This window comes from Kribbella hippodromi (genome assembly GCF_039531045.1).
Lineage (GTDB): Bacteria > Actinomycetota > Actinomycetes > Propionibacteriales > Kribbellaceae > Kribbella > Kribbella hippodromi.
The window spans coordinates 131,147-187,497 of record NZ_BAAAPH010000014.1; the positions used below are offsets into that span (position 1 = coordinate 131,147).

Below are 56,351 nucleotides of genomic sequence, written 5' to 3' on the forward strand. Positions count from 1 at the left end.
GTCGCGTCGATGACCGTCAGCCGCCCGGCCGCGAGCCGTTTCCCGGCGATGAAGTTCAGCACCTCGAAGGCGTCCTTCGTGGCCGCCTGGTCGTTCTCGTCGTCCGACACCAACCCACGGCAGAAGTCGCTGGAGATCACCTCGGTACCGAGGAAGTGCTTCCGCGCGAACGTGGACTTCCCGGACCCGCTCGCCCCGACCAGCACAATGAGCGAGAGCGCGGGTACATCAATCCGAGTCATCGTGCCTCCTCCGAACCCGAACCCGAACCCGAATCCGACTCCGACCCCGACCCCGACTCCGAACGAAACAGCGCCAGCTGCGTCGGCGCCCCATGCACCGGATCGACCGCACCGACCGGACGGAACTCGACCACGTAGCCATAAGAAGACGCGACCCCACGCGCCCAGTCCTCGAACTCCGCCCGAGTCCACTCGAACCGGTGATCCGGATGCCGGAACTTCCCGGCGGGCAGCGACGGAAACAGCACGTTGTACTCGCTGTTGGGCGTCGTCATGACAACCGCAGCAGGACGCGCCGCCTGGAACACCGACTTCGCCAACGCCGGCAGCCGCGGCGGATCGACGTGCTCCACGACCTCCATCAACACGACCGCGTCCAGGCCGGCGAGCCGCTCGTCGGAGTACGTCACCGAGGACTGCAGAAAGCGCAGCCGATCGCGCTGCCGGTCGGGCAGATCGTCGTACCGCAGCCGCCGCTTCGCCGAGATCAGCGCCCGCGCCGACACGTCGGTCGCGATCAGTTCGCCGATCATCGGGTCCTTCAGCAGCTCACCGACCAGGGCGCCTTCACCACAGCCGAGGTCGGCGATCCGGCGGGCGCCCAGTTCACGAAGCACGCCCGCTACCGCCGTACGCCGCTCGACCGCAAGCGAAACCGAACCTTCCTCCGCCGACTCTTCGGCAAGCTCCTGACCATCTACCTCAGCCAGTCGCTCCAGCGCGGCATCGGCCAGGTACCGGCGGTGGGCGAGGTAGCGCCGCGAGATCAGGTCCTTCTCGGGATGTGCGGCCAGCCAGCCTTCGCCGGCCTTGACCAGCTTGTCGACCTCGTCCGATCCGACCCAGTAGTGCTTCGCGTCGTCCAGCACGGGCAGCATCACGTACAGGTGGTTCAGCGCATCGGCCAGCCGCAGTACGCCGGTCAGCCGCAGGTCCACGTACCGCGAATCGCCCCACGCGGGGATCTCCGGATCGAGCGGGACGGGGCGCGCGTCGACGGTCCAACCGAGCGGCGCGAAGAACCGCTCGGCCAACTCGGCGCCGCCGTTGCACGGGAGCGCCGGGACGTGGATCTCCAGCGGCAACGGACGCGCCGCAAGCTCGGGGCGCGCGTCGCAGCGGCCGTTCATCGCGGTACGGAACAGCTTGCCGAGCGCGACCGCGAGCAGACTGGACGCGGCGTACGGGCGGTCGTTCACGTACTGCCCGAGGGTGAATCCCTCCGCCGCCTTCCCGCGCCCGGAGCGAACCAGCCCGATCGGGTCGATCTCCAGGAGCACCGCCGCCGTACACCGCTCGTCCGTGGCCTCAGGGTAGAACACATGGGCCGATCCCCCGGTGATGCCGATCGCCTGCGGTCGCGCGGGGTTCTTGTGCAACAGGAACCCGAAATCGCTCGCGGGAGCATCCAGTCCGGCCAGATCGGTACCAAGCGTGAGGAACACCGGAGTATTCGATCACGAACAGCGTCCACCGGACACGTCGATTACCGGTGGCCGGATCGGGCGACATGCAGTTTGGGGCTGGCGTGTCCGGGCCCTTTGGCTCTAGCTTGGGTCAAGAAGATGAGTCGCTACAGACCGTCCTTCCCCGCTGACAGTCGGTAATTGTCCCCGGTTTGTGGCGTAACCCAGCCACGTACTACGGGGAAAGGATCATGGCCGAACTCGCTCGCCATCCGGGGTGCCGCCGGTGAAACCCCAGACTTTCGAACTCGTCCGTTACACCGACATCAGCGGGGTCTCCGGGACCGGCATCGTCGCCGAAGGATGCGTCTTCACCGACGGCTCGGTCGCGCTCCGCTGGCACGGCGCCAACCCGTCCACGGCCGTCTGGCCGGACCTCGACTCCATCCTCGCCGTCCACGGCCACCGCGGCGCCACCGTGGTCCGCTGGCTGGACGTCTCCGAGATGGACCCGGTCCCCGGCACCGACCTGCTGCCCGGCGAACTCACCCACATCCTCGCCACCGGCCGCCGTACCCACCCCGCGGCCGCCTCCGCCTGAGCAGGCTTCAGGGCGTCAGGCCGGTGAGGGCGAAGAACTCGGCGCGGGAGCTGGGGTTTTCGCGGAGGGTGCCGTGCAGCGAGGACGTGACCGTACGCGAACCCGTCGCGCGTACGCCGCGCAGTGACATGCACTGGTGCTCGGCCTCGATCACCACGCCGACGCCCTTCGGGTCGAGATGGTCCTGGAGCCAGTCGGCGACCTGCTTGGTCAGCCGCTCCTGCACCTGGAAGTCGCGCGCGAACAGCTCCACCACGCGGGCCAGCTTCGACAGGCCGAGGATCCGGTCACCCGGCAGGTACCCGACGTGGGCGACGCCCTGGAACGGCAGCAGGTGGTGTTCGCACAGTGACTGCACCGGGATGTCCTTGGCCAGGACCAGCTCGTCGTACCCTTCGTCGTTCGGGAAGGTGGTGAGCTCGAACTCGCGGGGCGTGAGCATCTCGGCGTACGCGTTCGCGACCCGCCGCGGGGTGTCCGCGAGATGGGCACTGTGCGGGTCACGCCCGAGCGCGGTGAGCAGGTCCGCGACCGCACGCTGCGCGGCCGGAAGGTCGATTTCCTCCCGGCGGGCGACGATGTGAAGCGGGACGGACTCGAGGTCGGCCGAGATCGCCATCTGCAACTCCCTGAGGTTTCAGCGAAAGCCATCATACTGTTTATCCAACCCGAGTTGTCGATAGAATCATTCCGTGGACATCTCCCGGCACGCCGACGTCCAGGCGGTCGCGGTACTGGAGGAGCCGACCCGGCGCCGGCTCTACGAGTACGTGGTCGCGCATGCCGAGCCGGTCAGCCGGGACGACGCCGCGAACGCGCTCGGGATTCCGCGCACGACGGCCGCGTTCCATCTCGACCGGCTCACCGGCGAGGGCCTGCTCGAGACCTGCTACGAGCGCCGGACCGGGCGTACGGGTCCGGGCGCGGGCCGTCCCGCGAAGCTGTATCACCGCTCCGATCGTGAAATCGAGATCAGCCTGCCGGAGCGTCAGTACGCGATCGCGGGACAACTGCTCGCGGCCGCGATCCAGGACGCGGAGACGTACGGCATCTCGCCGCGGGAGGCGGTCAACCGAAGAGCGCGGGAGTACGGCGAGACCCTCGGCCGCACCACCGGGAACCAATCGGTGGAGCAGGTGCTGGCGGCGCATGGATTTGAACCGCGATCGGAAGCGGACGGGATCGTCCTGGGGAACTGCCCGTTCCGGCGATTGGCAAAGGAACACCCGCAACTCGTCTGCGGCATGAACCTGCACTTGATCGCCGGCCTGCTGACCAGCCTCGACACCCCGCTGCAGGCTGAGCTCGCGCCGGCAGCCGGGCTCTGCTGTGTACGCATCACCGGCTCGACTGCGCAAGCAGACGAGGCACTACAGTCTGGGCATGGCGAAGGCTAGGCAGGGCACTCCGGCAACCGTGGCGTTGGTGAAGGCGAAGATCGAGTTCAGTACGCATGCGTACGAGCACGATCCGGCCGCGAAGTCGTACGGACTGGAGGCGGCCGAAGCACTTGGCCTGGCGCCGGAGCAGGTGTTCAAGACCCTCCTCGTCGAGGTGGACGGCAAGCTGACGGTCGGCGTGGTACCGGTCGCGAAACAGCTTGATCTGAAGGCGATCGCGGCCGCGGCCGGTGGCAAGAAGGCGGTGATGGCCGACCCGGCAGCCGCGGAACGCACCACCGGTTACGTGCTCGGCGGGATCAGCCCGATCGGCCAGAAGCGCGCGCTGCCCACGGTCGTCGACAGCACCGCGACCGGCCACCCGACTGTGTACGTGTCGGGCGGCCGGCGCGGTTTCGACATCGGGCTCTCCCCCGCCGACCTGATCACAATCACCAAGGCGCGGACGGCGGACATTGCCCGCTAGCCGGTGATGCCCGGCTTGCCCGTCTCCAGGTGGCCCGACAGGCGGCGCCGGTACGTGGTGTCGTCCGGCGTCGTCACCTCGACGTCGTACCAGCCGTGATCGGTCGGCCAGAAGACCGGACGGGTCTGTTTGCCGCGCAGTTCGACGGTCAAGGTCTTGGCGCCGTACCCGCGCGACTTCAGCTTCACGGTCAGCGGCTTCCGGGTGGTGTTGACGAGGTCGAGCTCCAGTGAGCCGGCGCGGTTCCCGATCCGGACGTCCAGCCCGGCCGCGGCGCCGTCGGATGTACCGGCGACCTCGGCCCAGAAGCGGTTCGGGCCCTGGATCGCGAGCTCGAACGGACCGTCGACCGGGATCGCCAGTGCCGTCGGCGTCGTGCCCGCGCCCGCGCCCCGGCCGGGGTGGTGGACGTCGAGATGGGTCGGCGCGGGCAGCTCGCCGCCGTACGGATAGACCGTGAAATGTGCCGACTGTGAACCATTGTTGCTGAGGGCCAGCATCAGCTTGCCGTCAGCAACGACGCCGGAAACCTTCGGCTGGTAAGGCAATGCGCGAGCCGGACGGCGACCCGATTCCTGGACCGGGATCGCCTGGTCGGCCGGCGGCGCCGGGTGCCAGCGGTCGATCGGCGCCGGCACCGGGCCGGGCTGGTCCACCGATGGTTGCCGATAGCCACGTTCGAAGTCGAATGCGGTCGTCAGGTCGCCGCACGCGGTCCGGCGCCAGTTGCTGATGTTGGGTTCGCGGATGCCGGTCCAGAGTTCGAGGAACCGCAGGATCGAGGTGTGATCGAAGACCTGCGAGTTCACGTGCCCGCCGACCGTCCAGGGCGAAACGACGGTCATCGGCACGCGCGGGCCGAGACCGATCGGCTTGCCCGCATACCAGTCGTCGCCCTCACCCGACGCGGGCCGCGGGGCGACCGGCGGCGGGACATGGTCGAAGTACCCGTCGTTCTCGTCGAAGTTGATCAACAGCACCGTCTTCGACCAGGTGTCCGGGTCGGAGGCGATCGCGTCCAGTACGTCGTAGATCAGGTTCGCGCTGGCGACCGGCGTGGACGAGCTGGGGTGCTCGGAGTCGACCGAGGACGGGACCAGCCAGCTCACCTTCGGCAGCGTGCCCGCCTTGATGTCGGCGCGCAGCCGCGGCACCAGCGACTCCGGCTCCGAGCGGTACATCGCCTTGCGGAACAGCTTCTGGTCCTTGATCGGCAGTTTCTCGACCGCGGCGTCGAGCTCCTTCAACGCGACCGCCCGGTCCGCGTCGGACTTCGCGAAGAGCTTGTCGTAGAACTCCTCGGTGGTGCGATAGCCGCCCGGTACATTAGCCAAAATCCGGTGGCCGATGTCCTTGAACGTCTTGAAGTACTCGACCGCGTTGTCGGTGAAGTTGTCCCACTCCTGGTAGATCTGCCAGGAGACACCGGCCTTCTCCAGCCGCTCCGGGTACGCGGTCCAGTCGTAGCCGGCGTGGTTGTAGTCGTACGCCGCGTTGGTGACGGCGCGCTGCTTCGTACCGGGCTCGTACCCGGTGGTGCCGGACCACAGGTAGTTGCGGTTCGGGTTGGTCGAACCGTTGACGGAGCAGTGGTACGCGTCGCAGATCGTGAACGTTTCGGCGAGCTCGTACTGCAACGGGATGTCGCGACGCTCGTAGTGCGTCATCGTGGCGGCCGTCTTGGCCTGGACCCAGTCGTCGTTCCAGCCGCCGGCCCAGGCCTGGGTGGCGTCGCTGTACCCGTGCGCCAGCGCACCGAGGTACTGGATGTCGTCGGGCTTCCGGCCGGCGGCGGCCGCGGCCTTGCGGAGCGAGAACGGGAGCACCTCGCCACCACCGGTTTTCGGCTGGTGGAAGATGCTCTTGCCGTTCCGCAGCCGCAGCGGCAGCCGGTCGCCGTACCCGCGGACTCCACGCAGCGTGCCGAAGTAGTGGTCGAACGATCGGTTCTCCTGCATCAGCACGATCACATGCTCGATCGCGCGCAGACCACCACGCCGGACAGGTTGCGCCATCGCGGTGTGCAGCGACGGTGGCAGCAGCGACACCGCTGCCCCACCCGCCACCGAACCGAGCACCAGACGCCGGGAGATCCCGGTCATGGGGCCTCCCGCCCTGGACTGAGGAGTGGAGGGAGCGTAGCGACTGGAGCGACGAGGGAAGGGCGGGAGTTAAAGCCCCATGACCCGTCGCGCCGGAGGCGTGACATCAATGCAGTCATGGTCCGGACCTTAGGGCCAGGTCTTGACCGAAGCTAGACCTCCAGATGAACAGCTATCCCCCCGCTGACGCGCCGCTATCCCCGTCGTGCGACCGCCGCGTCGCGCAGCTTCTCCAGCGTCTCGACGGTCGTCTCCCAGCCCATGCAGGCGTCGGTGATCGACTGGCCGTAGGTCAGCTCCCTGGTCGGGTCCAGCTCCTGCCGCCCCGCTTGCAGGAACGACTCCAGCATCACGCCCACGATCGCCTTGTTCCCCGCCGCGACCTGCGCACCGATCTCCTCCGCCACCACCGGCTGCCGAAGGTGATCCTTGCGGCTGTTCCCGTGGCTCGCGTCGATGACCACGCGCTCCGGAAGCCCAGCCGTACGCAGCAACTCCACCGCACCGGCCACGGATTCCGCGTCGTAGTTCGGCCCACCGTCGGACCCCCGCAGTACGAGGTGACAGTCCGGGTTGCCGCGCGTATGCAGAATCGCGGGCGCACCGTCGTGATCGATACCAGTGAACACATGCGGCACCGCAGCAGCCTTGATCGCGTCCACCGCCGTCCCGATCGACCCATCGGGACGGTTCTTCATCCCGATCGGCATCGACAGACCCGACGACAGCTGACGATGCACCTGGCTCTCGACCGTCCGCGCGCCGATCGCGCCCCACCCGACGGTGTCGGCGATGTACTGCGGCGTGATCGGGTCCAGGAACTCACACCCGACCGGCAGGCCCAGCTCGGTCACCTGGACGAGCAGTTGCCGCGCGATCCGCAGACCACGGTTCACGTCGCCGGAACCGTCCAGTCCCGGGTCGTTGATGAGGCCCTTCCAGCCCAGCGTCGAGCGCGGCTTCTCGAAGTACACCCGCATCACCACGAGCAAGCCGTCGGACAGCCGCTCGGCCACCGGCGCGAGGCGTTCGGCGTACTCGAGCGCGGCCTTGGCGTCATGCACCGAACACGGGCCGACGACAACCACGAGGCGATCGTCGGCACCGTTCAGTACGTCGACGACCGCCTGCCGCCCGGCCGCGACGGTCCGGGCCGCCGCGTCGCCGAGCGGGAACTCGTCGTGCAGCGCGAGCGGGGTGACCAGCGGGACGGTCTTTTCGATCCGTCGATCGACGACCGTGGTCTGTTCGGTCGGTTTCTTCAGGGTGTTCATCGGGGGACCTTTCCGCCGGCCCGCCACGAAGCGCTGACAGCCGGCTGAAGATACGAGAAAAGGCAAGGACGGAAGTCCTTGCCTTCGAGCCGGCTCTGGTGTCTGCGGTGGGCGTCAGCGATCGGCTGAGTCGCCCGGCACCAAGGCCGGCCACTCAAAAAATCGCCAATAGCAACGCTTCACGGGCTCGACAATAGCACCCCGCCGGCACCCGGACCCGAGACCGGCCAGTAACCGGAAGCGGTTCGGGATCGTTGAGGGCTGCAAGTGCCGGTCGACAACGGGGAGTGCAGCAGGGTGAGGCCGCGGACCTTTGAGCTGGTTCGGTATCGGGATCCGAGTGGGGTGTCAGGGACCGGCGTGGTGGCGGAAGGCTGTCAGTTCACCGACGGATCGGTCGCGTTGCGGTGGCGGGGTGACAACCCGGCGACCGCGGTCTGGCCGAATGTCGAGTCCGTGCTCGCCGTGCACGGGCACCAGGGCGCGACCGAGGTGCGCTGGATCGAGCCGGCCGACGCACCGGCCGGGGACGTCCTGCACGATGTACGTCCTGGCGCGCCCAGCAGCCGCCCAGCACGATCAACCGAGCCGCCGGAGCCGCTGGCCGGCCTGGACAATCTCTTCGACGAGCTGCATCAGGTCCGTGGACCGTCGTCGCTCTCCGAACCGCTCTCGCCGCCGCCCGGCCACTCGCGTGGATGGGCGGGGGCGCGGCATCTCCGGTAGAACATGGGCGTGATCCAGATCTACCTGGTCCGGCACGGTGAGCCGGACTACGAGCCGATCGACTCCCGGGGCTGGCCCGGAACCGCGGCCGACTCCGCCCCACTCACCACGGTCGGGATGAAGCAGGCCGAGCAGCTCGCCGACCTGCTCAGCGGCATCGGCGCGACCTACCTGGTCAGCTCGCCGTTCACCCGCGCCCTGCACAGCGCCGCGATCATCGGCCACCGGCTGGCCCTCGGCGTGAAGGTCGACCACGACCTGCGCGACTGGTTGCCGGACCACACCGGTCTGTGGCGCAGCGCCGCCGACGTCCGGGCCGCCCAGGCCGAGCTCGAGGCGTACGACGGGGAATGGCCGGAGGGCATCCAGCGGCCCTGGGAACCACTGTCCCGGGTCCGCGAGCGCGCCCGGGCTGCCCTCGACCGGCACACCGCCGGCACCGACGGGCCGGTGCTCGCGATCACGCACGCGACCGTCATCCGGGCGCTGACCGGGGTGAAGGACGTCGCGCACGGTGCGCACGAGTACTACCGGTACGAGGCCGAAACCCACTGACAAGGCAACTGGAAGTCGCCCGGAAAACCTGCTGAAACAGGGGTGAAACGACGCCTGAGCTTCTGCACGTGCAGACGCAATTGCATCGAGAAAGTGACCCATGTCACACGAGGTGATGACGTGAACACGCTCGCCGCCTGAAAACCGCCGATCACAGGCCGCGACGGCCCTCGGTGATAACGAATGGCTCGAACTTCGAGACAACAAGGGTTGAACTCGCTGTGAGATGAGCATAGTTTTCACCGAGCGCCCGTCCGCGCTTACGGTGAGTCAAGGAGGTTGCCATGTCGAGAGGGATGCCTCGCCTACCCCGCCCGCTCATGGATCTGTGGGACTGGCAGTCACAAGCCGCATGCCGGGATGTGAACCCGGAGCTCTTCTTCTCACCCGAATCGGAGCGTGGCGTTCGCAAACGCGCCCGCGAGATGGTGGCCAAGTCGCTGTGCGGGACCTGCCCGGTCCAGCCCGAGTGCCGGCAGCACGCACTCTCCGTCGGTGAGCCGTACGGAGTCTGGGGCGGCACCACCGAGTCGGAACGCGACAACGACACCCTCCTGCCCGAACACCGCAAGTCCGCCTGACCCGTACCGTCACGCGCCTGACTGGCAAGGCCGGAGCGAAAGCTCAGGCCTTGCCGTCGTCGGTGTCGTCCGGCGCGCCGGCCTCGTTCGGTTCGCGGGCGTCCTTCGGCTTGCGGGTGTCCTTCGGCTTGTGCGGTCCGTCGGTCGGTTCCTCGGGCTGCGGCGGCCGCATGGTCGTCCGCGGGTCGCGGTACCGGTCCAGCGACTTGAGGAAGTCCGGGTCGTCGTCAGGCGCGAGCGGCCGGCTGAGCGGCTGCGCCGACGGGCGTACCGGGCTGTCCTCGCGGCCGCCGCGGGATCGCGACATCAGCAGCCACACCAGCGGTCCCGCGAACGGGACGAACACGATCAGGATGATCCACACCAGCTTGGGCAGGTGCGGTACATCCTCGTCGGGCGTCTGGATGACGGAGAACAGCGCGTACACGGTGAGTACCAGGCTGATCAGGAACGGCAGAAATCGGACCACGTCCCAACAGTACGGCGCGGACCCAGTCAGCGGGCGGACGTGGTGAGTCCGCGCGCTCGCAACACGCTGTTCTCGAGCGGCCGGAAGACCAGCAGCTCGATGCCGACGCCGACCACGAAGATCAGCACGATGCCGGCGAACACCATCGAGATGTCGGACAGCGACATGCCGTTGTGCAGGAACTGACCGAGGCCTTCGCCCAGCTCCGGCGAGGTCGCGATCAGCTCGGCCGCCATCAGCGACCGCCAGGAGAACGCCCAGCCCTGCTTGAGCCCACCGAGGAAGCCGGGCAGCGCGGCCGGCAGCAGGATGTACCGGATGCCGCTGAGCCGGCCCGCACCGAGCGCCTTGCCGACCCGCGGCAGGATCGGCGGCACCTGGTCGAGACCGGACACCAGCCCGTTCGCGATCGACGGCACCGCGCCGAGCAGCACCACCCAGTAGATCGCCCGGTCGTTCAGCCCGAACCACAGGATCGCGGCCGGCACCCAGGCCACCGACGGCAGGCTCTGCAGGCCCGACACCAGCGGCCCGATCCCCCGGCGGACCAGCTTGCTGTTCGCGATCGCGAGCCCGAGCGGTACCGCGATCAGCAGCGAGATCGCGAACCCGATCACGGCCCGATGCACCGACACCCAGAACAGCTCGGCGATCTGGCCGCTCGTGACCAGCTGCCAGATCTGCCCCCACACGTCGACCGGCGCGGGCAGCTTGAACTCGGGCCAGAACGCGGCCGCCCACAACGCCTGCCAGATCGCGACCAGGATGACGATCGCGCCGATCGGTGGCAGCACGCGCGCACCGATCCGGCGCAGCCGCGAGCCTTCGGGCTCGATCACCGGCGTATCGAGCGCGTCCAGACCGGCTTCGACCGAGCCCGCGTCCTGAACCTCAACCGGCGGCATGACTGCTGATCACCTTCCGCAACGCGGTGTTGATTTCGTCGACGGCATCGGGCGCGTCCCGTACGTCCCATTCCTGGACGACCCGGCCGGGCCGCGAGGAGAGCAGTACGACGCGCTGCCCGAGCCGCACCGCTTCGCGGACGTCATGGGTGACGAAGAGGATCGCCGTACCGGTCGCCTGCCAGATGCGGAGCAGTTCACCTTGCAGTACGTCGCGGGTGATCGCGTCGAGCGCGGAGAACGGCTCGTCCATCAACAACAGCGACGGCTTGCCGGCATCCGTACTGTCCGTGGTGGATGCCAGCGCCCGGGCGAGCGCGACCCGCTGGCGCATGCCGCCGGACAGTTCATGCGGGCGCTTGTCGCCAAGTCCCGCGAGGCGGACGAGCTCCAAGAGCTCCGCCGCCTTCGCGCGACGCTGTGCCTTCGGTACGCCGGCCATGCGCAACGGGAGCTCGACGTTTCCGGCGGCGGTCAGCCACGGCATCAGCGCGGCCTCCTGGAACACGACCGCCGGCCGCGACGAGTTCAGCTCGATCCGCCCACTGGACGGCCGGTCCAGGCCCGCGACCAGGTTGAGCAGCGTGGTCTTGCCGCAGCCGGAGGCGCCGAGCAGGCAGACGAACTCGCCGGCACCGACCTCCAGGTCGACGCCGTCCAGCGCGACCACCGACTTCCGGCCGGTCCCGAAAGCCTTGCCCACTTGGTGAAACCGGACCGGACTGATCACCTCCGGCCGGGTCCGATCGGTCTCGACGATCGCGGTCATCCGTTCCTCCTCGGTCGAATCCGGATCCAGCTCTACTTGGCGTCCAGGCCGGCCGCGTCGACGGCCGGCTTGCCCGCCTTGCCGAGCACCTCGTTCAGCGGGCCGAGGTCGGCGAACCCGGCCACCGCCGGCGCGGTCTTCGCGATCCCCGCCGTGACCTGGTCCTTCGCCAGCTGCGGGAACGTCGCCGCGATCGGGTCCGCGGTGATCTGGATGTGCTCGAACGCCCGATCGATCACCGCCGGCTTCAGAGACTTCCCCGTCGCCGCCTTCAGCTGGTCGTTCACCACGGTCTTCGCGTCCGCCTTGTTCGTGTTGCTGAAGTCGATCGCGGCGACCAACCCGGTCAGCAGCGCCTTCACCGACTCGGGGTGTTCCTGCAGGAACTGGGTCCGGACGATCAGCACAGTGGTCGGGAACTTCCCGCCCGGCCACAGCGACGCCTCATCGAGCAGCACCTTCGCGCCGGCGTCCAGGACCAGCCGCGACGACCACGGCTCTGGCAACCAGGCCGCGTCCACGTCACCCTTCTTGAAGGCATCGAGGGTCTGCGCGTTCTCGAGGTTGGTGACCTTGACCTTGCCGGTCAGGTTCTTCTCGGCCAGCCACTTCTTCAGCGACACGTCCTGGGTGTTGCCGAGCTGCGGCGTCACGACGGTCTTGCCGATCAGGTCCTCCGGCTTGCTGATCGTTGGCTTCACCACCAACTGCGCACCGCCGGACGTCGCCCCGGCGATCAACCGGACCGCTTCACCGTTCGATTTCGCGTACGCGTTGATCGCCGGTCCGGAGCCGATGAACGACGCGTCCAGCGATCCACCGAGCAGCGCACCGACCGCTTCCGGACCGGCATTGAACTTGGTCGGCACCAGCTTCGTACTGCCGAGCTCCTTGCTGAACAGGTCCTTGCCGAGCCCGACCAGCGCGGCGGCGTGCGTCACGTTCGGGAAGTAGCCGAGCCGCAGCTCGGTGGCCGGGCCTTTGCCGGTGGCCGCCGCGGCGGTGGTGCTGTCGTTGCGGTCGGCGCGCGAGCAGCCCGCGGCGGCGACGGTCAGCGCGAGGCTCGCGGCGAGTAAGCGGGCAGGACGGAAGGCGGAAATACGCACGGGAAAACCTTTGTCAGAAGGAGAAAGTCAGGAAGCGGGTTCGAGTTCGCGGTCCGGCTGCTCGGTGACCGTACGGCGGGCCGCGGTACGGATCCCGTACGCGACGATGCCGGCCCAGCCGAGCACGAGCCCGGCGTATGCGACGTACCGCAGGCTGGTCGCGACGTCGAGACCATTGAGCAAGGTGCGGGCGTTGGTGAGGATCAGCACCAGGCCGACGCCGACGCCGAGCCAGCGGGTGGCGAGGCGGGACACCAGCCAGGCGGCCAGCGGCGCCGCGAGGACACCGCCCACCAGCAGCGCGGCGACGATGCCGAACGGCAGGTGCTTTCCGCCGAGGCCGAACAGGAAGCCGATGCTCGCGGCGACCGAGACCAGGAACTCGGCCGCGTTCACCGAACCGACCGCGCGCCGCGGCGCCAGCTTGCCGCTGGTCAGCAAGGCGGAGTTCGCGACCGGGCCCCAGCCGCCACCGCCGGTGGCATCGATGAAGCCGGCCACCAGACCGAGCGGGCCGAGGAACTTCCCGGCCGGTCGGCCCTCGATCACCGCCCGGACCTTCCCGGTCCCGAACCGGACCAGGATGTAGACACCGAGCAGGAGCAGCAGACCGGCGACCCAGACCGACGCCGATTCGGTCGACAGACTGGACAGGAAGGTCGCGCCGGCGAACGCCCCGACCGCGCCCGGTGCCCCGATCAGCGCGACCACGCGCCAGTCGACGTTGCCGAAGCGCCAGTGCGACAGGCCCGAGGCGAGCGTGGTGCCGACCTCGGCCAGGTGCACCGAGGCGGAGGCGACGGCCGGGGTGATCCCGGTGATCAGCAGGGCGGTACTGGCGGTGACGCCGTACGCCATACCGAGCGTGCCGTCGACGAGCTGGGCGATCGAGCCGAGCAGCGCGATCAGGATGAGACGACGCACAGGACTGCTCCTACGGGTGGCCGATGAATGGCACGGAGACGGGCGGAGGAGGTACGCCGGCCGTCAACACCCCGCGGAGTTCACGCGCAGCAGATCCACGTGCCGGCGCCGGGTGAGGACCTCACCGGGTGCGTTCGCGACGATCTGCATACGACTATGAAAGCGGACAAAGTCAAGCAAGATGCTCAGGTTTCACGATGTGGACCGGTGACCGGTAGTGGTCAGGGTGTTGCTGCCGCCCGGATCGGTTACCTAGGGTCGTGCGAGGTGTGCCCAGCCCGTCCGACCTAGGAGCTGCCTGATGCCAGTACTGCCCGACGGCTGGACGCCAGGTGGTCCGCTGATCCCCCGATCACCGCAGACCGAGTACACGGAGCGGCCGCTCGGTGTCGACATGGCCCGGCCGCGGTTCAGCTGGATCGCGACAGCGTCTGGGTACGGCGCGACGCAATCGGCGTACCGGGTCCTGGTCGCGTCCGCGCCCGAGCTGCTGACGCCGGACGCCGCGGATGTGTGGGACTCCGGAAAGGTCAATTCGGCCCGGACCTTCGGCGTCGAGTACGAAGGGCCGTCGGCTGCCCGCACGCGGTACCACTGGACCGTACAACTCTGGGACGGGCTGGATCGCGAAGGTGAGTGGTCCGAACCGGAATGGTTCGAAACCGGTCTGCTCGACGAGGGCTTCGGTGCGGCGCGATGGATCGGTGGTCAGACCGACAGCGCTCCCCTGCTCCGGCGCACGTTCACGATCGACGGAGCGATCCGGCGCGCCCGCCTGTACGCGAGCGGTCTCGGTTACGCCGATCTCCGGCTGAACGGTCAACCGGTCACGGACGCCGTGCTCGATCCGGGCTTCACCGCGTACGACCACACCGTTCTGTACGGTACGCACGACGTGACCGCGCTCCTCGCGACCGGCGAGAACGTGGTCGGCGCGGAGCTGGGGCGCGGCTTCTTCGGGCTGACCACCCCGAACATCTGGCGCTGGCACGAAGCGCCCTGGACGGCCGATCCGCGCCTGATCGCGCGGCTGGTGGTCGAGTACGACGACGGCCGGATCGACGAGATCGTCACCGACGAGTCGTGGCGGATCACCGGCGGCCCGACGCTGTCCGACTCGTTGTACGCCGGCGAGACGTACGACGGCCGGCGCGCACTGCCCGGCTGGGACACGGCCGGCTTCGATGCGTCCTCTTGGTCAACGGCTGCGCTCGTCGAGGCGCCGAAGGGCAAGCTGACTGCCCAAGCGCATGAACCGATCCGGGTCATCGAGACGGTCGATCCGGTCGAGGTCACCGAGGTCCGCCCGGGCGTGTGGATCGCGGACTTCGGGCGTACGGTCGCCGGCTGGACGCGGTTGTCCGTGACCGCACCGGCCGGTACGACGATCAGTCTCACCCATGGCGAAACGGTTGCCGATGGCAACGTGGTGGCCGAGAACGGGCATGTCGAGGGCGATCGGATCCAGCGCGACGAGTACATCGCCGCCGGGCACGGCACCGAGACCTGGGAACCACGGTTCTCGTACAAGGGCTTCCGGTACGTACAGATCGAGGGCGCGCGGGCCGACGTACAGCTCCGCGTCGCTAACTCCGATGTTCGCGGCATCACCCGGTTCACGTCGACACAGTCCGCGTACGAACAGTACGAGCGGGCGATGCGCCGGACCGTACTGAGCAATCTGCACGGGATCCCCACCGACACCCCGTTCTACGAGAAGAACGGCTGGACCGGGGACGCGCAGGTCGGTGCGCCGACGATGCTGGCGACGCTCGATCTGGCGAGGTTCTTCACCAAGTGGCTGGGCGACATCCGGGACAGTCAGGCGGACTCCGGTCAGCTGCCGGTGATCATTCCTTCCGGCGGATGGGGTTTCACCGAGCTCTCCCCCGCGACCGAGTGGCCGACCGTGTACCCGATCCTGCTCCGCGAAATGTACCGCTGGTACGGCGACGAGCGGCTGCTCCGCGAGCATTGGGAATCGCTCAACCGCTACCTGGCCTGGGAGCTCGGCCGGGTCGAGGACGGCCTGTCGGTGAGCGTGCTCGGCGACTGGCTGCCGCCCGGCTACATGGAGGGCCCGGCCCCGGAGGACCGCCGACTGACCGGCACCGCGTACCTTTACCGCGCCGTGCTCGCCGCAGCCGAGATCGGCGAGCTGATTGGTGCACCCAATGACTACGCCAAGGCGGCGGCCGAGCTCGCGGACGGGCTGAACCGGGCGTTCCTCGATCGCGACGCCGCGCGGTACCGGTCGGCCGACGACCCGGACTACCGGCAGACCTCGAACGCCGTACCGCTTGCCTTCGGCATCGTTCCGGAAGACCTGGTCGACCGGGTCGCGGCCGGGCTGGCGGCGGATGTCGAAGCACGTGGGTTCCATCTCAACACCGGTTGCCTTGGCGTCGGTGTCCTGCTGCCAGTGCTGACCACGCACGGATACGGTGACGTGGCAACGAAGGTCGCGTTGCAGCGGGAGTACCCGAGCTGGGGGTACTGGTTCGATCTCGGCGCGGACACCATGTGGGAGATGTGGGAGGAGAACTCGCGATCCCGCAACCACTACTTCCAAGGCACGGTCGTGCAGTGGATCTTCGAGAACGTGGCCGGGCTTCGTGTCCTCGGCGCGGGCAGCGACAAGATCCTGGTTCGGCCGGACGCGCGGGCCGAAGTGGATTCGGCGAGCATCCGGACCGAGACGATCCGCGGGCGGGTGACGGTGAGCTGGATGAAGACCAGCCGGGTGCTGTCGCTGGAAGTGCAGGTGCCGGTGGGTACGACGGCCGAGGTGCACGTACCTTCGGCCGCTGCCGCGGACGTGACTGCCGTACCGCATGCGTTCGCGGGCGAGCCGACGTACGCCGACGGGTACACGATCTACACCGTGCCGGCCGGGCAGTGGCACTTCACGAGCCGGTCGGCGTGATCACGTAGACCGGGTCGGCGTGACCTTCGTGTAGATGAGGTCCCGGACCTCGCGGCCCTCCGCTTGCGCCCGGGACTCGAACTTGGTCACCGGGCGCCACTCGGGTCGCGGGGCCCAGCCGTCGTACTGATTGCGCAGCGACGGCTCGGCCTCGCAGACCTCCAGCATCCGGTCGGCGTAGTGCTCCCAATCGGTTGCCAAGTGCAACGTACCGCCCGGCTGCAGGCGGGACGCGATCAGTGCGACGAAGGGTGGCGTGACGAGGCGGCGCTTGTGGTGCCGCTTCTTCGGCCATGGATCCGGGAAGAAAATGCGTACGCCGGCCAACGCGTCGGGTGCGACGTGGTCGCGGAGGAAGTCCAGTGCGTCGCCCTGGAGCAGGCGGACATTCGCGAGATCGTACTTCTCCACCCACAACATCAGTTGCCCAAGGCCCGCCGGGTAGACCTCGGCGGCAAGGTGGTTCACCTCTGGCGCGGCGACGGCGAGTTGCGCGGTCGCCTCGCCCATCCCGGAGCCGATCTCCAGCACGGTCGGCGCCGTCCGCCCGAACCACTCGGCCAGGTCGAGTTCGCCCGCGGGCAGTTCCTCCTGCGTACGCCCGAGCTCGGGCCAGCGCGTCTCCCAGACCCGCTTCTGCCCGACCGTCATCCGCACACTCCGGCGGACGGTGCTGAAAACGCCCGCCTGCCTGACCTGATCCGTTGCTCCCACCAGGTGAAGTCTATTAGTCGTCCCAGAAGAGGTGAGCGACGGTGTTGTGGGCCCGGCGGGTGGTGCGGAGGTAGTCGTCGGCGAAGCGGCCGGATTCGCCTTGGGGGTAGCCGCAGATCTGGGCGACCGCGGCCAGGTCGCGGGGGTCCTGCGGCAGCGAGTCACCGGGGCGGCCGCGGACCAGCATGATCGCGTTCCGGATCCGGCTCGCCAGCTCCCACGCGGCGCTCAGCGTGTCCGCCTCCGTCGGATCGACCAGATTCGCGTCGACACCGGCCCGCAGCGCGGTCAGCGTACGCGTCGTCCGCAGGCTCGGGAGGCGGTGCGCTTCGCGCAGCTGGAGCAACTGGACGGTCCACTCGATATCGGCCAGCCCACCGCGCCCGAGCTTCGTGTGCGTACTCGGGTCGGCGCCCCGCGGCAACCGCTCCGCATCGACGCGAGCCTTGATCCGGCGGATCTCCATCACGTCCCGCTCACTGACCCCGTTCTCCGGGTAACGCAGCGGGTCGATCAAGTCGCGGAACGACTGACAAAGCTCGGCGTCCCCGCACAGCGGATCGGCCCGGAGGAGCGCCTGCGCTTCCCAAACCGCCGACCACCGCGCGTAGTACGACGCGTACGACGCCAGCGTCCGTACCAGCGGTCCTTGCCGTCCTTCCGGCCGCAGATCCGCGTCGATCGCGACCGCGGGATCGGCGCCGGGGAGCGACAGCAGCCGCCGCAGCTCGGTTGCCGCCTGGGTCGCGAAGTCGGTCGCCTTCTGCTCGTCCGCGCCCGGCAACGGATCGTGGACGAACATCACGTCCGCATCGCTTCCGTACCCGAGCTCGTGACCGCCGAAGCGGCCCATCGCGACAATCGACATCCGCGTCGGCTCCGGCTCGCCCTTCGCGACCGCGCGGCGCGCGACTTCGAGCGCGGTCGTCAACGTCCCGGCCGCGACGTTCGTCAAGGCTTCACCGACCGCCTCCACGTCGAGCAGACCGGACAGGTCGGCGGCCGCGATCCGGAACAGTTCGCGACGCCGTACCCCCCGGATCGCGGCGACCGCGGCCTCGGGTACTTCCTGCCGGCGCGCGGCGGCGGACATCTCGGTTAGGAGTGCGTCCGGTGCCCGAGGCGTCAGCTCACGCTCGTCGGCGAGCATCGCGGTCGCTTCGGGCGCGCGCTGGAGCAGATCGACGGCGTACCGGCCGCTGGCCAGCAAGTGCGCGAGCCGTTGGGCCGACGCGCCTTCGTCGCGGAGCTGGCGGAGGTACCAGGGCGTTGAACCCAGCGCGTCCGAGATAGTCCGGAACGCGAGCAGTCCGGCATCCGGGGCAGGCGACTCGGCGAACCATCCGAGCATCGCCGGCAGCAGTGCCTTCTGGATCGACGATCGGCGCGAGACACCGCCGGACAGGGCCTCGATGTGGCGAAGTGCGGAGGACGGATCGACGTACCCGAGGGCCGTCAGGCGTTGCTTCGCCGCCTCCGGGGTCAGCCGTACCTCGTCGCCCGGGATGCGCGCGACCGCGGCGAGCAGCGGGCGGTAGAAAAGCTTCTCGTGCAACCGCCGTACTTCGAGCGCATGCTTCTTCCAGGCCGCGGTCAGGTCGGTGACCGGGTTCTTCGTGAATCCGAGCGAGCGGCCGAGGCGGCGCAGATCCGCCTCGTCGTCCGGGACCTGGTGCGTACGGCGAAGGCGGTACAGCTGGATGCGGTGCTCCATCGAGCGGAGGAAGCGGTACGCGTCGGCAAGCACAGCGCCGTCCGTACGCCCGACATAGCCGTTCTTCGTCAGCTCCTCCAGCGCGACCAGCGTCGTACCGGAACGGACTGTCTCATCACTGCGGCCGTGTACGAGCTGCAGCAACTGCACGGCGAACTCGACGTCCCGCAAACCACCTGGACCGAGCTTGAGCTGCCGATCCACATCCGCCGGCGGAATGTGGTCGATGACGCGGCGACGCATCGCCTGGACGTCGTTGACGAAGCCCTCCCGATCGGCCGCCGACCATGCGAGCTGCCCGACCTTCTCCGTGTACTCCCGGCCGAGCTCGGCGTCGCCCGCGACCGGACGCGCCTTGAGCAGTGCCTGGAACTCCCACGTCTTCGCCCAGCGCTGGTAGTACGCGAGATGGCTGTCGAGGGTACGGACCAGCGGGCCGGACTTTCCTTCCGGGCGCAGCGCGGCGTCGACCGGCCAGAGGGTGCCTTCGCCGGTGTGCGCCGAGCAGATCCGCATGGCCGCGGCCGCGAGGTTCGTCGCGGTCTTCAGGGCCGGCGCCTCGGGCTCGCCGGCGAGCGGTTCGGCGACGAAGAGGACGTCCACATCGCTGACATAGTTGAGTTCCCGGCCGCCACACTTGCCCATGGCAATCACCGCGAGCCGGCAGCCGGCCGCGCCGGGGTGGGCGGCGAAGTAGTCGTTGCGGGCGATGTGCAGCGCGGTTTCCAGCGCGCCGCCGGCCAGGTCCGCGAGTACGGCGGCGACCTCGTCGACGAGCAGTCCCTCGGCCAGATCACGGGCCGCGAGCCGGATCAGCAACCGCCGGTACTCGATCCGCAACGCGTCGACCGGATTCTCCGCATCGACCGCGGTGGCGAGTTTCGCGGCGACATCCTCCACCGACGGCCGCGATCCGGCCAGTGCGGGATCCGCGAGGTCGTACCAGTGCCGCGGGTGGACGGCGAGGTGCCGGCCGAGCGCCTCGCTCGCTCCGAGGACGAACACCAGCCTGCGCCGGAAGTCGGCGTCCATTTCGAGCGTCCGCGCGAACGCGGCCAGATCGTAGTCGTGCCGATGCAGCGACTCGGCCATCCCGCACAGGCTCAGCAGCGCGAGATCGGGATCGGCCGACTCCGACAGCGTCGTGATCAGCTGCTCGGTCGCCAGCGGGCTGTGCGAATCCAGCGCATCGAGCCCCCCGAGCATCCCCGCCGCCCGCCGCGGATCCTCGAACCCGAGCCGGACCAGCCGCCCCTCCCACGACCCTCTCCGCCCATCAGCCACCCCCGCAGGCTACCCAAACCCCGGCTTCGGGAAGCCACCGCGTACTTTTCTGGCGCGGCAATGCGCGGTGGGTTCTCAAAGTTGCGGTTGGATTGCGGGGGCGGCGCGGTGGGGGCGCGGGGAGGTTGCGGGGAGTACGCGGTGTCGTGTGGCGGATTCGGTGCGTAATCGGCATGATGGGGGTTCATGGTGATGATGACGGGGACGCTCGCCGTGCACGGCACGGTGCTCTGGCTGACGCCCCAGCAAGGCGGGCGCGTGTCCGGACCGCCGGATCCGGACTACGACTACGACTACACGGCGACCGCGTACTTGCCGCCGCGCACACCCGAGGATGGTCAGGCCGGTCTCGCGCTGCGCAGGTTCGCGCCGGGCGCGTGGCGGACGCCGGCGGAGGGCATTCTCGTACCCGGTCAGGGGAATCGCGCTCAGCAGGTAGTACCCGGCTGCCTGGTCGTGATCACCGAAGGCGTCCGGCCGGTCGGGTTCTTCACGGTCGAGGAAGTACACGCCCTGGCCGAAGACGGCACCCCAGTCGTCGCGGCAACCCCGGTCGAACCGGCTGTTGCTGCAACCCCGGTCGTTGCCCCGGCTCCGGTCGAACCAGTTGTTGCCGCGGCTCCGGTCGAACCGGTTGTTGCCCCGAGCCCAGTTCCAGCGGTGGTCGCCCCGGTTGAGCTGGACCAGGGCGTGGTCCCGGAAGAGCCTCCGTACCGGCATTCGACCGCCGCGGCACGCTGGGCCTCGAAGCACGGTTCGGACGACGTACCCGCCGAACCCGCCAACGCCTGAACACACCCTGAACACGCTCTGTTGCAATTACTGCACTCAGTGTTACCTTCAGAATCATGCGTCTCTGGAAACGGATCGTCGCAGTCCTCGTCGTAGCCGCCTTGGCCTTCGTGATCGAAGGCCTGGTGGCCCGCGCCCAAGCCGCCCCGCTCCTGTTCAAGAACTGCACCTACACCCGCATCCCCGGCGACTCCGGCCGCCCGCCGTACTCGCTCGCGCCGACGATCGGTCTGGTCAAGGTCACCCTGCGGACCGACCGCGGCGACGTGGTGCTCACGCTCGACCGGAGCAACGCGCCGTGTGCGGTGCACAGTTTCACGCATCTCGCGCTGCGGCGGTTCTACAACCAGACCCCGTGCCCACGCCGTACCCGGGCGATCCTCGAGTGCGGCGTGGGGCGGCCTGGGTACCAGTTCGCGCCCGAGCTGAGCGGGCGCGAGACGTACACCCGCGGGACGGTTGCCCTCAGCAACACCGGCGCGAACGGCAGCGCATTCTTCCTGGTCCGCTCGACCCCGCCGCCGCTCCGCGCGTCGACGGTCATCGGGACGGTGACGAGCGGGTTCCCGGTACTGGACCAACGGCCGGCGACCCTCGTCGAGGTACTGATCGGCTGAGCACGCCGGATTGAGTGTTTTTGCTCAGGTGCCGGTCGCGGAATTACCCGACGCTCTTGGCATGACGAAAAAGATTCAGCCTCAGCAGACCGCCGCCTTCTACGCGCAGGCGGTCGCCTCGTTCGGCTTGTCCGTGTCCGCGATGATCATCGCACTCGCGTACCTGCCTGCTCAGCCGTGGGTGCGGGCGTTTCTCGCGCTCGGGCTGCTGTACGCGATCACTTCGACGGTTGTGCTCTGCAAGGTGGTCCGCGACCGCCAGGAGATCACCGACGTGACCAGCCGGGTGGATCAGGCCCGGCTGGACAAACTCCTGACCGAGCACGACCCGTTCCGCGTCGACAGCTGACGGGTGGACAACTGACGGGGCGACAGCTGACCTACAGCACCGGCAGCAGTGTGTTGAGCTCGAACGGCGTCACCTGGCGGCGGTACTCCTGCCACTCGGAGCGCTTGTTCCGGAGGAAGAAGTCGAAGACGTGCTCGCCGAGGGTTTCCGCGACGAGCTCGCTGTCCTCCATCACGCTGATGGCTTCGGCGAGACTGCTCGGCAGCGGCTTGATCCCGAGCGCCTTGCGTTCGCGGGGCGTGAGGGACCAGATGTCCTCCTCGACCTCCGCCGGCAGCTCGTAACCTTCCTCGATCCCCTTCAGCCCGGCCGCAAGCATCAACGCAAACGCCAGGTACGGGTTCGTCGCCGAATCCAGCGACCGGAATTCGACCCGGCTGGACTGTCCCTTGTGCGGCTTGTACATCGGCACCCGGACGAGCGCCGAGCGGTTGTTGTGACCCCACGAAATGAACGACGGCGCCTCGTCACCGACCGCCAACCGCTTGTACGAGTTCACCCACTGGTTCGTCACCGCGGTGATCTCGGACGCGTGCTGCAGCAGCCCCGCGATGAACGCCCGCCCGGTCTTGGACAGCTGGTACTGCGCGCCGCCCTCGAAGAACGCGTTCCGGTCGCCCTCGAACAGCGACATGTGCGTATGCATGCCCGACCCCGGATGCCCCGACAGCGGCTTCGGCATGAACGACGCGTAGATCCCCTGCGACAGCGCCACCTCCTTCACCACCACCCGGAAGGTCATGATGTTGTCGGCGGTGGACAGCGCGTCCGCGTACCGCAGGTCGATCTCCTGCTGGCCCGGACCGCCCTCGTGGTGACTGAACTCGACCGAGATGCCCATCGATTCGAGCATCGTGATCGCCTCGCGGCGGAAGTCGTTGCCGATGCCCTGCGGCGTGTGGTCGAAGTACCCGGACGAGTCGACCGGCTCCGGTGTCGTACCCGGCGCGCCGCTGAGCGACTTGAACAGGTAGAACTCGATCTCCGGGTGCGTGTAGAAGGTGAAGCCGAGATCGGCCGCCTTCGAGAGCGTCCGCTTGAGTACGTGCCGCGGGTCCGCGAAGGACGCCGAGCCGTCCGGCATGTTGATGTCGCAGAACATCCGCGCCGTACCCATCGTCTCGCCCCGCCAGGGCAGGATCTGGAACGTCGACGGGTCCGGCTTGGCGAGCATGTCCGCCTCGGTCACCCGGGCGAACCCCTCGATCGCCGAGCCGTCGAAGCCGAGGCCTTCGGCGAACGCGTTCTCGAGCTCGGCCGGCGCGACCGCCACCGACTTCAGGAACCCGAGTACATCGGTGAACCAGAGCCGCACGAAGCGTACGTCGCGCTCTTCCAGCGCGCGCAGCACGAACTCCTGCTGCTTGTCCATCTGTCCACCTCTCACCCGGTTTGCGACGCCGCTTCCAGGACATCTCCCGCGACATCTCACAGTGTGCCCCGCCGTTGTTAAGCAGACGTTACGTGCCAGGCCGGACTTGGCGGCGATCAGGGCCTAGCGTGTCCCTTTGTGCAGACGATCTTCCGGGCCGCGCTGATCGTGGCCGCGCTGCTCTGTTTGAGTGACCTGATCGTCAGCACCGCCCGGTTCGTGCAGTCGGTGCGGCGCAAACGGCCGGCCGAGCGGGACGTCCTCGGCCGGCGCTGGCTGCCGGTGCCGGAGCTCGGGTTCGGGATGTGCGCGTTCTGCTGCCCGGGCCTGGTCACGCTCGGGCTGACCCATCACGACGCCGACAACCTGCCGACGCCGCAGATCCTGCTCGCGGCGCTGGTTTTCGGGTACGCCGGTGCGGTGCTCTCCCGGGTGGTGCGTACGCCCGGGCCAGGCGGCCGCCGGTTCAAGCTACGCGCCGGCCTGCTGCTCGGCCTGCCGGCCGTGTTCGGGCTCGTGTTCGGCCTTTCGGGTATCGCTACCTGATCTTGCTTCGCGGCGCGAGCGGTACCAGGGAACGATCCGCTCCAGCGGGGCGAACGCGAGCCAGCAGACGACCGTCGGCAGGAAGTGGATCAGCAGGATCGCCGTGTTCGCGGCGTGGAAGCCGAGGAAGAACAGCGCGCCGAGCAGCTGCCAGCGGCCCTTCAGCCACAGGATCACCGGCGACAGGAACTCGCCGATGATGCCGACCCACTGCATCACGTGCAGCATCCAGGGGTGATGCAGCAACCACTCCCCGACCGGGTGCGGCCGTCGCACGATCGCCCAAGTCAGGATCGCGCTGCCGGGCCACGTCAACGCCCATCCGGCACTGCGCAGTTTCGCGATCGCGGACAGGAAGTACGTCGCGATCACACAGATCTGTACACACCGGATCGCCCAGCCGGCTGCTTCCGACTTCGTCTGATCTCCGTACGACGCGAGGCCGCGACTGCCCGCCTTCACGGTCGGGAGGACCCACAACGCGATCACGAGCGCGAGGTGATCGTGGTCGACTTTGCCGTCACTCATCCCGATGAGCACCCACCAGGTGAACGCGGGCGCGACGATCCAGCCGGCGACGCGGGGGAAGTAGTTGGTGGCCGCGATCAGGCAGGTGACGATCAGGACGATGTACAGGGCGGTGGTGTTGGCGACCGATGGTTTCGGCAGGTCGAGCAGCCGGGCCAAGAGCAACGGCTGGTACAGGCCGGGGTGCTCGCCCTTGTCGCGGGTGTCGCGGACGAACGCGTGCATGTCCAGGATGACGAACAAGTACAGGACCGTACGCAGCCAGGCGATCCGGGCGAGCGCGATCGCCGGAGTGAACCAGTTGATCGCCTTCATCGCTTCACCTGCCAGGTCGCGAGGATCTGTGAGGTGGGCGGACCTTCGACCCGGCCCTTCACGAGCTGAGTGGTGTCGCGGATCAGCTCGAGTTTCACGTACTTCGGTTTGTCCGGGTGTTTGCGCGCCCACCCGTCGGCGACCTGCTGGAGCAGCGAAGGATTGTTGACAATCTCCCCGGCACGGGCCTCGATCTCGGCGCGGGCGACCCCGGCGCCTTCGATGTTGAGCGGTACGTCGACCGTCGTACCCGCGTCCGTGACCGCGCTGATCCGGGTGTAGTCGATCCTGGCGTCGTCCGGCACCGTCATCGCGTACTGCGACATCGGACCGAACGGCCAGGCGTCGTCACTGGCCCGGACCGACCCGTTGATCAGCAGCCCGATCCCAGCCACCGCCACCAGCACCCGCAACCCCTTACCGACCCGCCCCAGCCGCTCACCATCAGTCACGCCCGCCATTACACACCACCCCGCCGTCAGCAGTTCGACAGTACGTATACGCCCACTGCCCGCGGCGTCACGCCTGAGCACCGGTGCAATCCGCCCAAAACAGCCGACACCTCCTGTCGAACTGCCGATCATTCCGGTTTGGACCCCTCGTTCGTAGGGAATTTTCTTGTGTATGACCGCCCCAGAAAGTTTCCAACGCCTCGGCCTGTCCAGGCGTACGCTCCTCGGCGCGACCGCCGGCGGCGTACTGCTCGGTGGAGTCGCCGCGGCCACCCTGCCGACAGCAGCCCACGCCGCCCCGGCGCCGCGCTGCTACACGCGCGCCGAATGGTCGGCGCGCCCGCCCAAGTCCGCCACCCAGGTGATCGCCAAGCCCGACCACATCGTCATCCATCACACCGCGAGCCCGAACGTGACCGACTACTCGCTGGCCGCGGCGTACAAGGTGCAGCACTGGATTCAGGACCTGCACATGGACACCAACGGCTGGATCGACATCGGCAATCAGCTGACCATCAGCCGCGGCGGCTACCTGATGGAGGGCCGCAGCAAGTCATTGTCTGCCATCAACAATCGGCAAAATGTCCTCGGCGCGCAGACGCTGAACAACAACAGCCACACGATCGGGATCGAGCACGAGGGCATCTACACCAGCGAGAACCCGACCACCGCACTGTTCGACATGTCCGTCCTGACGTGTGCATGGCTGTGTACGCAGTACGGGCTCGATCCGCACGTGGCGATCGTCGGGCACCGCGACTACAACAGCACCCAGTGCCCGGGCGACGTCTTCTACGCACGACTACCCGAACTGCGGGACCGGGTCGCCGCTGTGCTTTGAGACGCGGTGCTTCGATAGGTGATCCGCCGGATCAGCAGCTCGAACGGGCCGCGGTAGTTCGCGCGGCGCATCCGGTCGGCGAGCAGTACGGTCGCTGACCAGGTCGCCACCGCGAGCAGTGCTGTCGTGGTCGTGGTGAGGGTGTCCGACAGATCCAGCAGGTACGGCGTGAACACGACCGTCCACACCACGGACTGTGCGAGGTAACACGTCAACGACCGTTGCCCGACGGCGGCGATCGCCAAGGCAATCCCTTGGCGACCGCCGCCCCGCCCGCCGAGAGCGTCGGGGCGGCTGGTCAGCCGGTGCGCGACAAGGACGATCAGCGCCGCGTACCCGAGACCGCCGAAGACACCGGTTGCGGCATGCAACGGACCGATGATGCTGAGCGTGTGTTCGCTCGGCATGGCAAGGACGCCGCCCACGACGAGCGAGACCGGAAGCGCGCCGGCGATCGCAATGGTGAGGCCGAGGAGCGCGGTCGTACGCAGCAGGGTGAGATGTTCGGCGGGGCGTTCGAGGATGCGCCGGCGGCCGGCCCACAAGCCGATCAGGAACGGTGTGACGAAACCGATCCAGGCCACGCCGGCAACGAACGGCTGCGCCGCGATCCGGTCGGCGAGCTGCGAACCGAAGCCGGCCGGGAGCATCGTCGGATCAGGCCCTTCGGCGAAGCTGTCGAGCAGGTCGTCACTGGGCAGCGCGATCAGGATCAGCACGAACCCCGCCACGATGAACAACCAGCGGTCCTTCCAGCGAAGTGCCCACACGCCGAGGAACAGCAGCACCCCGTACGCGGCGAGGATGTCACCGATGTAGAGCAGCATCGCGTGCAGGAACCCGAGCACCACCAGCACCAGACTCCGCCGCCAGAGCAACCTCCGGATCGGCCACCACTCACGCCCGGCTTCCCGTTGCCGACGGACGATCTGCGCAACCCCGTACCCGAACAGCACCCCGAACATCGGAAACGCCCGCTCGTCCACGAGCGTGGAGATCACCATCCCCACACCCCGGTCGACCACCGACCCATCCACCGGAAACCCCGCGAAGTACCGTGCCCCACTCACAAAATAGTGCGAGTTCGCCAACGCGATGAACAACAACATGAACCCCCGAGCCAAGTCCGGCCCCAGCGCCCGCTCCCCCACCCCAGTAGGCCCACCCACACCAGTCATACCCCCACTAAACCCACCCCACAGCCCCCCAACATCCACCAAAAGTCCCCCACCACCCAACCTTCGTCGCTCTCACCACAAACCCCGCTGCCGCTCGAGGGGCGGCGGAGGGGAATTCCTGGGTGGGGTGAAGTGGGGTGGGATCACGTGGTGCGGATGCGGAGTGAGTACCCCCGGTTGGGGGGTGAAAGTTTGCGGGTTGATGCGGTGGATGCGGTCGAACGGAACGTCGAGCGGGTGCGGGCGTACATTCGGCGTTGGTAAGAGGTGGAGGAGGGGCGTGGGGTCGCGGGCGGGGAACCAGTAATGTGCTCCCGTGCCTCAACTTCGCGTAGCGCTTGCTCAGCTCAACGTGACCGTCGGTGATGTCGACGGGAACGCGGACAAGATCGTGGCGTGGACGCGGAACGCGGTGGAGCGAGGGGCGCATGTGGTGGCGTTTCCCGAGCTCGGGCTGACCGGATATCCGGTCGAGGATCTCGCGTTGCGGGCGTCGTTCGTTGACGCGTCACAGGCCCGGATTCACGATCTCGCCCAGCGGCTCGCGGACGAAGGGCTCGGCGACATCGTCGTGGTCTGTGGGTATCTCGACCGCGTCACCGGTTCGGCGATGGGCGTCGACCGGCTCGGCCGGCCGAAGGGCTCGCCGACGAACTCGGCCGCGGTCATCCACCAGGGCCGCGTCGTCACCAGCGCGGTGAAGCATCACCTGCCGAACTACGGCGTCTTCGACGAGTTCCGGCACTTCGTCCCGGGCAACACCCTGCAGGTGATCCGGATTCACGGCATCGACGTCGCGCTCGTCATCTGCGAGGACCTCTGGCAGGACGGCGGCCCGGTCGCCGTCACCCGCGAGGCCGGCGCGGGGCTGCTGCTGGTCATCAACAGTTCGCCGTACGAAGCGAACAAGGACGACCTGCGCGGTGACCTGGTACGCGACCGTGCCCGCGAAGCCGGCTGCGCTCTCGCGTACGTGAATCTGGTCGGCGGCCAGGACGAGCTCGTCTTCGACGGCGACTCCCTGATCGCGGACGCGGAAGGCACGATCATCGCCCGCGCCCCGCAGTTCGAGCAGGGCAGCATGATCGTCGACCTGGAACTACCTGCCGCGACAGGTACGCCGTCCGGTACGCACGAAGGCATCGAGATCGTCCACACCGTGCTGCACGAGGACGCGGTCGACGCGTACGAGGCGATGGAAGCGAGCGTCGCGCCCCGGCTGTCCGACGAGGCCGAGATGTACGGCGCGATCGTCACCGGACTGCGCGACTACGTCCAGAAGAACGGTTTCAAATCCGTACTGCTCGGACTGTCCGGCGGCATCGACTCCTCGCTCGTCGCCGCGATCGCCTGTGATGCGATCGGCGCCGAGCGGGTGTTCGGCATCTCGAACCCGAGTGTGTACTCCAGCGACCATTCCAAGGACGACGCCGCCGAGCTGGCCGCGCGGACCGGCCTGAACTACCGGGTGATCCCGATCCAGCCGATGGTGCAGCCGTTCCTGGACACGCTCGGCCTGACCGGTCTCGCCGAGGAGAACCTGCAGGCGCGGGTCCGGGCGGTGATCTGGATGGGCCTCTCGAACGCCGACGGCCACCTGGTACTTGCCTGTGGCAACAAATCGGAACTGTCCGTCGGCTATTCCACCATCTACGGTGACGCGGTCGGCGGGTATGCGCCGCTGAAGGACGTCCCGAAGACCGTGGTCTGGCGGCTGGCCAAATGGCGCAACGAGGACGCCAAGGCCCGCGGCCAGCAGCCACCGATCCCGGCGAACTCGATCGCCAAACCCCCGTCCGCCGAGCTCAGTCCGGGGCAGCAGGACAGCGACTCGCTGCCGCCCTACGACCTGCTCGACGACATGCTCGACGACTACGTCGAACAGGACCGCGGCAGCGCCGAACTGGTCGCCGCCGGATTCGAGACCGAGCTGGTCAGCAAGGTGATCCAGCTCGTCGATCGCGCGGAGTACAAGCGCCGGCAGTACCCACCGGGCCCGAAGATCACCCACAAGGCCTTCGGCCGGGACCGCCGGTTGCCGATCACCAATGCATGGCGTGAGGACGCACGAAAGGCAGCCGAGCACTGAGCGACTCGTGGCGGTACCGCCCATCCACCGACAACCCCTGGCTCCCGCCCGAGGGTGCCTCCGAGCTGCCCACCGACGATGTGAGCGATCGCTCACCGGCAGCCGGTGGCGCTTACCCTCCGCATCGGTGGGACGATGAAGGCATGGTTGACAACTTCCTGTCGGCCGGTACCCAGGGCGACGACGAGGAGCTTCCGTCGCCGTACGGGACCGGACCGAAGAACCGCGCAACCGAGGAGCACCGCCGCTCGGACCATGACGGCGACACCTGGCGGGACCGGGGCTCAGACCTCGGCCTCGACCCGTCACCGTCCCTGCCGAACGCGCCCCGGATGTACGAACGCGGCCCGGTACCGCAACAGCCGTACGTACCGAAGCCGCCGTTCCTTCCCAGCGCCCCGCCGCCTCCGCAGCAGCAACAGCAGCGCGCCCCGGAGCAACCGGAGTACTACGGCGATCCTGGACAGCAGGGTTACCAGGAGCCGAACCCGTTCAGGTCGGCGCCGCCTTCACAGTCTTCGCAGGGTCAGCCGCCGCAGGGTCGGCCGAGTCCGTTCGGTCCCGGAAGCACGGGAAGCAACGGCGTACCCGGAAACCGCACGAGCGGGCAGCAGCCGCCTTCGCAGCACAATCCGCCCCACAACAACCCGGGGCAGCAAGATCTCTCGCATGGCAGCCAGCCGCACGGCGGTTCGTCGCAGGGCGGTTCACCTGGTGGTTCGCAGGGTGGTTCGTCGCAGGGGCATCAGCCGTTGCGGCCGCCTGCGCCGCCGCAGTCGCCGGTGCAGTCACAGTCGCATTCGAGCAATGGGCTGAGCCACCGGCCGCCGCAGCCGTCGAGCGGCAACAGCAACTGGAGCGGGCAGGCACCGCAGCCGTCCACTCCCCCGCCCCCACCGCAGTCGCCGATTTCTTCGTCGCGGTCGTCGGAGCCGCCGTCGGGTCAGAGCAACGGTCTGCCGCCGGGGTCGGGGAGCAATGGACTGTCGTACGGGTCGAGCAATGGTTTGAGTAATGGCCTCAGCAACGGTTTGGGTAACGGCCCGAGCAACGGCTTGAGTAGTGGTCCGAGCAATGGGCTGAGTAATGGGCTGGCTCCGAATCGGCATCCGTCGACGCCGTCAGACCCGAGTGCGGAGTACGAGAGCAGCGCGCCGGTTGCCGAAGGTGATGACCGGCCGCGACCGCTCGGTGCGCGGCGACGGGCGGGTGTACAGCAGGACGCACCGAGCCAAGTGCCGGCCGAGCAGTTCTCGTCGCACCGAGCCGCCCGGAGAGCACAAGTCACCGGAGACGCCGCGCCCGGCACGGACGGCCCCTCGACCGAAGCAACTCCCCCACCCGACGCAGGCCATCCCGCTGGCGCAGGGTATTCCGCTGGCGCGGGGTATTCCGCTGGCGCGGGGCATTCTGCTGACGCGAGGCAGGGGGCGGCTGCAGGACAGGCGGCATCCGCGGCGCAGTCGGCTGGTGTCGGACAGGCAGCTGGTGCAGGGCAGTCAGCCGGTGCCGGGCAGTCAGCTGGTCTCGGACAGTCGGGTGGTGCCGGACAGTCAGCTGGTGTCGGGCAGTCGGGTGGTGCGGGGCTGGCGGCAGGTGCCGGGCAGTCAGGTATCGGGCAGGCGGTGGGTGCGGGGCAGTCGGCTGGGGTGGGGTCGGCGGGTGACGCGGGGAAGCGGCCGCGGCGGTATCGCGTGCATCATTTGCGGGACTTCAAGAACCGTGGCGAGAAGTGGGCGATGCTCACGGCGTACGACCAGTACACGGCGGAGATCTTCGATCAGGCCGGGATTCCGGTGCTTCTGGTCGGGGACTCGGCGGCCAACAACGTGTACGGGCATGAGACCACGCTCCGGGTCACGGTCGACGAACTGATTCCGCTGGCGCGGGCGGTCGCGGGCGCGGTGGAGCGTGCGCTGGTCGTCGCGGACCTGCCGTTCGGGTCGTACCAGGCGTCGCCGGAGCAGGCGTTCCATACGGCAGTGCGGTTCATGAAAGAGGCCGGCGTCCACGCGGTGAAGCTCGAAGGCGGCCGGAACATGGTGCCGATGGTCGAGAAGCTGACCCAGTCCGGCATCCCGGTGATGGCGCACATCGGTTTCACCCCGCAGAGCGAGCACAGCATCGGCGGGTACCGGGTGCAGGGTCGTGGCGATCAGGCCGCGACGCTGATCGACGACGCGGTCGCGCTCGCCAAGGCGGGTGCGTTCTCGGTCGTCCTCGAGATGGTGCCCGGTGATGTCGCCGCCGAGATCACCAAGCGGGTACCGATCCCGACCATCGGCATCGGTGCCGGCCGTGACACGGACGCGCAGGTGCTGGTCTGGCAGGACATGGCCGGCCTGCGTTCGGGGGCGATGCCGCGCTTCGTCAAGCAGTACGCGGACCTGCGCGGCGTCCTCACCAACGCGGCCGCCACGTACGCGGCCGAGGTCGCCTCCGGAGTGTTCCCCGCCGACGAGCACACTTTCTAGCGCGGGGCACGGTCAGATCCACGGCAGGGCGGAGCGCTCGGTCCAGTATTCGTCGGGCTGCTGAACGAACTCGTTCAGCGGCCCGTCGATGCGGTACGCGAGGTTGCTGGCGAGCTGTTCCTTCGTGGTCGCGCCGCTCAGCACCACATCCGCCCACGGCTGCGCGACCGCCGCACCGATGGCCAGCGCGTCCGGCGTACTCCCATGCTGCCGCGCGAACTCGTTGAACGGAGTCTCACCGGCGCGCGACGTCAACCGCCCGTTCGCGACTGCTTCCTTGATGACGACGAACCAACCCTCCGCGTACGCCTCGGCGAGCGCCGGCCCGGCTGACGTTTCCAGCACGTTCCAGGTCGCCTGGACGGACGTGAACGGCGTACCGGCAGCCATCGCCTTGCGGAGCGTCGCGGCCTGATGCGGACCACTCGTGGACAGCCCGACGCGTACGCCGGTGTCGGCGATCTCCCGCAACCGATCCAGCAGTCGTTTGTCCGCCAGCGCCGGACTGTCCGGCGTCAGGCTGTGCACCAGATAGATATCCGGTGGTCCACCCAACGACTGCAGCGTCTCCGGCCACTGCCGTTCGAACGTCGCGAGACTGTGGTCCTTCACCTCGTGCGTCTCCGCGTCGTGCCGCCAGTCCGCGACGTACGTGTAACCCCATTTCGAGCCGATGGTCAGTTGCGTACGGCGCTCCGGCGTCAGCCACTCCCCCAAGAACAGCTCGGCAAAACCGTACGAACGGGCGGCATCGAAGTACCGAACACCGGCTTGCCACGCCTGCTCGAGCAGCTCGTGCGTACGCGTGCGCAAGTCGTCGACCTCCCGCCCGAGCGACAGGTCCTCGTCGTGCCCGAGGTTGATGTAACCAGGACGCCCCAGCGCCGCGAGACCCAGCCCGATACTTGCCATGCCCCTGATCGTAGATGTCGGCAGCAACCATGTGAGACGCGCCGCAACGGGCGGCATGGTGGTCGCAGTGTCCTTTAACGTTTTGTGGTGTGAGCCAAGCCGAGCTGCGACCACCAGGGACGATCCGCCATCGGACGACTGCCCGCGTACTGCCGGTGCGTCCGGACGGCAAGGTGCTGTTGCTGCACGGATGGGATCCGCTGAAACCACAGACGCCGTACTGGTTCACGATCGGCGGCGGGGTCGAAGCCGGCGAGACGGTGCTGGAGGCGGCCAGTCGCGAACTGCGCGAAGAGGTCGGTCTTGTACTTCCGGTTGACGCGCTTGGTTCGCCGGTGGCGACGAACCAGATCGAGTACGAGTGGGGTGGGTGCCGGATCATCCAGCATCAGACGTTCTTCGCGGTCGCGGTGGAGCGGGTCGAGGTGACGTTCGCGAACCAGGAGGAGCTGGAGTTGCAGACGATCAGCAAGCACGGCTGGTGGTACGGCGACGATCTGGAGGCGACCGGTCAGGCCGCGCACATCACCATCCCGGGATTGCTCCGGCAGGCGACGGACGCGATCACGCTGCGGCGCGCGTCCTGAGTGCCGTTTCGGCGCAGCGCGCAGCCTTAACCGGCCTCGGGTCAGCGGGTCAGCCGGCTTCGGGTCAGCGGGCGCGGGCGGCTTTGAGGACCTTCTTCGGGACCTTCTTGTCCACCTTGTAGTGCACCCGGTCGATCCGCTCGGCGCAGCCCTCCTTGGACAGGCGCAGCAGCACCACCGGGCACTTCTTGCACCTCGGCTTGTCCTTGCAGCACTTCTTCTTCGCGGTCATCGACGGCACCTGGCGAGTGTAGGTGAGGCATACCTAACCGTCCAGAGGGGTCGGGTGTGATCGTGGCCGACGTCACGCCAGCTGTCCGCTGAGGAGTTCGCGGGCTTCGACCAGTGACGGCCCGTACCAGGTCAGGTGCCGTCCGGAAACACAGCGCGCGGGTTTCGCGAACGCCTCCGGACCGTCATCCGGTGAAAACGGATAAGGCTCATCCGGCAGTACCACGAGGTCGTACTCAGGTAACGCGGCCGGATCGATCCGCGGATAGCGTTCTGTGGATTCTCTCAGCGAGTTGTCGATGCCAATCCGGGACAACAGATCGCCCGCGAACGTATCCCGCCCCAACGCCATCCACGGCCGCCGCCAGATCGGTATCACCGCACGCCGGCGCATTCCTTCGTACGACGTGCTCCACACCGATCGTGCTTCGCGCAACCACCGCGGTACGTCGCCGATGATCGCCGGCAGCATGCGCATCAGTGAGTCGAGTGCTTCGGGCACTGTCGTCGGTGCGGTGGTCCAGACCGCGATTCCACTCGATCGCAATGCGTCCAGATCGATCGCGCGGTTCTCTTCCGCGTTCGCGATGACGACGTCCGGCGCGAGTGCACGGATGCGTTCGAGATCGGGATTCTTGGTGCCGCGAACGCGGATCACGTCGAGGTGCGCGGGCTGCGTACACCAGTCGGTCGCACCAACGATCAGGTCCGGCCGCGTACTCGCGATCGACTCCGTCAACGACGGCACGATGCTGACCACACGACGTACTTCGGAAGGTAGTTCGACCACGTTGCCGAGGTCGTCGTACGCACTGTTCATCGGTCTGTTGTACCTCGCTTCGACCTGGTCTCGCACGGTGCGCGTCGAGGACGTTGCCGTCGACAACACTCGCGGATCCGTCCGGTTCGGGGCCGATTTGTGCGCGTGTCGCCAAGAAATATTCTTGCGTATCCGGCATGCTCTTGGCGCGGTGGAATCCCTTCTGCACAAGGATTTTCGGCATTTGCCCGCCGCTATGCGCCGAGTTCTCCTTAACCTGCGCACGTTTCGGGTGCTTTACGTGGAGCACACTTGTTGTCATCATCGTGACGACGAGGAATCCACCGTGGTTTTCCTCAGCCGCACCAAGGAGGCAGAGTGCCAGCCAAGAAGGCAGCCGCAGGGAAGGCGACAGCCAAAAAGGCTTCTCCCGCCAAGAAGACTGTCGCGAAGAAGGCCAGCGCCGCGAAGACGACAACCGCGCGCAAGGTCAGCGCAGCAAAGAAGACAGCGACGAAGAAGGTGAGTGCGGCCAAGAAGACCGCCGCCACGAAGACCGTGGCGAAGAAGGCACCGGCGAAGCGGACCACCGCCAAGAAGGCCGTCGCGAAGAAGGCTCCGGCGAAGAAGGCCACGGCCCGCAAGACCGTTGCGAAGAAGGCGCCGGCGAAGCGCGTCAGCGCGGCCAAGAAGACCACGGCCGCGAAGCGGACCACCGCCGCGAAGAAGGCGACGACCGCGAAGAAGACCGTGGCCAAGAAGGCACCGGCGAAGAAGACGGCAGCCAAGAAGACCGCCGCCAAGAAGACGGTGGCGAAGAAGGCCACTGCCAAGAAGACCGTCGCGAAGAAGGCACCGGCGCGCAAGGTCGCCGCCAAGAAGGCGCCCGCGAAGAAGACCGCTGCCAAGAAGGCTCCGGCCAAGCGCGTCGCGGCGAAGAAGAGCGCGGTGAAGACCGCCGCCAAGAAGACCGTGGCCCGGAAGACCGCCGCGAAGAAGGCACCGGCGCGTAAGGCCCCGGCCCGCAAGACCGCGGCCCGGCGGGTGGCCCGCTGACAGCTGCGTCCGCGTTCGCGCGACGTACGGCCGTGAAGACCTGAAGGGCACCACCGGACGCGGTGGTGCCCTTCGGCTTTTTCTCAGTTCTCTGTAACGCTCTTTGGCATGCAGGTGCCGCCGGGGGCTGATTCAGTCGTCGTCCCACTTCGGGTCGTGGTCCCAGGACTCGTTGCGTTCCTGCACCTTCTCGAGGGCCCGCGCGGCTTCCTCCGGCGAGCTGTACGGCCCGAGCCGGTCGCCCGACTTCGCACCCTGGTACGGCTCCACCTTGCCGGTCTTGGTGTTGTAGTACCACTCGTTGCTGTGATCGTCGCTCATCCGGCTGACCACCTCCTGGGTTATCTGACGCGGCTCATTAGAATGATCTCACCATGTCGATCCTCACTGCAGGGCGCATTTCGCCGCGCCGCGACGTTCCCGCATCCATTCCGCGTCCGGAGTACGTCGGCAAGCCGGCGCCGACGCCGTACGACGGTTCGTACGTGACGTCGCCCGAACTCGTCGAGAAGATGCGGGTCGCGAGCAAGCTCGCCGCGCAGGCGTTGCAGGCGGTCGGTGCGGCCGCGAAGCCGGGTGTGACGACCGACGAGCTGGACGCGGTCGGGCATGAGTACCTGGTGGAGCGAGGCGCGTACCCGTCGACGCTGGGCTACCGCGGGTACCCGAAGTCGCTGTGTACGTCGGTGAACGAGGTGATCTGCCACGGTATCCCCGATGATCGTCCGCTCGAGGACGGCGACATCGTCAACGTGGACATCACCGCGTACCTGAACGGGGTGCACGGTGACACGAATGCGACGTTCCTGGTCGGCGATGTCGACGAGGAGAGCCGGCTGCTGGTGGAGCGTACGCTGGAAGCACTGAACCGCGGCATCAAGGCGGTCAAGCCCGGGCGGCAGGTCAGCATCATCGGACGGGTGATCGAGTCGTACGCCAAGCGTTTCGGGTACGGGGTGGTCCGCGACTTCACCGGCCACGGCATCGCCACCTCGTTCCACTCCGGCCTGATCATCCCGCACTACGACGACGAACGCTTCGACGACGTGATCGAGCCCGGCATGACCTTCACCATCGAGCCGATGCTGACCCTCGGTTCGTACGACTACGACCTGTGGGACGACGGCTGGACCGCCACCACCAAGGACAAGTCCCGCACCGCCCAGTTCGAACACACCCTCCTGGTCACCGACACCGGCGCCGAAGTCCTCACGTTGCCATGACCATCACGCAGTACCAGAAACCCCACCTCCCCGGAATCCTCGCTCTCTGCGAAGCGGAAGACTGGCCAAGCCTTCCCGCCGACCCCGTCCGCGCCCACGCCGTTTTCACCGCACCCGGCGTGACAACAGTCGTCGCCCTGGACGGCGAACAGGTAATCGGCTTCGCCTACCTTCAAAGCGACGGCCACATCCAGGCGCACCTGTCCCAACTGGCCGTCCACACCAACTACCGCCGCAAAGGCATCGGCCGCGCCCTGGTCGAGTACGCCGCTCCGTTGACGGGCGCCCAGCGCATAGACCTGGTCACCGACACCGCCGAAGACTTCTACGCCACCTTCGAACACCGCACCTTCGCCGGATACCGCATTTACCCCGGCTGAAAGCCGGCGGCTTGGTACAACGTGATCGCCGGTGCGTTGTGCTCGTCCACTCGTAAGGCGACTGTTGTGTCAGCGCAGGCACTCAACAACAACCGCGCGATCCCGCGTCGCCGGTACGCGCGCGCCGTGAACAACTCGATGATGAATCGGCAGTCGGGTGTATCCGGCCAGGGTGCGCGCTCCACGACGAGGATCGCGCCGACCAACTCATCACCCGCCCAAGCAAGCCGGCTGACGTCCGGGTCGAGCACGCCGTACCCGCCGTCGAACGTGAGCTGTATGTCCTCCAGGGCTTCCTGTTCGGTGGTGGAGGCGATGCCGGGGTCGTACGCCGCGCAGTACAGGCGGGCGAGGGCGGGTGTGTCGGCCACCACCGGCGGGCGCAGTGCGACGCCTGCTATTGGATGCGCCGGCAGTACGCCCGGGTGGCGGATGAGGATCATTGGCTGGTGGCTGTGGTGATGAAGGCGCCCAGGTCTGCGGACTGCTGGATTCGGGATTGTTCGTGGACGTACATCATGTGGCCGGCCGGGTAGTACTTGGTTTGGATGTTGGAGGTCAGCTCGGCGGGGATGGGGAGACGGGCGAGGGTGTGTTCGGTGGCGAAGTACGGGGTGGCGCCGTCGTAGTGACCGGAACCCACGTACACCTGCAGATGCGGGTTCATCCGCATCGCCTCGGCCAGCTTCTCCGCGACCGTGATCTGCTGTCCTTCGAACTCCTTGAAAGACCATTTCCCGGCCGCATCCGCGTTGATGATCTCGTACGGAAGATCGTTCTCGTACCCGAGCTCCACGCGTACATAGTGGTTCAGCGCCGCCGAGTACGGACCGGTGATCGCGTTCATCGACGGATCGCGATCGGGGGTTTCCGAACCATAGTCCGCGTTCCATCCGGTGAAGCGCCCGTCCAGCCGTCCGACGGTCTGACGGCGCGAACGCAGCAACTCACCGAAGAACCGCATGTGCTCGATCCGCAGGTTCACCCGGTCGATGTAGTCCTCGCTGAGCCCGGTCAGTTCGGCCAGCCGGGTCACCACTTCGGCGCGGTAGTCCGCCGGGATTCGGTTGCCCTGGGCAAGCGCATTCGGGTACCGGCCGGCCGCGAACCGTTCCGCGTCGGCGAGCAGCTCTTCCAGCGAACGATCCGGGATCAGCCCGTGATAGTGCGCGATCGCCGCGTACGTCGGCAGGAACAGCGTGTACGGAAGATCGTTCCCCGGGGTGAAATCGAGCGTCCCGAACTCGAGCACCACCGAAATCAGCATCACGCCGTTCAGGTACATCCCGTACCGCTTCTGCAAATGCCACGCGAGCCCGGCCGCCCGCGTCGTCCCGTACGACTCGCCGGCCAGGAACTTCGGCGACATCCACCGACCGTTCCGCGACGTCCACAGCCGGATCACCTCGCCGACCGACTCCAGGTCGCGGGTGAACCCGTGGTAATCCCCCGGCTTCTCCCCCTCGGCCGCCCGTGAATATCCCGTCGACACCGGATCGATGAACACCACGTCGCTGTACTTCAGCAACGTCTCCGCATTGTCGGCGATCGCGTACGGCGGCGCGGCCAACTCACCCACGTCCCCCGAAACCACCCGGCGCGGACCGAGCAGCCCAAGGTGCAACCACAAACTCGACGACCCCGGCCCACCGTTGAACGCGAACGTCACCGGCCGATCGGCCGCCTCGGCGTCGTCGAGCGTGTACGCCGTGACGAAAACCTCCGCCTTCGGCTTCAACCCTTCGAACTTGCCGTCGGTGTACACCTCCTCGCGCAGCACGATCCGCCCGGTCGTCGCCGTGTAGCGCAGCTCCTGACCGTCGATTGTCAGGGTGTGCTGCGTCGTGACCAGATCGTCGACCGGCGTGGCCGGCTTCGTCGTCGTCCCGGCCTCGTCCTCGCCACGCTCCTCGTTCACCATGCCGAGCACCCTAATCCACCCGGTCATGAAGCGCGGTTCGACAGGTAGTACACCGGCGAGACACCGTACGCGGAGACACGATCACGCTCAGGTGCACTAGGTGACGACCTGACACCTCCTGTCGAGCTGCCGAACAGGTACTAGATTTCCTCCATGGCGACCATCCTTCACATCGCTTTCACCGAGCACTGGGCGGCGGCGCGGGCGGCCGGCTGTTACCGCTGGTCGACTCGTGGCAAGAGCCTCGACGACGGCGCACCCTTCATCCACACCTCCCGTCCGGAGCAGGTCGCGATGGTGGCAAACTTCGCGTACGACGACGTGACCGAGCCACTGTGCTTGCTGGTCATCGACACCACCCGGCTGGTCTCCGCGTTGTGCGACGAAGACCTGGAAGGCACTGGGATGAGCTTTCCGCACATCTACGGCCCGCTGAACCTGGACGCGGTGGTCGACGTCCGCCCGTACACCCGCGGCGCCGACGGCCTGTGGCCGGAAGTGACCGCCGAGGCCGTATCCTGAACCACGGAACGGGTCGGTCGGGCGATCGCGTCGGCCTGGCAACAGGCCGCCGAGGAAAGTCCGGACTCCACAGGGCAGCGTGGTGGGTAACGCCCACCCGGGGCAACCCGCGGGACAGTGCCACAGAAAACAAACCGCCAGCGGCTCCAATGAACCCCGTGGTTCACTGGAGTGCGGGTAAGGGTGAAACGGTGGTGTAAGAGACCACCAGCTCCACAGGTGACTGTGGAGGCTAGGTAAACCCCACGTGGAGCAAGGCCAAGAAAGGCAGTGGGCAACCACTCGCCGGCGCGAGCGACTGAGGGCGGCCCGCCCGAGCTCGCGGGTAGGCCGCTAGAGGTGCCCGGCAACGGCCACCGTAGATGGATGATCGCCGATTACAGGATCCGGCTTACAGACCGACCCGTTCCTCCCCCGCGACCACCAGGCGGTCGACCAGGCCGTTTACGTAGGTTGGCGTGAGGGGGCCGGCGTTGAAGAGGACTCGGATGTAGAGCGGCGCCAGGACATGGTCCAGGACGTCGTCGATCGGTGGTGGAGTCTCGCCGCGCTCCGTGGCGCGGTCCAGCATTGACTGGAGCTGGCCGGCGCGGTCCGCGATGAGTTCGTCTCGGGCGCGGAGGCCTTGTTCGTCGGCGCCGTGCAGTGCGAGGAGGAGTTGCAGGAGGGCCGGTCCGTCTGGGCCGGTGATTTCTCGCGCGACAGCCGCCGCGTACGCCTTGAGGTCTCCCGCGACGCTCCCGGTATCCGGCATCGGCGAGCGCGCGTTCAGGCGCGTCAGCATCACATCGGTCAGCAGCGCTTCGAGACTCCCCCACCGCCGATAGATGCTGCTGTCGGCCACGCCGGCCCGCGCCGCGACCTCCCCGACGGTGAAATTTCCGTACCCGCGCTCGCCGACCAGGCCGGTCACCGCGTCATGCACCGCCGCCTGCACCCGCGCGCTCCGCCCACCCGGCCGCCGAGCTCGTCCTTCATCCATGCTCCCACCTTAACGCAGTTCCCACTTGCGTTTACCTCATCGCGGTCGTACAGTCGCTAACGCAGCCCAGAGCTGCATTTAGCGATGAAAGGACCCCGTTGACCGCGTACGAGAAGACCGCGCCGTCTGCACCGCCCCGCACCACCCACACCGCCCGCAACCGAGCAGCACTCCTGACCCTGACCTGTCTCGGCCAGTTCATGGTGTTGCTCGACAACACGATCGTCGGCGCGGCGCTGCCGGATATGCAGCATCGGCTGCACGTCGACCTGACCGGGCTGCAATGGATCGTCGACGCGTACGTACTGCTCGTCGCGATGCTGCTCTTGTCCGGTGGCGTCTTCGCGGATCGCTTCGGCCGCAAACGGCTGTACCTGATCGGCGTCGCGATCTTCACGCTCGCGTCCGCGGTGTGTTCGCTCGCCCCTTCACTCGGCTGGCTGATCGCGGGCCGTACGCTCCAAGGCGTCGGCGCCGCCGCGCTCGCCCCCGCCTCGCTGGCGCTGCTCGCCGTCGCGTACCCGCGCCCGGAGGAACGCGTCAAGGCGATCGGCCTGTGGGCGGGCTTCAGCGGCATCGGTCTCGCCGCTGGGCCGTTGGCTGGTGGCGTACTGACGGATGCCTTCGGCTGGCCGGCCATCTTTCTCGTCAACCTCCCGATCGGGATCGTGCTGCTGCTCGCAGGGCATCGTGTGCTGGGCGAGTCCCGCAGCCTGAACGCGCCCGCGATCGACATTCCGGGAACAGTGCTGTCGGTATTTGCGGTCGGGACCCTCACGTACGGGCTGATCGAAGGCGGTTCGAGCGGGTGGACCTCGCCGCTGATCCTCGGAGCCTTCGCGTCAGGCGCCGTACTCCTCGCTGCTTTCCTCATCGTCGAGAGCCGTCGAACCGCTCCGATGCTGCCGCTGCGGTTGTTCCGGCAGCGGTTGTTCACGGTCTCCAATACGGCGATGGTTGTGGTTGGTTTCGCGTTGATGGGGTCGTCGTTCTTCTTCTCGCAGTTCTTTGTTTCGGTGCAAGGGAGCTCGCTTCTGCGGGCGGGGTTGCAGACGCTTCCTGTTTCGCTGGCGATGGTGGTCATCAGCCCGTACGCCGGCCGGCTCGCTGCGCGGTACGGGTTCCGGATTGTTGTCACCGTCGGGCTGGCGCTGGCCGGGGTCGGGTTGCTGGCGCTGGGCTTTGTGCACGCGCAGACCGGCTACGGGAACGTGTGGTGGCGGTTGGCGATCGCCGGCGCCGGGTTCGCGTTGACGATGTCGCCGCTGACCGGTGCCGCGATCCAGGCGGTCAATCCACAGGAAGGCGGTCTGGCGTCAGGCATCAGCAGTACCACTCGCCAGATCGGCGCGGTACTGGGCGTCGCGGTGCTGGGAGCCATCGTTCGGGCCCGCGAGTCCGACGGCGCCTCGTTCGAAGCCGGGCTGAACACCGCCTTCACCACCGCCGGCGCCGTCGTGATCGCCACGGCGGTCTTCACCGGGGTGTGGCTGACGCGAGCCAACGCTTCCCGGTGAGACGCTGGCGCGACTAGTGTGGGCGAGTTGGAGGGGCGTACGGGATGTCGGACGTTGACCAATCGCCTTCGGTTGTTGCTGGGGGCAAGGAGCAGGGTGGTAACCGCTAGGGGGATTAATCAGATGGACCCCGCGACCGGGATTCCGGCCGCACGCGCCGGTTTCGCCCAGGGAATGGGGGCGGCGACGTGCAACTAGGCTGACGATTCCAGGCCGCGATCAGGAGGAGACCGACATGCCCGGACGATTGATCGCTCTGATCGGCACGTCGAGTGTTGGTAAAACGACGACTGCCCGGCGCATGCAGGACCTGCTTCCCGACCCCTGGCTGGTCGTCGGTCTGGATCATTTCTACGACATGTTTCCCTCCGACTGGGCCGGGCATCCGCGTGGACCCGGACCAGGATTCTGGCAGGACGTCGTACCGGACACCGACGGAAAGCCCCGCATCATCACGCACTACGGCGCCGCGGGCGCCCGCCTGCTCACCGGAATGCGCGCGGCCGTACTCGCCCTCCTGAACACCGGAAATGACGTCATCCTGGACGAAATGCCGGTCGACGACACGATCATGCCGGCCTGGCGCAAAGCTCTGGCCGGATACGACGCGTACTGGGTGGCGCTGCAGGCTCCGCTGGATGTCATCGAGCAACGCGAAGACGAACGCAATCACGGCCGCCACATCGGCAACGCCCGCGGTCATCAGGGGTACGGCATGGACGGCCCGTTCGACCTCGTACTCGACACCGCGGCACTTTCCGCAGATGCCCGCACAACGGCCATCATCGATGCCTTCAGCAACAAATCGTCACCTGGTTCACTTGTCGCGCCCGGCAGCTGAAAGCTGTTAAATCCTTCGCGTTCAGCGGTGCCGGTGGCTTACAGTCGGAGCCAAGACAGACCTGGGCGGGCCGAAGCTGATCGGTTACCACTCTTAATGGGCGTGTTGCGGGTTCGAGTCCCGTCGTCGGTTCGCCGGCGTAGCTCAACTGGATAGAGCAGCATTTCGGTCGGCGCGCCACGTCCGCTCAGGTCTGTTTTGTCATGCCCGGAACCGATAGGAGAGAAAGGACATGTCCACAGATCCATTGGCACAGCTCAGCACGCGGCGTACTCCGCAGGACCGACCGGCCGAGCCACGCCAGCGCATCAACAGCGCCGGCGGATACACCTTCGTCCAAGACGATCTCGCCCGCCTGCACCGGTTTCTGACCATCGGTACGACCGGCGGCACCGCGTACGCCTCCGAGCATGCGCTGACGCAGGAGAACGCCGGGCTGATCGTCGGGCTCGCGCGGAAGCGTACGACCGAAGTCGTGACCGCCGTACTGGACATCTCCCTCTCCGGTCGCGCTCCGAAGCAGCGCCCGGCGCTCTTCGCTCTCGCAGCCGCGGCCAAGCTCGGTGACGACGACGGTCGCCGCGCCGCGCTGGCCGCCGTACCGCTGGTCGCGCGGACGGGTACGCACCTCTTCCAGTTCACCGGGTACTTGGAGCAGTTCGGTGGCTGGGGTCGCGGTACGCGGCGGGCGATCGGCAACTGGTACGTCGACCCCGACCGCAGCGTCGACGCGGTGGTATACCAAATTCTGAAGTACCGCCGGCGCAACGGCTGGTCGCATGCGGATCTGCTCCGGCTGTCGCATCCGACCACCACCGAGCCAGTACGCCGGGAGCTGTTCGACTGGCTCCATGGCCGGCCCGCGGATCTGTCCGGTCTGCCACTGGTCGCCGCGTTCGAGCGGCTTCAGCGTGCGACCGACGTCGCTGAGACGGCCGGCGTGATCGCAGAGCACCGTGCGCTGTCGTGGGAGATGATCCCGGACCGGTTCCTGAACGAGCCGCGGATCTGGGAGGTCCTGCTCGCGAACGGTCTGCCGCAGACCGCGCTCCTCCGCCAACTCCCCCGCCTGACTCGGCTCGGGTTGCTCGATCCGTCCGGTCCGTGGGTTCAGGTCGTCGCGGATCAACTGACCGACGTGGGTCGCCTGCGCAAGGCGCGAGTGCATCCGATCAGCGTACTTGTTGCCCAGCGCATCTATTCGTCCGGCCAGGGCGGACGGGGGCGTCACACGGCTGGAGCCGTAAGTGCGTCGGCGGGCGTAGGTGCGTCGGCAGGCGTACGTGCGTCGGCAGGCGTAGGTACGTCGGTAGGCGTAGGTATGTCGGTAGGCGTAGGTACGTCGGCGGGCGTAGGTGCGTCGGCGGGCGTGCGTTCGCTCTGGCGGGCTGCGCGTTCTTCCTGGCAGCGGGCGCTTTCGTCAGCGGACAGGGTGGGGGCGGCTGCGGCGCAGTTGCGTTCGCCTGGGCAGGCGCTGCGTACGTTCGCGGACGGCGCGCGTGCTTTCGGAGACAGGGACGGCGCTCGCGGTGGGCGGGACTGGGCGCCGTCGCAGCCGATCGTTGATGCGCTGGATGCCGCGTTCTACTTGTCGTACGACGCGGTCGAACCGACCGGGAAGCGGACGCTGCTTGCTCTGGATGTGTCCGGGTCGATGACGTCGCCGGTGTCTGGTCTGCCGATCAGCTGCCGGGAGGCGTCAGCGGCGCTTGCGCTGGTGACGGCCGCGACGGAGCCGGCGTGCGAGATCGTTGGCTTCACCAGCAAGCGCAACTTTTGGGATACCAAGTTGACGCCGCTCGCGATCAGTCCGCGACTGCGGCTGGAGAGTGCAATCCGGGCGGTGTCGGACCTGCCGTTCGGCGGCACCGATTGCGCGCTGCCGATGCAGTACGCACTGCGGCGGAAGCTGGCGATCGATACGTTCGTCGTCTATACGGACAACGAGACGTGGCACGGGAAGGTACATCCGCATCAGGCGCTGCAGGAGTACCGCCGGGAGATGGGGATCGACGCCCGGCTGGTCGTGGTCTCGATGACCGCCAACGGCCGCACGATCGCCAACCCCTCAGATCCCGGAATGCTGGACGTATCGGGCTTCGACAGCGCGGTCCCGGCCCTCATCAACACATTCACCCGGGAACGCTGAGCCCGCGGCCGGCACGCGATCCAGTCGATCACCTACCGACCGCAGGCAGCACATCAGCACTCGAATGGGGCCCGCACCCGCTGCCCCGCAGTACGCGCATTAGAACGCGCATTAGAACGCGCGAGCTTATCCACCGCTGTTGAGGGTTATCCGCCCTCATACCGGCAGAGAACCCTCAACACGGATAGATAAGCCCTGGCCAGTGCTGTTCCGCAGACACCGGGGTGGGTGCGCGGCGGGCGGGCGCGCATAGCAAGCGTGGAAGGAGCGAAGCGGTGGAGCACCCGCGGGGCACGCGGGGATCAAATGCGGAGCAAATGCGGAAGAAGCGACGCGACGCGAGGATCAAATGCGGACCAAATGCGCAAGGAGCGAAGCGACAGAGCCCCTGCGGAGCACGCGAGGATCAACCACCGCGCGCAAGCGCAAGTCCCGGGCACCAGCCCGCACACTCCGGCGAAAGCCGGGACCTCCGGCGAAAGCCCGGGCCATCGGCAGCCCAGCGTGTCCCCCGGCAGCCGGCGCTCCCGGCGACAGCCCGGAGAGAACTTACCGGCGATGAGCCAGCGTCCGGGAGAGCGCGCGGGGCCAACCACCGCGCGCCAGCGCAAATCCCGGGCGGCAGCCCGCACACTCCGGCGAAAGCCGGGGCCTCCAGCGAAAGCCGGAGCTCCCCGCAGCCCCGCGGGATCCGGCGGCAGCCGGAGCTTCCGGCGATAGCCCGGAGAGAACTTACCGACGATGAGCCGGCGGGCGGGTGAGAGCGCGCGGGGCCACCCACCGCGCGCAGGCGCAAGTCCCGGGCGGCAGCCCGCACGCTGCGGCGAGAGCCGGGGCTCACGGCGGCAGCCGCGTCCGGCAGCAGCCGGAGGTCCCGGCGAGAGCCCGGGCTCACGGCGACAGCCCGGCACGTCCGGCGAGAGCCGGAGGTCCTGGCGGCAGCCCGGCATGTCCGGCGGTAGCCGGGGGTCCGGCGGTAGCCGGGGGTCCGGCGATAGCCCGGGAAGAAGGTACCGGCGGTGAGCCGGGGGTGGGTGGGAGCGCGCGTAGCAGGTGCGGGAGGAGCGTAGCGACGGGGCACCTGCGGAGCGCGCGCGGGTGGCTGTGTAGGTGTTAGTGGCAGGGTTCCTCGGGAGCAGGAGGTGCTGGGATTCGGCCGGCTGGTTTTTCCCACGGTTGTTGGCGGCCTAGGGCGGTCAGGTCCAGGGCGGTGACGGTGAAGGTCATCGCGTCGGGTCCGCGGCCGTAGGTCGAGTAGGTGTGGTAGATCTGCTCGCCGTCGCGCAGGAAGCAGCTCAGGCCGTGCAGGTCGAAGGGCTGCGGGCCTTGGGTGAACTCGTTGTCCGGCTGTACGTCCCACTCGGCCTTCGAGCGGTAGTTGTATTCGAAGGGCACGCGTGACTCGTCGAGCGTGACATGAAAGTCGTAGTTGAAGTCCGTGTCGCCGGACGAGTACCACGGGTACTCCCAGCCGCGGGCCTCGCGGTACGCGGCCAGCTTTTCGTACGGTGCCCGCGAGACCATCGCGAAGGTGGTGTTCGCCTCGTGCAGGCTGTTCTGGGTACCGATGTCGTCCACGAGCCACGTGCAGCTCGGGCAGCCCGCGTCCCACTCGGGCTGGAACATGAAATGGTATACCAAAAGCTGGAGCCGTCCGTCGAAGAGATCGAGCAGGCTGACCGGGCCGGCGGCGCCGGTGAATGTGTACGGCTTGTCGAGCCGCACCATCGGGAGTTCGCGGCGGCGGGTGTTCAGCGCGTCTCGCTGCTTGGTGAACTCCTTCTCTTCGGCCAGCAGCGCGCGGCGCGCGGTCAGCCACTCGTCCCGGGACACGATCTCCGGCAGGTTCATTCCAGCTCCTCAAGCTCGCAAAAGACAACGAATCAGCACCGATCACCCGGTACGTCGGAGCGGACGCACCGGCTTCGACACGGCGAGGATGCGAAACTTGGGAGCATGCGCAGACGGGTACGCACCAGCATCGTGTTCGTGATTCTGGTCGTGCTTCTCGGCGCCGCCGGGTACGTCGGCTGGGTGCTGGTGCAGCGGTCGGAGCCGGTGTCGTTGCCGGAGCCGACCGGGAACTTCCAGGTCGGGCGCAGGACGTTCGAGTGGACCGATGGGCCGCGGCGCGATCCGTACGCCGATGGTCCGCGCAAGCTGGCTGTCTGGCTTTGGTATCCCGTCGCGAAGCAAACCACCGGCCACCGCGTCCAGTACGCGCCCGGTCTGTGGAGTGGTCTGCACCTGAAAGCGCCGCTCTCCTTGCTGCAAGGGCCGTTCGACACGCTGCAGGATCGCGCGCTCGATCGGGCCGCCGTCGCGCCGGGGCGGTTCCCGGTGGTTGTGCTGATGCCGGGGATGGGCCTGTCGGCGCCGATGTACGCGGCGCTGGCCGAGGATCTTGCGAGTCATGGATACCTGGTCGCAGGCGTCACGCCGACGTACTCCGCGAACCTCACCGTGCTGGCCGGCCAGACCGTCGAGAGCAAACCGGCCGCGAACCCGTCGAACCTCGGTGAGAGCAATGAAGCCGCGCAGCAGACCGGCGATCACCTGGTGGACGTCTGGGCCGCCGACGCGCGCTTCGCGGCCGGAATGGTCGCGAAGCAACTCCCCGGTTCGGTCGAGAACTCGGTCGGTCCGTCGTACGTCGGGCACTCGTTCGGCGGCGCCGCGTCGCTCGAGGCGTGCCGGCAGGATTCGCGGTGTACGGCGGCGGTCGACTTGGACGGCACCCAGTTCGGCGAGGTGGTGCACAAGGGCGTGAAAGCGCCGATGCTGCTGCTCGGCGCCGACGACTCGTGCATCACCAGTGTGTGCGGCCCGGACGCCAAGAACGACAGCAACCGGGACCGCGCCATTTCATTGCTCAAGGCAAGCACCGGTACGTCGTGGTGCGCGACCATCCCGGGCAGCAGGCACTTCAACTTCACCGATTACGGCGTGTACTACCTCGCGTACCCGTTGCGTAAGTTTCTCCCGCTCGGCAGCGTCGATCCACGGCACGCACTGACGGTTCAGAACGGGTACGTCACCACGTTCCTCTCCCACGTCATCGACAAAACCGCCGCCCCGGACGCACCAACCTGCCAAAAATAGCTACAAATCCAACTCGTAGGTCTGACCAAGGAGCGAGTCTCCCCACATCGCGTGCGGTTCAGAGGCGGTCAGCCGGAACCCGCGGTCCAGATAGATATGCCGGGCCGCAGCCAGCGGAGCGTTGGTCCACAGCACCATCCGCTTGTACCCGATGTCACGAGCGAAGGCCAAGCAAGTGTCGACCAACTCGGCCCCGAGCTTCAGCCCACGCGCGGCCGGGGTGACCAGCAGCAGCCGCAGCTGCGCGGTGGTCTCGTCCGGCCCGCGGACACAGAAGATGCTGCCGGCCCGCTCGCCGTCGACCTCGGCGATCCACGCCGCTTCGCGGACCTCGTCGTGCTCGGTCGCGTACGCCGCCACGATCTGCGCGATCAGCGTCTCGTACGCCGGGCCCCAGCCGTACTCGGCCGCGTACACCTCCGCGTGCGACTGCACCACCCAGCCGAGATCACCTGGCTTGCCCAGCTTCCTGATCAGTTTCGTCATCAACCCACCCGATCTACTGACACGACTGTTTCAGTACGTAATACTAGCCCCGTGCCGACCACCAAGGAAGCCCCGTCCGCCCGGGAGCAGGAGCTGCTCGAGCGCGCCTACGCGTACTCGCTGACGCACGGCCTGGGCGATCTGTCCTTGCGGCCGCTGGCGACCGCGATCGGGTCGAGCCCGCGGGTGCTGCTGTTCCTGTTCGGCAGCAAGGACGGGCTGATCCGGGCCTTGCTCGCGCGCGGGCGCGCCGATCAGCTGGAGTTGCTGCGCCGGACCGAGCAGCTGTACGACGAGCCACCCGGCCTGACCGTGGTCGCGCGCGAACTGTGGACCTGGCTGGCCGCGCCGGAACGCCGGCCGCTGATGACGTTCTGGGTCGAGGCGTACGGGCGGTCGCTCGTCTCCCCCGAAGGCCCGTGGGCTGACTTCGCGCGCTCCACGGTCGACGACTGGCTCGAGCTGCTCAAGACCAGCGCGCCGGACGAGACCGAGGCGCGGCGTACGGGCGTACTCGCGATGCTCCGCGGCGCCCTGATCGACCTACTGGCAACCGGCGACCTCGACCGCACCACCGCCGCCCTCGACGACTACTTAACGGAGTAACTCGAAGGCGACCGTACGTTTGGCGATGTCAGCCTCGACGAGCCGTACGCGGGCCTGCTGCCCCAGCGGAAGGTCCGTACCCGTCACCCGCCCCTCGATCGCGATCTTGGTCAGCGCGACCACCCCACGCCCGTTCTCCCGCTCGTCGACCTCGGTGATCACCCCGTCGAACTCCGCGCCGACCTGATCCGCGACCAGCCCGGCCTCGACCATGCTGACGATCGACCGTTCGTACGCGTGCGCCCGCCGGTCCGCGTCGTCCATCACCTTCGGGATCTCGTCCATCGATTCGCGCACCCACGCCGGTACCTCATTGCCCGCGGACAACGCGACGCAGATCTCGCTGGTCCACCGGTCGACCAGCCGCCGCAGCGGCGCGGTCACATGCGCGTACTCCGCCTTCATCGCCGCGTGCTGAGGCTGCTCCGGAACACTCCCGTCGAACGCGCTGTAGCCGGCGCCGCGGAACAGCACAGTGCAGGCCGCGAGCATCGCCGCGTGCGCGGGGACCTTCGGGTCCAGGCCGTGGATGAACTGCGCGTACGTGGTCGCATCCGGCCATTCGATGCCGAGCGCCTTCGCGGTGTTGCCGAGCTTGCGGCGCAGATCGTCATGCGATTCGGGCAGCGTCCGCAGGATGCCGATCTTGCCCTTCATCATCAGCACGGCCGCGGCCATGCCGGTGAGCAGCGAGATCTGCGCGTTCCAGCCCTCGACCGGCAGCGGTGCGCGGAACTCCAATCCCCAGCCGTGGTTCGAGGTGACGACCTCTTGATCCGGGATCGGCAGGTTGACGCCGCCGCGGTCGAGTTCGCGCTGTTCGCGGAGCTTCCCGACCTCGCGGAGCAGTTGCAGCGGCTCCGGGGCCGTACCCGCATCCAGGTCCTTTTGTACGCCGGCGTAGTTGAGCTTGGCGCGTGACTTCACCAAAGCGCGCTCGCAGGTGACTGCTGTACCTTCGCCGGTCGCGTCGAGGGTCATCGTCCACAGGACGGCTGGGCGGACCTGGTCGGGAAGGAGGGATGCGGCCGCTTCGGAAAGCTCCGGCGGGTGAAGCGGGGTGCGCTTGTCCGGGGCGTAGAGGGTCTCGCCACGGCGGCGGGCCTCGGCGTCGATCGGGTCACCGGGTTGTACGTACGCGGCGACGTCGGCGATCGCGTAGTACACGATGTAGCCGTCGGTGGCTCGCTCGATGTGTACCGCCTGGTCGAGGTCCATCGAGTCTGGTGGGTCGATGGTGACGAACGGGAGGTCGGTGCGGTCGAGCTCCGGCAGGCGCGCGTTGCCCGCTGCCGCCAGGGCCGCGGCGGTCACCTCAGGTGGGAAGGCGGCCGGCACCTCCAGCTCCCGCCGGATGTCCTGCAACGACGCCCGAAACACCTCAGGCACACCCTCAGCAAACCGAACCTTCTGCAACGGCATGAGGTCAGACTAGGGCACACCTCAACCACGAGCCGCGCACCTGCCGGCTGGTCAGGGCTGGGTGTTGAAGGTGGTGAGGGAGGCTTGGCCGTCGGCGTACCAGTTGATTTCGGTGAGGGTCGCGGGGCGGAGCTCCATCCGGAAGATGGAGTTCAGCGGGGCCTGCAGGACCGATCGGACCATCAGCTTGATCGGTGTCACGTGGGTGACGACCACGACTGTCTTGCCTGGATACCTGGAGAGCAGGCCGTCGCGCGCGGAGCGAGCCCGGCGTGCGCAAGCGTCGAACGATTCACCACCGGGCGGCGCGACGCTCGTCGACTCCAGCCAGGCGTTCAGCGCATCCGGCCACTTCTCCTGCACCTCGGCGAACGTGTGCCCGTCCCAGTCCCCGAACGAGCACTCCACCCAGCCGTCATCCACAACCACACTCAACCCAAGCCGCTCCGCCACCACCGAAGCAGTCTCCCGAGCCCGCCGCATCGGCGAACTCACCACCGCGTCGATCCCACCAAGCGCTTCCCCACCGGCCGGGGCGGTCGGGGTGAGGCCCGCGAGGTACTCGGCCGCTGCTTCGGCTTGCCTGCGGCCGGTCTCGCTCAGCGGCGGATTGTCGCCACCCGAACCCGAGAAGCGCTTCTCAGCCGTGAGCGGAGTCTCGCCATGCCGCAGGAAGATCATCCGCGTCGGCGGCTCGCTCGAAGCGCCCCAACCACGCATCACCTTCTGCTGCTCCGACGCCGCCGGCCCACCGGCAAGCGCGGCAGCCGCGCCACCACCACCTGCGGCACCAGCAGGAGCGGTCCCGCTCGGCGCCGGCCGCAGCGGGATCGGTACGCCGTCCAGCGCGTTGTTCGCCAACGCATCCGCAGCAGCGTTCTTCGCCCGCGGCACCCACGTCCACTCAGTGCCGAACGGTGCCAACCCCTGCGCCTTGATTGCCAGCGGCTGCAGATCAGGATGCTTGATCTTCCACCGCCCGGCCATCTGCTCGATCACCAGCTTGGAGTCCATCCGCACCTCGATCGAGGCATCCGGCGCGTACTCAGCCGCCAGCTCCAGCCCAGCCACCAACCCCGAGTACTCGGCGACGTTGTTCGTAGCGATCCCCAACGTCCGCCCCTGTTGCGCAATCACCTGCCCAGAAACGGGATCCCGCACCAACGCCCCGTACGCCGCCGGACCCGGATTCCCCCGCGACCCACCGTCAGCCTCGACGATGACGTGATCAATGGTCACGCGGCGCTCTCCGGCGTACGGACCAGAATCCGGCCGCACTCCTCGCAGCGCAGCACAGCGTCGGCGGGCGCGGACTTGATCGCGTTCAGGTCCGACGGGGCGAGCTCCATCCGGCAGCCCATGCACCGCTTGCCGACCAGCGGCGCCGCACCGATCCCGCCGTTGTGCTCACGAAGGCGCTGGTACTGCGCGACCAACTGCTCCGGCAACTCCGCGACCACCTTCGCGCGCTGCTCCGCGACGCCGGCGCGCTGCTCGTCGAGCTCCTTGAGGGTCGCGTCCCGCGAGGTCTCCAGCTCGGCCTGCCGGCCGGCGAACGCCTCGGCCCGGGTCCGGAGGCCGGTCTGCACCACCTCGGCGGCCTCGAGCTTCTCCATCACCTCGAGCTCGGAGTCCTCCAGATCGGAGATCCGCCGGTCCAGCGAACCGATCTCGTGCTGCAGGTTCTCCAGGTCGCGCGGCGAGGTGACCTGGCCGGAGTCGAGCCGCTGCTGGTTCCGCGCGCGGCGCTGGCGGACCTGCTCGACGTCACTGTCGGCCTTCTTCTGCTCACGCTGCAGATCGCTGACCTCGGTGTCCGCGGTGACCAGCTCACGGTCGACCACGGACTTCTCGGCGGCCAGGTCCTTCAGCGCCTTGTGCTCGGGCAGCGACGCGCGCTTGTGCGCGACCTGATCCAGCTGCAGGTCGAGATCCTGCAGGTCCAGCAACCGGCGTTGGACGGCGGGCTCGGCGTTCAGAGTCGGCTCCTTCAAATCGTGGGCGGCGTACTCAGATCCGCAGCGTCCAGGCGTCCGTGCAGAGGGTTGAGATGTGAGTGTCCACGGTACTGCCTTGAGCCGCCAGACCCGCTACCAGGAGGCGTTCCGCGTCCGCGAGCCACGGCCATTCGCTGGCCCAGTGCGCGACGTCGACCAGCGCCGGGTCGCCGTACGCCCGCGCCTCGGTCGCGGGGTGATGCCGGAGGTCGGCGGTCAGGTACGCGTCGACGCCGGCCGCGCGGACCCGATCGAACTCCGAGTCCCCCGCTCCCCCGACGACCGCGACGGTCTCGATCATCCGGTCCAGGTCACCGGAGACGCGTACGCCATGCTCGGTGCGCGGCAGGCGCTCCCCGACGAGTCGCGCGAAATCGGCCAGCGGAAGCGCTTCCGCGAGTACGCCGATCCGCCCGCCGCCGCGATTGCTCGGCAACTCGGCCAGCTCATACACGTCGTACGCCGGCTCTTCGTACGAGTGCGTCGCGATCAGCGCTTCGACCACCGCACGGCGCTTTCGGCGCGGCAGGATCATCTCCAGCCGATGCTCGGGTACGACCTCGATGTCGCCGACCCGGCCGATCGTCGGGTTCGCACCGGCCAGCGGACGGAAGGTGCCTTCGCCCATACCGCTCCAGGCGGCCCGCTCGTAGTCGCCGATCTGCCCGGCGCCGGCCTGCGCCAGCGCGTCCAGCATCGCCTGCGTTTCGGCGACCGGGACGAACACGACCACCTTGTCCATCGGCTCGGCCGGCATCGCCTTGAGCGGCCGGGTGTCGCGCAGGCCGATCGCGGCGGCGAGCGCGTCGCTGACGCCGGGGTTGGCGTTGTCCGCGTTCGTGTGACAGACGTGCAGCGCGACGCCGGCGCGGATCAGGTCGTGGACGACCCGGCCCTTCGGGGTGTTCGTCGCCACGCTGTTCACTCCGCGCAGCAACAGCGGGTGGTGCGTGACCAGCAGGTCGTACTCGCCCGCAATCGCTTCGTCGACGACTGCCCGCATCGGATCGACGGCGAACAGCACCCGGCGTACCTCTTGATCGGGATCGCCCGTGACCAGACCGACCGCGTCCCAGGACTCCGCCCAGGCGGGGTTGTACAGCTGGTCGAGAACCGAGATCACGTCAGCAAGTGTCGTCACGGGCATATCCTGACATTTGCGGTCGCCTGCTGGATTGTGACGGGGGCAGCCGCCCGGTGCCCCCGCCACAACCAGTTCCGCCGGTGCGGGTGCTGGTGTGGTGGAGCGACCGCCCCGCCGCGTCCACCACCACACCCGCTCCGACGGGTCGCCCCGGCCACAGGGGGAGTGCCGTCTCGGGACGGCCGGACCGGAGCGAGTTCTAGAGGCCGGCTAGTGCCCCGCGTCGGTGATTGTTTGAGTGATTGCGGTGTTCAGGTGCGTGCATCGTGGTGGCGGAGGGGCAGCCTCGATGTTTTTCCATCGTGGCTGTTCCTCCGCTGCCGCGAGGTGCGTGCCTGAGCGCCGCAAGCGCCAAGGAATCTCCGACGCGGGGCACTAGATCAGCCAAGCCGTTGTGTCACCGGGGAGCTTGTCCCCGTCGAGCGGACCGCTGGACAGGACGACAGCGGCGTCGGGCAGCTCCACCGGAGCAACACCGAAGTTCGTCACGCACTGCCAGCCGCCGGGCCGGGTGAAGTGCAGGACCGAGTCCGTCTCGTCCACCCAGGTCAGCGAGTTGCCGGTCCGCAGACCGCGCCGCACCGCGAGCGCCTTGCGGTACAGGCTCAGCGTCGACTCCACATCGTCCTGCTGGGCCTCGACCGAGTACGCCCCGAACCACTTCGGTTGCACCAGGTGCGCACCGCCCGGGCCGAAGCCGAAGGACAGTCCTTCGACGGTCCACGGGATCGGCACCCGGCAGCCGTCGCGGCCCTTCTCGGCGCCCTTCGAGCGGAAGTACGCCGGGTCCTGCAAGTTCGCGGCCGGCAGCTCGCCGACTTCCTGCAGGCCGAGCTCCTCGCCCTGGTACAGGTACGCCGATCCGGGCAGCGCCAGCATCAGCAGCGTCGCGGCGCGCGCCCGGCGGAGGCCGAGCGCCACGTCGACGGTCGGCTCGGTGCCGTTGCTGAGCAGCCAGTCCTTACCGTCCTGCCAGCCACCCTTCGGGTTCTTCGGCAGACCGTAGCGGGTCGCGTGCCGGACCACGTCGTGGTTCGAGAACACCCAGGTCGACGACGAGCCGTTCTCCTCCGCGAGGGCGAGGTTGGCCTCGATCACCTGGCGGAACTTCTCGTACTCGAAGTCGGCCTGCAGCAGGTCGAAGTTGAACGCCTGCCCGAGCCCGTCGGCGCTCGCGTACCGGGCCCGGCGGGAGGCCGGTACGAACGCCTCGGCGACCGCGGACCGCGGCGGGTCGTACGTGTTCAGCAGCTTGCGCCAGTCCTTGTAGATCTCGTGCACACCGTCCTGGTCCCAGAGCGGGTGCTTGCCGTACGACTCGGACTGCCGCGGCAGCACGGCCTTCGACGGGAACGGCTCGGACAGGTCCTTCACCAGCGCGTGCGCGACATCGACCCGGAACCCGTCGACGCCCCGGTCGGACCAGAACTTCAGCGTGTCCAGGAAGTCCGCGCGGACCTCGGGGTGCTGCCAGTTCAGGTCGGGCTGCTCGGCGGCGAACATGTGCAGGTACCACTGGCCGTCGTCGGTCTGCGCCCAGGCGGAACCGCCGAAGACCGAGTCCCAGTCGGACGGCGGCTGGTCGGGGGCGCCGTCGGGACCGTCGCGGAAGATGTACCGGTCGCGGGCCGGGTGCCCCTTGGCCGCCGCCAGCGCCTCGACGAACCACTCGTGCCGGTCCGACGTGTGGTTCGGAACGATGTCGACGATCAGCTTGATGCCCTCGACGTGCAGCGCCTCGACCAGCCGGTCGAAGTCGTCCAGCGTGCCCAGTCGCGGGTCGACGTTGCGGTAGTCGTCCACGTCGTACCCACCGTCGGCCAGCGCGGACGGGTAGAACGGGCTCAGCCACACCGCATCGATGCCCAGCGCCACCAGGTACGGGACTCGACTGATGATGCCCGGCAGGTCACCGACGCCGTCGCCGTTGGCGTCGGCGAAGCTGCGCGGGTAGATCTGGTACACGACTGCCTGCCGCCACCAGTCGGGATCGGTCGTCTGCGGACCAGTCACGATCGCCTCACTCGGAATCTGTTGGTAACCCAGGGTTTATATATAGGCTCTAAATTTAGAATCTGCATGTATTCTGCGGGCGAGACGACGACCAGGTCAAGGGGCTTTGATGGCGAAACCACCGGCTACCCCGCCAACAGCCACTCCGACGATGTTGCGCCGGGTGAACGCGGGCAAAGTGCTTGGCGTGCTCAACCACGCGCAGGTGATGACCGGCACCAGCCTGATCGAGGCCACCGGCCTCACCCGGGCCACTGTGCACGCGGTCTGCAACGACCTGATCTCCATGGGCTGGGTGGTCGAGCTCGACCCCGGCCGGACCTCGGTCGGCCGGCCGTCCCGCCGGTTCGAGTTCAACGGCCGCGCCGGGTACGTGCTCGGGATCGACATCGGTGCGGCCAAGACGACCGTACTGGTCTCGGACCTGCGAGGCGAAACGGTGGCGAAGGCGGGGCGGTCCGCGGCCGGGGTGAAGACCGCCGGCGAGCGGACCGGCATCGTGCACGCGACTGTGGTCGAGGCGCTGACGTCCGCGGGGATCTCGGACGCCCAGGTGCTCGCCGCCGGAGCGGGGGTGGCAGCGCCGGTGGACCGGGACGGAAACATCCTGGTCGACGACGAGTTCTGGCGACGGTTCGACAGCGGACTGGCAGCGCGGCTGACCGAGCTGCACGGCTGGCCGGTACTCCTGGAGAACGACGCCAACCTGGCCGCCCTCGGCGAACATTGGCGGGGCGAGGCGCGCAACGTCGACGACTTGGTGGTTCTGCTGGCCGGGGAGCG

The 56,351-nt window shown here is 68.0% G+C and carries 55 protein-coding genes, 1 other RNA gene and 1 pseudogene (2 of these 57 running past the window's edge); 26 read left to right on the forward strand and 31 right to left on the reverse strand.

Features of this window, described 5'->3' with window-relative positions; translation table 11 throughout:
* A protein-coding gene (locus ABD260_RS22115; RefSeq protein ID WP_344235822.1) for a polynucleotide kinase-phosphatase crosses the window boundary here: on the reverse strand, positions 1-242 show its start. It extends 2,284 nt beyond the left edge of the window; only the first 242 of its 2,526 coding nucleotides appear in the window; it begins with the start codon at positions 240-242; the stop codon falls past the left edge of the window.
* Positions 239-1,687 carry a 3' terminal RNA ribose 2'-O-methyltransferase Hen1 gene (locus ABD260_RS22120; protein WP_344235824.1) on the reverse strand — a complete coding sequence of 483 codons (1,449 nt, stop codon included), beginning with the start codon at positions 1,685-1,687 and terminating at the stop codon, positions 239-241. The genes ABD260_RS22115 and ABD260_RS22120 overlap by 4 nt, the downstream gene beginning before the upstream one ends.
* A gap of 247 nt (positions 1,688-1,934) precedes the next feature.
* Between ABD260_RS22120 and ABD260_RS22125 the strand changes: the two genes are divergently transcribed.
* Positions 1,935-2,249 (forward strand): hypothetical protein, encoded by a 315-nt coding sequence (locus ABD260_RS22125; protein WP_344235826.1) that lies wholly within the window; start codon positions 1,935-1,937, stop codon positions 2,247-2,249.
* A gap of 7 nt (positions 2,250-2,256) precedes the next feature.
* Here the strand turns inward: ABD260_RS22125 and folE are convergent, their stop codons facing one another.
* Complete coding sequence (gene folE / locus ABD260_RS22130) at positions 2,257-2,868, reverse strand: GTP cyclohydrolase I FolE (protein ID WP_344235828.1); 612 nt, start codon at positions 2,866-2,868, stop codon at positions 2,257-2,259.
* A gap of 73 nt (positions 2,869-2,941) precedes the next feature.
* Between folE and ABD260_RS22135 the strand changes: the two genes are divergently transcribed.
* The gene (locus ABD260_RS22135) at positions 2,942-3,646 is read left to right on the forward strand and encodes a helix-turn-helix transcriptional regulator (protein ID WP_344235830.1); all 705 of its coding nucleotides are present in this window, start codon (positions 2,942-2,944) and stop codon (positions 3,644-3,646) included.
* Complete coding sequence (gene ybaK, locus ABD260_RS22140) at positions 3,633-4,115, forward strand: Cys-tRNA(Pro) deacylase (protein WP_344235832.1); 483 nt, start codon at positions 3,633-3,635, stop codon at positions 4,113-4,115. The genes ABD260_RS22135 and ybaK overlap by 14 nt, the downstream gene beginning before the upstream one ends.
* On the opposite strand, the gene ABD260_RS22145 is transcribed toward ybaK, so the two are convergent.
* Both ABD260_RS22145 and ABD260_RS22150 read right to left on the reverse strand, forming a co-directional pair.
* The gene (locus tag ABD260_RS22145; protein ID WP_344235834.1) at positions 4,112-6,217 is read right to left on the reverse strand and encodes a phosphocholine-specific phospholipase C; all 2,106 of its coding nucleotides are present in this window, start codon (positions 6,215-6,217) and stop codon (positions 4,112-4,114) included. The genes ybaK and ABD260_RS22145 overlap by 4 nt on opposite strands.
* 194 nt (positions 6,218-6,411) lie before the next feature.
* Positions 6,412-7,491, reverse strand: coding sequence for a 3-deoxy-7-phosphoheptulonate synthase (locus tag ABD260_RS22150; RefSeq protein ID WP_344235836.1), 1,080 nt, complete (start codon positions 7,489-7,491; stop codon positions 6,412-6,414).
* 363 nt (positions 7,492-7,854) lie between these two features.
* Here ABD260_RS22150 and ABD260_RS22155 point away from each other — a divergent pair, with 363 nt between their 5' ends.
* From ABD260_RS22155 to ABD260_RS22165, 3 genes are all read left to right on the forward strand, one after another.
* On the forward strand, positions 7,855-8,217 hold the full coding sequence (locus tag ABD260_RS22155; protein ID WP_344235838.1) for a hypothetical protein: 363 nt from the start codon (positions 7,855-7,857) through the stop codon (positions 8,215-8,217).
* Between the two features lie 9 nt (positions 8,218-8,226).
* Positions 8,227-8,772 (forward strand): histidine phosphatase family protein, encoded by a 546-nt coding sequence (locus tag ABD260_RS22160; protein WP_344235840.1) that lies wholly within the window; start codon positions 8,227-8,229, stop codon positions 8,770-8,772.
* Between the two features lie 284 nt (positions 8,773-9,056).
* Positions 9,057-9,353, forward strand: a complete 297-nt coding sequence (locus tag ABD260_RS22165; RefSeq protein WP_344235842.1) for a WhiB family transcriptional regulator — start codon at positions 9,057-9,059, stop codon at positions 9,351-9,353.
* A 43-nt stretch (positions 9,354-9,396) separates the two neighbouring features.
* Here ABD260_RS22165 and ABD260_RS22170 read toward each other — a convergent pair whose 3' ends face one another.
* From ABD260_RS22170 to ABD260_RS37615, 6 genes are all read right to left on the reverse strand, one after another.
* A complete protein-coding gene (locus tag ABD260_RS22170; RefSeq protein ID WP_344235843.1) occupies positions 9,397-9,822 on the reverse strand; it encodes a PLD nuclease N-terminal domain-containing protein in 426 nt (141 codons plus the stop codon).
* A 26-nt stretch (positions 9,823-9,848) separates the two neighbouring features.
* Positions 9,849-10,727 (reverse strand): ABC transporter permease, encoded by an 879-nt coding sequence (locus ABD260_RS22175; RefSeq protein ID WP_344235845.1) that lies wholly within the window; start codon positions 10,725-10,727, stop codon positions 9,849-9,851.
* Positions 10,714-11,496, reverse strand: coding sequence for an ABC transporter ATP-binding protein (locus ABD260_RS22180; protein WP_344235847.1), 783 nt, complete (start codon positions 11,494-11,496; stop codon positions 10,714-10,716). Before ABD260_RS22180 ends, ABD260_RS22175 begins: the two co-directional genes overlap by 14 nt.
* A 32-nt stretch (positions 11,497-11,528) precedes the next feature.
* Positions 11,529-12,602, reverse strand: a complete 1,074-nt coding sequence (locus ABD260_RS22185; RefSeq protein ID WP_344235849.1) for an ABC transporter substrate-binding protein — start codon at positions 12,600-12,602, stop codon at positions 11,529-11,531.
* A gap of 27 nt (positions 12,603-12,629) precedes the next feature.
* Complete coding sequence (locus ABD260_RS22190; protein ID WP_344235851.1) at positions 12,630-13,526, reverse strand: sulfite exporter TauE/SafE family protein; 897 nt, start codon at positions 13,524-13,526, stop codon at positions 12,630-12,632.
* 63 nt (positions 13,527-13,589) lie between these two features.
* Entirely contained in the window at positions 13,590-13,676 is an 87-nt protein-coding gene (locus ABD260_RS37615; protein WP_408954222.1) for a putative leader peptide, read from the reverse strand.
* 151 nt (positions 13,677-13,827) lie between these two features.
* On the opposite strand from ABD260_RS37615, the gene ABD260_RS22195 reads away from it, so the two are divergent.
* Positions 13,828-16,452 carry a family 78 glycoside hydrolase catalytic domain gene (locus ABD260_RS22195; RefSeq protein ID WP_344235853.1) on the forward strand — a complete coding sequence of 875 codons (2,625 nt, stop codon included), beginning with the start codon at positions 13,828-13,830 and terminating at the stop codon, positions 16,450-16,452.
* Here the strand turns inward: ABD260_RS22195 and trmB are convergent, their stop codons facing one another.
* Together trmB and ABD260_RS22205 are read right to left on the reverse strand one after the other, a co-directional pair.
* A complete protein-coding gene (gene trmB / locus ABD260_RS22200) occupies positions 16,453-17,166 on the reverse strand; it encodes a tRNA (guanosine(46)-N7)-methyltransferase TrmB (protein WP_344235855.1) in 714 nt (237 codons plus the stop codon). It abuts the gene before it with no gap.
* Between the two features lie 13 nt (positions 17,167-17,179).
* Positions 17,180-20,164: a bifunctional [glutamine synthetase] adenylyltransferase/[glutamine synthetase]-adenylyl-L-tyrosine phosphorylase gene (locus ABD260_RS22205; RefSeq protein WP_344235857.1), complete on the reverse strand. Its 2,985-nt coding sequence runs from the start codon at positions 20,162-20,164 to the stop codon at positions 17,180-17,182.
* 186 nt (positions 20,165-20,350) lie between these two features.
* On the opposite strand from ABD260_RS22205, the gene ABD260_RS22210 reads away from it, so the two are divergent.
* The 3 genes from ABD260_RS22210 (at position 20,351) to ABD260_RS22220 (ending at position 21,922) form a co-directional block, all read left to right on the forward strand.
* Complete coding sequence (locus ABD260_RS22210; RefSeq protein ID WP_344235859.1) at positions 20,351-20,956, forward strand: hypothetical protein; 606 nt, start codon at positions 20,351-20,353, stop codon at positions 20,954-20,956.
* A 56-nt stretch (positions 20,957-21,012) separates the two neighbouring features.
* A complete protein-coding gene (locus ABD260_RS22215) occupies positions 21,013-21,573 on the forward strand; it encodes a peptidylprolyl isomerase (protein WP_344235861.1) in 561 nt (186 codons plus the stop codon).
* Between the two features lie 61 nt (positions 21,574-21,634).
* A complete protein-coding gene (locus tag ABD260_RS22220) occupies positions 21,635-21,922 on the forward strand; it encodes a YiaA/YiaB family inner membrane protein (RefSeq protein ID WP_344235863.1) in 288 nt (95 codons plus the stop codon).
* Between the two features lie 31 nt (positions 21,923-21,953).
* On the opposite strand, the gene ABD260_RS22225 is transcribed toward ABD260_RS22220, so the two are convergent.
* Positions 21,954-23,294 carry a glutamine synthetase family protein gene (locus ABD260_RS22225; RefSeq protein WP_344235865.1) on the reverse strand — a complete coding sequence of 447 codons (1,341 nt, stop codon included), beginning with the start codon at positions 23,292-23,294 and terminating at the stop codon, positions 21,954-21,956.
* A gap of 138 nt (positions 23,295-23,432) precedes the next feature.
* Between ABD260_RS22225 and ABD260_RS22230 the strand changes: the two genes are divergently transcribed.
* A complete protein-coding gene (locus ABD260_RS22230; RefSeq protein ID WP_344235867.1) occupies positions 23,433-23,840 on the forward strand; it encodes a hypothetical protein in 408 nt (135 codons plus the stop codon).
* Here ABD260_RS22230 and ABD260_RS22235 read toward each other — a convergent pair.
* Positions 23,766-24,683: an HTTM domain-containing protein gene (locus tag ABD260_RS22235; RefSeq protein ID WP_344235868.1), complete on the reverse strand. Its 918-nt coding sequence runs from the start codon at positions 24,681-24,683 to the stop codon at positions 23,766-23,768. The genes ABD260_RS22230 and ABD260_RS22235 overlap by 75 nt on opposite strands.
* Positions 24,680-25,144: a hypothetical protein gene (locus ABD260_RS22240; RefSeq protein ID WP_344235870.1), complete on the reverse strand. Its 465-nt coding sequence runs from the start codon at positions 25,142-25,144 to the stop codon at positions 24,680-24,682. The genes ABD260_RS22235 and ABD260_RS22240 overlap by 4 nt, the downstream gene beginning before the upstream one ends.
* A gap of 163 nt (positions 25,145-25,307) precedes the next feature.
* Between ABD260_RS22240 and ABD260_RS22245 the strand changes: the two genes are divergently transcribed.
* Positions 25,308-25,976, forward strand: a complete 669-nt coding sequence (locus ABD260_RS22245) for a peptidoglycan recognition protein family protein (RefSeq protein ID WP_344235872.1) — start codon at positions 25,308-25,310, stop codon at positions 25,974-25,976.
* On the opposite strand, the gene ABD260_RS22250 is transcribed toward ABD260_RS22245, so the two are convergent.
* Positions 25,928-27,154, reverse strand: coding sequence for a DUF418 domain-containing protein (locus tag ABD260_RS22250; protein ID WP_344235874.1), 1,227 nt, complete (start codon positions 27,152-27,154; stop codon positions 25,928-25,930). The two genes, ABD260_RS22245 and ABD260_RS22250, sit on opposite strands and share 49 nt — an antisense overlap.
* 316 nt (positions 27,155-27,470) lie before the next feature.
* Here ABD260_RS22250 and ABD260_RS22255 point away from each other — a divergent pair, with 316 nt between their 5' ends.
* Positions 27,471-29,243 carry an NAD+ synthase gene (locus ABD260_RS22255; protein ID WP_344235876.1) on the forward strand — a complete coding sequence of 591 codons (1,773 nt, stop codon included), beginning with the start codon at positions 27,471-27,473 and terminating at the stop codon, positions 29,241-29,243.
* 143 nt (positions 29,244-29,386) lie between these two features.
* Positions 29,387-31,717 carry a 3-methyl-2-oxobutanoate hydroxymethyltransferase gene (panB, locus tag ABD260_RS22260; RefSeq protein WP_344235878.1) on the forward strand — a complete coding sequence of 777 codons (2,331 nt, stop codon included), beginning with the start codon at positions 29,387-29,389 and terminating at the stop codon, positions 31,715-31,717.
* 12 nt (positions 31,718-31,729) lie between these two features.
* Here the strand turns inward: panB and ABD260_RS22265 are convergent, their stop codons facing one another.
* Positions 31,730-32,629: an aldo/keto reductase gene (locus ABD260_RS22265; protein ID WP_344235880.1), complete on the reverse strand. Its 900-nt coding sequence runs from the start codon at positions 32,627-32,629 to the stop codon at positions 31,730-31,732.
* Between the two features lie 89 nt (positions 32,630-32,718).
* Here ABD260_RS22265 and ABD260_RS22270 point away from each other — a divergent pair, with 89 nt between their 5' ends.
* Positions 32,719-33,216 carry an NUDIX hydrolase gene (locus tag ABD260_RS22270; RefSeq protein ID WP_344235882.1) on the forward strand — a complete coding sequence of 166 codons (498 nt, stop codon included), beginning with the start codon at positions 32,719-32,721 and terminating at the stop codon, positions 33,214-33,216.
* 64 nt (positions 33,217-33,280) lie between these two features.
* Here the strand turns inward: ABD260_RS22270 and ABD260_RS22275 are convergent, their stop codons facing one another.
* Positions 33,281-33,457, reverse strand: coding sequence for a hypothetical protein (locus ABD260_RS22275; RefSeq protein WP_344235962.1), 177 nt, complete (start codon positions 33,455-33,457; stop codon positions 33,281-33,283).
* A 63-nt stretch (positions 33,458-33,520) separates the two neighbouring features.
* Complete coding sequence (locus ABD260_RS22280) at positions 33,521-34,267, reverse strand: helical backbone metal receptor (protein ID WP_344235884.1); 747 nt, start codon at positions 34,265-34,267, stop codon at positions 33,521-33,523.
* Positions 34,268-34,585: 318 nt separating this feature from the next.
* Between ABD260_RS22280 and ABD260_RS22285 the strand changes: the two genes are divergently transcribed.
* Positions 34,586-35,263, forward strand: a complete 678-nt coding sequence (locus tag ABD260_RS22285) for a histone H1-like repetitive region-containing protein (protein ID WP_344235886.1) — start codon at positions 34,586-34,588, stop codon at positions 35,261-35,263.
* Positions 35,264-35,395: 132 nt separating this feature from the next.
* Here the strand turns inward: ABD260_RS22285 and ABD260_RS22290 are convergent, their stop codons facing one another.
* Positions 35,396-35,584, reverse strand: coding sequence for a hypothetical protein (locus tag ABD260_RS22290; RefSeq protein ID WP_344235888.1), 189 nt, complete (start codon positions 35,582-35,584; stop codon positions 35,396-35,398).
* A 53-nt stretch (positions 35,585-35,637) separates the two neighbouring features.
* Between ABD260_RS22290 and map the strand changes: the two genes are divergently transcribed.
* Complete coding sequence (map, locus tag ABD260_RS22295; RefSeq protein ID WP_344235890.1) at positions 35,638-36,486, forward strand: type I methionyl aminopeptidase; 849 nt, start codon at positions 35,638-35,640, stop codon at positions 36,484-36,486.
* On the forward strand, positions 36,483-36,866 hold the full coding sequence (locus ABD260_RS22300) for a GNAT family N-acetyltransferase (RefSeq protein ID WP_344235892.1): 384 nt from the start codon (positions 36,483-36,485) through the stop codon (positions 36,864-36,866). Before map ends, ABD260_RS22300 begins: the two co-directional genes overlap by 4 nt.
* On the opposite strand, the gene ABD260_RS22305 is transcribed toward ABD260_RS22300, so the two are convergent.
* Together ABD260_RS22305 and ABD260_RS22310 are read right to left on the reverse strand one after the other, a co-directional pair.
* Positions 36,854-37,309: a GNAT family N-acetyltransferase gene (locus ABD260_RS22305; protein WP_344235894.1), complete on the reverse strand. Its 456-nt coding sequence runs from the start codon at positions 37,307-37,309 to the stop codon at positions 36,854-36,856. The two genes, ABD260_RS22300 and ABD260_RS22305, sit on opposite strands and share 13 nt — an antisense overlap.
* Positions 37,306-38,787, reverse strand: a complete 1,482-nt coding sequence (locus ABD260_RS22310) for a S10 family peptidase (RefSeq protein WP_344235896.1) — start codon at positions 38,785-38,787, stop codon at positions 37,306-37,308. The genes ABD260_RS22305 and ABD260_RS22310 overlap by 4 nt, the downstream gene beginning before the upstream one ends.
* Before the next feature lie 153 nt (positions 38,788-38,940).
* On the opposite strand from ABD260_RS22310, the gene ABD260_RS22315 reads away from it, so the two are divergent.
* Entirely contained in the window at positions 38,941-39,309 is a 369-nt protein-coding gene (locus tag ABD260_RS22315; RefSeq protein WP_344235898.1) for a DUF952 domain-containing protein, read from the forward strand.
* Between the two features lie 9 nt (positions 39,310-39,318).
* Positions 39,319-39,719: RNase P RNA component class A (rnpB, locus tag ABD260_RS22320), an RNA gene on the forward strand.
* 29 nt (positions 39,720-39,748) lie between these two features.
* Here the strand turns inward: rnpB and ABD260_RS37620 are convergent.
* Positions 39,749-40,291: pseudogene (locus ABD260_RS37620) on the reverse strand (TetR/AcrR family transcriptional regulator); the annotation flags it as partial.
* Between the two features lie 98 nt (positions 40,292-40,389).
* On the opposite strand from ABD260_RS37620, the gene ABD260_RS22325 reads away from it, so the two are divergent.
* The 3 genes from ABD260_RS22325 (at position 40,390) to ABD260_RS22335 (ending at position 44,798) form a co-directional block, all read left to right on the forward strand.
* Complete coding sequence (locus ABD260_RS22325; protein WP_344235900.1) at positions 40,390-41,808, forward strand: MFS transporter; 1,419 nt, start codon at positions 40,390-40,392, stop codon at positions 41,806-41,808.
* Between the two features lie 235 nt (positions 41,809-42,043).
* Positions 42,044-42,649: a phosphotransferase-like protein gene (locus ABD260_RS22330; RefSeq protein ID WP_344235902.1), complete on the forward strand. Its 606-nt coding sequence runs from the start codon at positions 42,044-42,046 to the stop codon at positions 42,647-42,649.
* Between the two features lie 232 nt (positions 42,650-42,881).
* Positions 42,882-44,798 carry a TROVE domain-containing protein gene (locus tag ABD260_RS22335; protein ID WP_344235904.1) on the forward strand — a complete coding sequence of 639 codons (1,917 nt, stop codon included), beginning with the start codon at positions 42,882-42,884 and terminating at the stop codon, positions 44,796-44,798.
* A 1,113-nt stretch (positions 44,799-45,911) separates the two neighbouring features.
* Here ABD260_RS22335 and ABD260_RS22340 read toward each other — a convergent pair.
* On the reverse strand, positions 45,912-46,649 hold the full coding sequence (locus tag ABD260_RS22340; protein WP_344235906.1) for a DUF899 domain-containing protein: 738 nt from the start codon (positions 46,647-46,649) through the stop codon (positions 45,912-45,914).
* A gap of 105 nt (positions 46,650-46,754) precedes the next feature.
* On the opposite strand from ABD260_RS22340, the gene ABD260_RS22345 reads away from it, so the two are divergent.
* Positions 46,755-47,900 (forward strand): alpha/beta hydrolase, encoded by a 1,146-nt coding sequence (locus ABD260_RS22345; protein WP_344235908.1) that lies wholly within the window; start codon positions 46,755-46,757, stop codon positions 47,898-47,900.
* On the opposite strand, the gene ABD260_RS22350 is transcribed toward ABD260_RS22345, so the two are convergent.
* Positions 47,901-48,386, reverse strand: a complete 486-nt coding sequence (locus ABD260_RS22350; protein ID WP_344235910.1) for a GNAT family N-acetyltransferase — start codon at positions 48,384-48,386, stop codon at positions 47,901-47,903.
* Between the two features lie 51 nt (positions 48,387-48,437).
* Between ABD260_RS22350 and ABD260_RS22355 the strand changes: the two genes are divergently transcribed.
* A complete protein-coding gene (locus ABD260_RS22355; protein ID WP_344235912.1) occupies positions 48,438-48,992 on the forward strand; it encodes a TetR/AcrR family transcriptional regulator in 555 nt (184 codons plus the stop codon).
* On the opposite strand, the gene ABD260_RS22360 is transcribed toward ABD260_RS22355, so the two are convergent.
* From ABD260_RS22360 to ABD260_RS22380, 5 genes are all read right to left on the reverse strand, one after another.
* Positions 48,981-50,414: an RNB domain-containing ribonuclease gene (locus tag ABD260_RS22360; RefSeq protein ID WP_344235914.1), complete on the reverse strand. Its 1,434-nt coding sequence runs from the start codon at positions 50,412-50,414 to the stop codon at positions 48,981-48,983. The two genes, ABD260_RS22355 and ABD260_RS22360, sit on opposite strands and share 12 nt — an antisense overlap.
* Before the next feature lie 51 nt (positions 50,415-50,465).
* Entirely contained in the window at positions 50,466-51,653 is a 1,188-nt protein-coding gene (locus ABD260_RS22365) for a bifunctional RNase H/acid phosphatase (protein WP_344235916.1), read from the reverse strand.
* Entirely contained in the window at positions 51,650-52,408 is a 759-nt protein-coding gene (locus ABD260_RS22370) for a zinc ribbon domain-containing protein (protein WP_344235918.1), read from the reverse strand. Before ABD260_RS22370 ends, ABD260_RS22365 begins: the two co-directional genes overlap by 4 nt.
* Positions 52,409-52,424: 16 nt before the next feature.
* The gene (locus tag ABD260_RS22375) at positions 52,425-53,558 is read right to left on the reverse strand and encodes a Nif3-like dinuclear metal center hexameric protein (RefSeq protein ID WP_344235920.1); all 1,134 of its coding nucleotides are present in this window, start codon (positions 53,556-53,558) and stop codon (positions 52,425-52,427) included.
* 372 nt (positions 53,559-53,930) lie between these two features.
* Positions 53,931-55,568 (reverse strand): glycoside hydrolase family 13 protein, encoded by a 1,638-nt coding sequence (locus ABD260_RS22380; RefSeq protein WP_344235922.1) that lies wholly within the window; start codon positions 55,566-55,568, stop codon positions 53,931-53,933.
* Positions 55,569-55,677: 109 nt separating this feature from the next.
* On the opposite strand from ABD260_RS22380, the gene ABD260_RS22385 reads away from it, so the two are divergent.
* Positions 55,678-56,351, forward strand: the 5' portion of a protein-coding gene (locus ABD260_RS22385; RefSeq protein ID WP_344235924.1) for an ROK family protein. 535 nt of this gene lie beyond the right edge of the window; the window shows 674 of its 1,209 coding nt (coding positions 1-674); the start codon lies at positions 55,678-55,680; the stop codon falls past the right edge of the window.

Excerpts from the sequence above, each read along its gene's own strand:
- folE (WP_344235828.1), bottom strand. The coding sequence starts at position 2,868 with ATGGCGATCTCGGCCGACCTCGAGTCCGTCCCGCTTCACATCGTCGCC.
- ybaK (WP_344235832.1), top strand. The coding sequence starts at position 3,633 with ATGGCGAAGGCTAGGCAGGGCACTCCGGCAACCGTGGCGTTGGTGAAG.
- ABD260_RS22145 (WP_344235834.1), bottom strand. The coding sequence starts at position 6,217 with ATGACCGGGATCTCCCGGCGTCTGGTGCTCGGTTCGGTGGCGGGTGGG.
- ABD260_RS22150 (WP_344235836.1), bottom strand. The coding sequence starts at position 7,491 with ATGAACACCCTGAAGAAACCGACCGAACAGACCACGGTCGTCGATCGA.
- ABD260_RS22165 (WP_344235842.1), top strand. The coding sequence starts at position 9,057 with ATGTCGAGAGGGATGCCTCGCCTACCCCGCCCGCTCATGGATCTGTGG.
- ABD260_RS22175 (WP_344235845.1), bottom strand. The coding sequence starts at position 10,727 with ATGCCGCCGGTTGAGGTTCAGGACGCGGGCTCGGTCGAAGCCGGTCTG.
- ABD260_RS22180 (WP_344235847.1), bottom strand. The coding sequence starts at position 11,496 with ATGACCGCGATCGTCGAGACCGATCGGACCCGGCCGGAGGTGATCAGT.
- ABD260_RS37615 (WP_408954222.1), bottom strand. The coding sequence starts at position 13,676 with ATGCAGATCGTCGCGAACGCACCCGGTGAGGTCCTCACCCGGCGCCGG.
- ABD260_RS22195 (WP_344235853.1), top strand. The coding sequence starts at position 13,828 with ATGCCAGTACTGCCCGACGGCTGGACGCCAGGTGGTCCGCTGATCCCC.
- ABD260_RS22210 (WP_344235859.1), top strand. The coding sequence starts at position 20,351 with ATGGTGATGATGACGGGGACGCTCGCCGTGCACGGCACGGTGCTCTGG.
- ABD260_RS22215 (WP_344235861.1), top strand. The coding sequence starts at position 21,013 with ATGCGTCTCTGGAAACGGATCGTCGCAGTCCTCGTCGTAGCCGCCTTG.
- ABD260_RS22220 (WP_344235863.1), top strand. The coding sequence starts at position 21,635 with ATGACGAAAAAGATTCAGCCTCAGCAGACCGCCGCCTTCTACGCGCAG.
- ABD260_RS22225 (WP_344235865.1), bottom strand. The coding sequence starts at position 23,294 with ATGGACAAGCAGCAGGAGTTCGTGCTGCGCGCGCTGGAAGAGCGCGAC.
- ABD260_RS22235 (WP_344235868.1), bottom strand. The coding sequence starts at position 24,683 with ATGAAGGCGATCAACTGGTTCACTCCGGCGATCGCGCTCGCCCGGATC.
- ABD260_RS22240 (WP_344235870.1), bottom strand. The coding sequence starts at position 25,144 with ATGGCGGGCGTGACTGATGGTGAGCGGCTGGGGCGGGTCGGTAAGGGG.
- ABD260_RS22245 (WP_344235872.1), top strand. The coding sequence starts at position 25,308 with ATGACCGCCCCAGAAAGTTTCCAACGCCTCGGCCTGTCCAGGCGTACG.
- ABD260_RS22250 (WP_344235874.1), bottom strand. The coding sequence starts at position 27,154 with ATGACTGGTGTGGGTGGGCCTACTGGGGTGGGGGAGCGGGCGCTGGGG.
- panB (WP_344235878.1), top strand. The coding sequence starts at position 29,387 with ATGGTTGACAACTTCCTGTCGGCCGGTACCCAGGGCGACGACGAGGAG.
- ABD260_RS22265 (WP_344235880.1), bottom strand. The coding sequence starts at position 32,629 with ATGGCAAGTATCGGGCTGGGTCTCGCGGCGCTGGGGCGTCCTGGTTAC.
- ABD260_RS22280 (WP_344235884.1), bottom strand. The coding sequence starts at position 34,267 with ATGAACAGTGCGTACGACGACCTCGGCAACGTGGTCGAACTACCTTCC.
- ABD260_RS22290 (WP_344235888.1), bottom strand. The coding sequence starts at position 35,584 with ATGAGCGACGATCACAGCAACGAGTGGTACTACAACACCAAGACCGGC.
- map (WP_344235890.1), top strand. The coding sequence starts at position 35,638 with ATGTCGATCCTCACTGCAGGGCGCATTTCGCCGCGCCGCGACGTTCCC.
- ABD260_RS22300 (WP_344235892.1), top strand. The coding sequence starts at position 36,483 with ATGACCATCACGCAGTACCAGAAACCCCACCTCCCCGGAATCCTCGCT.
- ABD260_RS22305 (WP_344235894.1), bottom strand. The coding sequence starts at position 37,309 with ATGATCCTCATCCGCCACCCGGGCGTACTGCCGGCGCATCCAATAGCA.
- ABD260_RS22310 (WP_344235896.1), bottom strand. The coding sequence starts at position 38,787 with ATGGTGAACGAGGAGCGTGGCGAGGACGAGGCCGGGACGACGACGAAG.
- ABD260_RS22315 (WP_344235898.1), top strand. The coding sequence starts at position 38,941 with ATGGCGACCATCCTTCACATCGCTTTCACCGAGCACTGGGCGGCGGCG.
- ABD260_RS22330 (WP_344235902.1), top strand. The coding sequence starts at position 42,044 with ATGCCCGGACGATTGATCGCTCTGATCGGCACGTCGAGTGTTGGTAAA.
- ABD260_RS22335 (WP_344235904.1), top strand. The coding sequence starts at position 42,882 with ATGTCCACAGATCCATTGGCACAGCTCAGCACGCGGCGTACTCCGCAG.
- ABD260_RS22340 (WP_344235906.1), bottom strand. The coding sequence starts at position 46,649 with ATGAACCTGCCGGAGATCGTGTCCCGGGACGAGTGGCTGACCGCGCGC.
- ABD260_RS22345 (WP_344235908.1), top strand. The coding sequence starts at position 46,755 with ATGCGCAGACGGGTACGCACCAGCATCGTGTTCGTGATTCTGGTCGTG.
- ABD260_RS22350 (WP_344235910.1), bottom strand. The coding sequence starts at position 48,386 with ATGACGAAACTGATCAGGAAGCTGGGCAAGCCAGGTGATCTCGGCTGG.
- ABD260_RS22360 (WP_344235914.1), bottom strand. The coding sequence starts at position 50,414 with ATGCCGTTGCAGAAGGTTCGGTTTGCTGAGGGTGTGCCTGAGGTGTTT.
- ABD260_RS22375 (WP_344235920.1), bottom strand. The coding sequence starts at position 53,558 with ATGCCCGTGACGACACTTGCTGACGTGATCTCGGTTCTCGACCAGCTG.